The 57,671-nt window shown below is 30.7% G+C and carries 57 protein-coding genes (2 of these 57 cut by a window edge); 42 read left to right on the forward strand and 15 right to left on the reverse strand.

All coding sequences use genetic code 11. From position 1 onward, the window contains the following. Positions 1 to 230, forward strand: partial view of a fumarate reductase/succinate dehydrogenase flavoprotein subunit gene (locus IF125_RS03180; RefSeq protein WP_225541480.1) — the final stretch only. It extends 1,783 nt beyond the left edge of the window; only the last 230 of its 2,013 coding nucleotides appear in the window; its start codon lies off the left edge, out of view; it ends in the stop codon at positions 228 to 230. 60 nt (positions 231 to 290) lie between these two features. Further along, positions 291 to 1,061: a succinate dehydrogenase/fumarate reductase iron-sulfur subunit gene (locus IF125_RS03185; RefSeq protein ID WP_171622202.1), complete on the forward strand. Its 771-nt coding sequence runs from the start codon at positions 291 to 293 to the stop codon at positions 1,059 to 1,061. Positions 1,062 to 1,700: 639 nt separating this feature from the next. Here IF125_RS03185 and htpG read toward each other — a convergent pair. Then, positions 1,701 to 3,578 (reverse strand): molecular chaperone HtpG, encoded by a 1,878-nt coding sequence (gene htpG / locus IF125_RS03190; protein ID WP_225541551.1) that lies wholly within the window; start codon positions 3,576 to 3,578, stop codon positions 1,701 to 1,703. Positions 3,579 to 3,760: 182 nt separating this feature from the next. On the opposite strand from htpG, the gene IF125_RS03195 reads away from it, so the two are divergent. Further along, positions 3,761 to 4,642, forward strand: a complete 882-nt coding sequence (locus IF125_RS03195; protein ID WP_225541481.1) for a DUF72 domain-containing protein — start codon at positions 3,761 to 3,763, stop codon at positions 4,640 to 4,642. Between the two features lie 88 nt (positions 4,643 to 4,730). Then, positions 4,731 to 5,702, forward strand: a complete 972-nt coding sequence (locus IF125_RS03200; protein ID WP_188319928.1) for an N-acetylornithine carbamoyltransferase — start codon at positions 4,731 to 4,733, stop codon at positions 5,700 to 5,702. 49 nt (positions 5,703 to 5,751) lie between these two features. On the opposite strand, the gene IF125_RS03205 is transcribed toward IF125_RS03200, so the two are convergent. Then, on the reverse strand, positions 5,752 to 6,327 hold the full coding sequence (locus IF125_RS03205; protein WP_225539519.1) for a T9SS type A sorting domain-containing protein: 576 nt from the start codon (positions 6,325 to 6,327) through the stop codon (positions 5,752 to 5,754). After that, complete coding sequence (locus tag IF125_RS03210; RefSeq protein ID WP_225541482.1) at positions 6,306 to 7,046, reverse strand: hypothetical protein; 741 nt, start codon at positions 7,044 to 7,046, stop codon at positions 6,306 to 6,308. The genes IF125_RS03205 and IF125_RS03210 overlap by 22 nt, the downstream gene beginning before the upstream one ends. Before the next feature lie 290 nt (positions 7,047 to 7,336). Between IF125_RS03210 and IF125_RS03215 the strand changes: the two genes are divergently transcribed. The 4 genes from IF125_RS03215 (at position 7,337) to IF125_RS03230 (ending at position 11,536) form a co-directional block, all read left to right on the forward strand. Further along, positions 7,337 to 7,957, forward strand: coding sequence for an L-threonylcarbamoyladenylate synthase (locus IF125_RS03215; RefSeq protein ID WP_171622197.1), 621 nt, complete (start codon positions 7,337 to 7,339; stop codon positions 7,955 to 7,957). A gap of 21 nt (positions 7,958 to 7,978) precedes the next feature. After that, complete coding sequence (gene yaaA / locus IF125_RS03220; RefSeq protein WP_225541483.1) at positions 7,979 to 8,734, forward strand: peroxide stress protein YaaA; 756 nt, start codon at positions 7,979 to 7,981, stop codon at positions 8,732 to 8,734. Between the two features lie 66 nt (positions 8,735 to 8,800). After that, positions 8,801 to 11,119: a hypothetical protein gene (locus tag IF125_RS03225; RefSeq protein ID WP_225541484.1), complete on the forward strand. Its 2,319-nt coding sequence runs from the start codon at positions 8,801 to 8,803 to the stop codon at positions 11,117 to 11,119. 3 nt (positions 11,120 to 11,122) lie between these two features. Continuing rightward, positions 11,123 to 11,536: an SRPBCC family protein gene (locus IF125_RS03230; RefSeq protein ID WP_225541485.1), complete on the forward strand. Its 414-nt coding sequence runs from the start codon at positions 11,123 to 11,125 to the stop codon at positions 11,534 to 11,536. Positions 11,537 to 11,576: 40 nt separating this feature from the next. Here IF125_RS03230 and menD read toward each other — a convergent pair whose 3' ends face one another. Both menD and fabG read right to left on the reverse strand, forming a co-directional pair. Then, entirely contained in the window at positions 11,577 to 13,247 is a 1,671-nt protein-coding gene (gene menD, locus IF125_RS03235) for a 2-succinyl-5-enolpyruvyl-6-hydroxy-3-cyclohexene-1-carboxylic-acid synthase (RefSeq protein ID WP_225541486.1), read from the reverse strand. 82 nt (positions 13,248 to 13,329) lie between these two features. Next, positions 13,330 to 14,073 (reverse strand): 3-oxoacyl-[acyl-carrier-protein] reductase, encoded by a 744-nt coding sequence (gene fabG / locus IF125_RS03240; protein WP_171622256.1) that lies wholly within the window; start codon positions 14,071 to 14,073, stop codon positions 13,330 to 13,332. A 145-nt stretch (positions 14,074 to 14,218) separates the two neighbouring features. On the opposite strand from fabG, the gene IF125_RS03245 reads away from it, so the two are divergent. Continuing rightward, positions 14,219 to 14,602, forward strand: a complete 384-nt coding sequence (locus tag IF125_RS03245) for a hypothetical protein (protein WP_225541487.1) — start codon at positions 14,219 to 14,221, stop codon at positions 14,600 to 14,602. Between the two features lie 99 nt (positions 14,603 to 14,701). Continuing rightward, the gene (locus IF125_RS03250; RefSeq protein ID WP_225541488.1) at positions 14,702 to 15,079 is read left to right on the forward strand and encodes a hypothetical protein; all 378 of its coding nucleotides are present in this window, start codon (positions 14,702 to 14,704) and stop codon (positions 15,077 to 15,079) included. A gap of 61 nt (positions 15,080 to 15,140) precedes the next feature. On the opposite strand, the gene metK is transcribed toward IF125_RS03250, so the two are convergent. Further along, positions 15,141 to 16,400, reverse strand: a complete 1,260-nt coding sequence (gene metK / locus IF125_RS03255) for a methionine adenosyltransferase (RefSeq protein WP_171622190.1) — start codon at positions 16,398 to 16,400, stop codon at positions 15,141 to 15,143. Positions 16,401 to 16,727: 327 nt separating this feature from the next. On the opposite strand from metK, the gene IF125_RS03260 reads away from it, so the two are divergent. Beyond that, positions 16,728 to 17,189 carry an Lrp/AsnC family transcriptional regulator gene (locus tag IF125_RS03260; protein WP_225541489.1) on the forward strand — a complete coding sequence of 154 codons (462 nt, stop codon included), beginning with the start codon at positions 16,728 to 16,730 and terminating at the stop codon, positions 17,187 to 17,189. Positions 17,190 to 17,265: 76 nt separating this feature from the next. Here IF125_RS03260 and IF125_RS03265 read toward each other — a convergent pair whose 3' ends face one another. Next, positions 17,266 to 18,549, reverse strand: a complete 1,284-nt coding sequence (locus tag IF125_RS03265; RefSeq protein WP_225541490.1) for an FAD-dependent oxidoreductase — start codon at positions 18,547 to 18,549, stop codon at positions 17,266 to 17,268. A 484-nt stretch (positions 18,550 to 19,033) separates the two neighbouring features. Here IF125_RS03265 and IF125_RS03270 point away from each other — a divergent pair, with 484 nt between their 5' ends. The 9 genes from IF125_RS03270 to IF125_RS03310 all read left to right on the forward strand — a co-directional run bounded on the left by IF125_RS03270 (position 19,034) and on the right by IF125_RS03310 (position 28,823). Continuing rightward, positions 19,034 to 19,630, forward strand: a complete 597-nt coding sequence (locus IF125_RS03270; protein ID WP_225541491.1) for a TetR/AcrR family transcriptional regulator — start codon at positions 19,034 to 19,036, stop codon at positions 19,628 to 19,630. Positions 19,631 to 19,642: 12 nt separating this feature from the next. Next, positions 19,643 to 20,098 carry a hypothetical protein gene (locus IF125_RS03275; protein WP_225541492.1) on the forward strand — a complete coding sequence of 152 codons (456 nt, stop codon included), beginning with the start codon at positions 19,643 to 19,645 and terminating at the stop codon, positions 20,096 to 20,098. Next, positions 20,095 to 20,382: a cupin domain-containing protein gene (locus IF125_RS03280; protein WP_188319933.1), complete on the forward strand. Its 288-nt coding sequence runs from the start codon at positions 20,095 to 20,097 to the stop codon at positions 20,380 to 20,382. The genes IF125_RS03275 and IF125_RS03280 overlap by 4 nt, the downstream gene beginning before the upstream one ends. A gap of 16 nt (positions 20,383 to 20,398) precedes the next feature. Continuing rightward, complete coding sequence (locus IF125_RS03285; protein ID WP_225541493.1) at positions 20,399 to 21,724, forward strand: TolC family protein; 1,326 nt, start codon at positions 20,399 to 20,401, stop codon at positions 21,722 to 21,724. A 65-nt stretch (positions 21,725 to 21,789) separates the two neighbouring features. Beyond that, complete coding sequence (locus tag IF125_RS03290) at positions 21,790 to 22,839, forward strand: efflux RND transporter periplasmic adaptor subunit (protein WP_225541494.1); 1,050 nt, start codon at positions 21,790 to 21,792, stop codon at positions 22,837 to 22,839. 11 nt (positions 22,840 to 22,850) lie between these two features. Beyond that, positions 22,851 to 25,934, forward strand: a complete 3,084-nt coding sequence (locus IF125_RS03295) for an efflux RND transporter permease subunit (RefSeq protein ID WP_225541495.1) — start codon at positions 22,851 to 22,853, stop codon at positions 25,932 to 25,934. A gap of 364 nt (positions 25,935 to 26,298) precedes the next feature. Then, the gene (locus IF125_RS03300; RefSeq protein WP_225541496.1) at positions 26,299 to 26,709 is read left to right on the forward strand and encodes a globin domain-containing protein; all 411 of its coding nucleotides are present in this window, start codon (positions 26,299 to 26,301) and stop codon (positions 26,707 to 26,709) included. A gap of 6 nt (positions 26,710 to 26,715) precedes the next feature. Next, positions 26,716 to 27,504 (forward strand): FAD-binding oxidoreductase, encoded by a 789-nt coding sequence (locus tag IF125_RS03305; protein WP_225541497.1) that lies wholly within the window; start codon positions 26,716 to 26,718, stop codon positions 27,502 to 27,504. A 47-nt stretch (positions 27,505 to 27,551) separates the two neighbouring features. After that, positions 27,552 to 28,823, forward strand: a complete 1,272-nt coding sequence (locus IF125_RS03310) for a chloride channel protein (protein ID WP_171622180.1) — start codon at positions 27,552 to 27,554, stop codon at positions 28,821 to 28,823. A gap of 120 nt (positions 28,824 to 28,943) precedes the next feature. On the opposite strand, the gene IF125_RS03315 is transcribed toward IF125_RS03310, so the two are convergent. Further along, entirely contained in the window at positions 28,944 to 29,786 is an 843-nt protein-coding gene (locus IF125_RS03315; RefSeq protein ID WP_225541498.1) for an isoaspartyl peptidase/L-asparaginase, read from the reverse strand. A gap of 2 nt (positions 29,787 to 29,788) precedes the next feature. After that, on the reverse strand, positions 29,789 to 30,670 hold the full coding sequence (locus IF125_RS03320; protein ID WP_225541499.1) for a cyanophycinase: 882 nt from the start codon (positions 30,668 to 30,670) through the stop codon (positions 29,789 to 29,791). 143 nt (positions 30,671 to 30,813) lie between these two features. Here IF125_RS03320 and cphA point away from each other — a divergent pair, with 143 nt between their 5' ends. Continuing rightward, positions 30,814 to 33,423, forward strand: a complete 2,610-nt coding sequence (gene cphA / locus IF125_RS03325; protein WP_225541500.1) for a cyanophycin synthetase — start codon at positions 30,814 to 30,816, stop codon at positions 33,421 to 33,423. A 58-nt stretch (positions 33,424 to 33,481) separates the two neighbouring features. Here the strand turns inward: cphA and IF125_RS03330 are convergent, their stop codons facing one another. Beyond that, positions 33,482 to 34,699, reverse strand: coding sequence for an NAD(P)/FAD-dependent oxidoreductase (locus IF125_RS03330; RefSeq protein ID WP_225541501.1), 1,218 nt, complete (start codon positions 34,697 to 34,699; stop codon positions 33,482 to 33,484). A 172-nt stretch (positions 34,700 to 34,871) separates the two neighbouring features. Between IF125_RS03330 and IF125_RS03335 the strand changes: the two genes are divergently transcribed. From IF125_RS03335 to IF125_RS03345, 3 genes are read left to right on the forward strand one after another with little or no spacing between them, the layout of a single operon-like run. Further along, positions 34,872 to 35,714 carry an alpha/beta fold hydrolase gene (locus IF125_RS03335; protein ID WP_225541502.1) on the forward strand — a complete coding sequence of 281 codons (843 nt, stop codon included), beginning with the start codon at positions 34,872 to 34,874 and terminating at the stop codon, positions 35,712 to 35,714. A gap of 2 nt (positions 35,715 to 35,716) precedes the next feature. Continuing rightward, positions 35,717 to 36,268: a lipocalin family protein gene (locus IF125_RS03340; protein WP_171623589.1), complete on the forward strand. Its 552-nt coding sequence runs from the start codon at positions 35,717 to 35,719 to the stop codon at positions 36,266 to 36,268. A gap of 32 nt (positions 36,269 to 36,300) precedes the next feature. Beyond that, entirely contained in the window at positions 36,301 to 36,468 is a 168-nt protein-coding gene (locus IF125_RS03345) for a T9SS type A sorting domain-containing protein (RefSeq protein ID WP_225541503.1), read from the forward strand. Positions 36,469 to 36,708: 240 nt separating this feature from the next. Here the strand turns inward: IF125_RS03345 and IF125_RS03350 are convergent, their stop codons facing one another. After that, entirely contained in the window at positions 36,709 to 36,900 is a 192-nt protein-coding gene (locus tag IF125_RS03350) for a cold-shock protein (protein ID WP_171623587.1), read from the reverse strand. Positions 36,901 to 37,814: 914 nt separating this feature from the next. On the opposite strand from IF125_RS03350, the gene IF125_RS03355 reads away from it, so the two are divergent. The 9 genes from IF125_RS03355 to IF125_RS03395 all read left to right on the forward strand — a co-directional run bounded on the left by IF125_RS03355 (position 37,815) and on the right by IF125_RS03395 (position 47,611). Then, positions 37,815 to 38,912, forward strand: a complete 1,098-nt coding sequence (locus IF125_RS03355) for a calcium:proton antiporter (protein ID WP_171623586.1) — start codon at positions 37,815 to 37,817, stop codon at positions 38,910 to 38,912. A gap of 379 nt (positions 38,913 to 39,291) precedes the next feature. After that, the gene (locus IF125_RS03360; protein ID WP_225541504.1) at positions 39,292 to 39,579 is read left to right on the forward strand and encodes a helix-turn-helix domain-containing protein; all 288 of its coding nucleotides are present in this window, start codon (positions 39,292 to 39,294) and stop codon (positions 39,577 to 39,579) included. After that, the gene (locus IF125_RS03365; RefSeq protein WP_225541505.1) at positions 39,572 to 40,813 is read left to right on the forward strand and encodes a DNA cytosine methyltransferase; all 1,242 of its coding nucleotides are present in this window, start codon (positions 39,572 to 39,574) and stop codon (positions 40,811 to 40,813) included. The genes IF125_RS03360 and IF125_RS03365 overlap by 8 nt, the downstream gene beginning before the upstream one ends. A gap of 8 nt (positions 40,814 to 40,821) precedes the next feature. Then, complete coding sequence (locus IF125_RS03370) at positions 40,822 to 41,523, forward strand: hypothetical protein (RefSeq protein WP_225541506.1); 702 nt, start codon at positions 40,822 to 40,824, stop codon at positions 41,521 to 41,523. Between the two features lie 4 nt (positions 41,524 to 41,527). Further along, positions 41,528 to 43,513, forward strand: coding sequence for an McrB family protein (locus IF125_RS03375; protein WP_225541507.1), 1,986 nt, complete (start codon positions 41,528 to 41,530; stop codon positions 43,511 to 43,513). Continuing rightward, positions 43,513 to 45,288, forward strand: coding sequence for a hypothetical protein (locus IF125_RS03380; protein ID WP_225541508.1), 1,776 nt, complete (start codon positions 43,513 to 43,515; stop codon positions 45,286 to 45,288). The genes IF125_RS03375 and IF125_RS03380 overlap by 1 nt, the downstream gene beginning before the upstream one ends. A gap of 135 nt (positions 45,289 to 45,423) precedes the next feature. After that, positions 45,424 to 45,771: a hypothetical protein gene (locus IF125_RS03385; protein ID WP_225541509.1), complete on the forward strand. Its 348-nt coding sequence runs from the start codon at positions 45,424 to 45,426 to the stop codon at positions 45,769 to 45,771. 545 nt (positions 45,772 to 46,316) lie between these two features. Continuing rightward, the gene (locus IF125_RS03390; protein ID WP_225541510.1) at positions 46,317 to 46,727 is read left to right on the forward strand and encodes a hypothetical protein; all 411 of its coding nucleotides are present in this window, start codon (positions 46,317 to 46,319) and stop codon (positions 46,725 to 46,727) included. A gap of 77 nt (positions 46,728 to 46,804) precedes the next feature. Next, positions 46,805 to 47,611 carry a GIY-YIG nuclease family protein gene (locus tag IF125_RS03395; protein WP_225541511.1) on the forward strand — a complete coding sequence of 269 codons (807 nt, stop codon included), beginning with the start codon at positions 46,805 to 46,807 and terminating at the stop codon, positions 47,609 to 47,611. A 64-nt stretch (positions 47,612 to 47,675) separates the two neighbouring features. Here IF125_RS03395 and IF125_RS03400 read toward each other — a convergent pair whose 3' ends face one another. The 4 genes from IF125_RS03400 to IF125_RS03415 form a co-directional block, all read right to left on the reverse strand. Further along, positions 47,676 to 48,575, reverse strand: coding sequence for a helix-turn-helix domain-containing protein (locus IF125_RS03400; protein WP_225541512.1), 900 nt, complete (start codon positions 48,573 to 48,575; stop codon positions 47,676 to 47,678). A gap of 11 nt (positions 48,576 to 48,586) precedes the next feature. Beyond that, the gene (locus IF125_RS03405) at positions 48,587 to 49,135 is read right to left on the reverse strand and encodes a DUF4334 domain-containing protein (RefSeq protein ID WP_225541513.1); all 549 of its coding nucleotides are present in this window, start codon (positions 49,133 to 49,135) and stop codon (positions 48,587 to 48,589) included. A gap of 266 nt (positions 49,136 to 49,401) precedes the next feature. Further along, on the reverse strand, positions 49,402 to 49,650 hold the full coding sequence (locus IF125_RS03410) for a hypothetical protein (RefSeq protein ID WP_225541514.1): 249 nt from the start codon (positions 49,648 to 49,650) through the stop codon (positions 49,402 to 49,404). After that, positions 49,647 to 49,967, reverse strand: a complete 321-nt coding sequence (locus tag IF125_RS03415) for a DUF2752 domain-containing protein (protein WP_225541515.1) — start codon at positions 49,965 to 49,967, stop codon at positions 49,647 to 49,649. The genes IF125_RS03410 and IF125_RS03415 overlap by 4 nt, the downstream gene beginning before the upstream one ends. 898 nt (positions 49,968 to 50,865) lie before the next feature. Between IF125_RS03415 and IF125_RS03420 the strand changes: the two genes are divergently transcribed. The 9 genes from IF125_RS03420 to IF125_RS03460 all read left to right on the forward strand — a co-directional run. After that, positions 50,866 to 51,120 (forward strand): type II toxin-antitoxin system Phd/YefM family antitoxin, encoded by a 255-nt coding sequence (locus IF125_RS03420; protein ID WP_171622164.1) that lies wholly within the window; start codon positions 50,866 to 50,868, stop codon positions 51,118 to 51,120. After that, a complete protein-coding gene (locus IF125_RS03425) occupies positions 51,121 to 51,378 on the forward strand; it encodes a Txe/YoeB family addiction module toxin (RefSeq protein ID WP_225541516.1) in 258 nt (85 codons plus the stop codon). A 1,521-nt stretch (positions 51,379 to 52,899) separates the two neighbouring features. Then, entirely contained in the window at positions 52,900 to 53,553 is a 654-nt protein-coding gene (locus IF125_RS03430) for a MarR family winged helix-turn-helix transcriptional regulator (RefSeq protein ID WP_225541517.1), read from the forward strand. Positions 53,554 to 53,641: 88 nt separating this feature from the next. Next, on the forward strand, positions 53,642 to 53,971 hold the full coding sequence (uraH, locus tag IF125_RS03435; RefSeq protein ID WP_394369876.1) for a hydroxyisourate hydrolase: 330 nt from the start codon (positions 53,642 to 53,644) through the stop codon (positions 53,969 to 53,971). Between the two features lie 9 nt (positions 53,972 to 53,980). Further along, a complete protein-coding gene (locus tag IF125_RS03440) occupies positions 53,981 to 55,453 on the forward strand; it encodes a phytoene desaturase family protein (protein WP_225541519.1) in 1,473 nt (490 codons plus the stop codon). 6 nt (positions 55,454 to 55,459) lie between these two features. Beyond that, complete coding sequence (locus IF125_RS03445; RefSeq protein WP_225539251.1) at positions 55,460 to 56,296, forward strand: phytoene/squalene synthase family protein; 837 nt, start codon at positions 55,460 to 55,462, stop codon at positions 56,294 to 56,296. Continuing rightward, positions 56,293 to 56,751: a hypothetical protein gene (locus IF125_RS03450; protein ID WP_225541521.1), complete on the forward strand. Its 459-nt coding sequence runs from the start codon at positions 56,293 to 56,295 to the stop codon at positions 56,749 to 56,751. The genes IF125_RS03445 and IF125_RS03450 overlap by 4 nt, the downstream gene beginning before the upstream one ends. Before the next feature lie 3 nt (positions 56,752 to 56,754). Beyond that, a complete protein-coding gene (locus tag IF125_RS03455) occupies positions 56,755 to 57,213 on the forward strand; it encodes an SRPBCC family protein (RefSeq protein ID WP_225541522.1) in 459 nt (152 codons plus the stop codon). A 4-nt stretch (positions 57,214 to 57,217) separates the two neighbouring features. Next, positions 57,218 to 57,671 carry the 5' portion of a sterol desaturase family protein gene (locus tag IF125_RS03460; protein ID WP_225539248.1) on the forward strand. It continues 5 nt past the right edge of the window, so the window shows 454 of its 459 coding nt (coding positions 1–454); the start codon lies at positions 57,218 to 57,220; its stop codon lies beyond the right edge, outside the window.

Raw genomic sequence — 57,671 nt, forward strand, 5'->3', positions numbered from 1 at the left:
TTGAATTAGGACAGTTAATGGCTATTGACGCACTTAACCGTAACGAATCTTGTGGTGGACACTTCCGTGAGGAGTATCAAACAGAAGAAGGAGAGGCTATGCGTGATGATGCAAACTATGCTTATGTTGCTGCTTGGGAATACAAAGGAAGCGACATTAACGCAGAGGTTTTACACAAAGAAGAGTTGAATTACAAATATATCGAGCTTAAAACTCGTAGTTATAAATAATAAAATCATTTTGCTTGATAGTTTACGATCAAGCAAAATGTCAAAATATCATATAGAATTATGGCATCATCAAAAACAATCAGCATCACGCTGAAAATTTGGCGTCAAAAAAACGCTAATGCTCAAGGAAAAATGGAAACATATTCCTTAAAAGATGTTTCTACAGATTCTTCTTTCTTAGAAATGCTTGATTTATTAAACGAGCAATTAGTAGAGGAAGGAAAAGAGCCAGTTGCTTTCGACCACGATTGTCGTGAAGGTATTTGTGGTATGTGTTCTTTATTCATTAACGGTGAAGCACACGGACCAGATAGAGGTGTTACAACTTGTCAATTACACATGCGTAAGTTCAAAGATGGTGAAACGATATACATCGAACCATGGAGATCTGCTGCATTCCCAGTAATCAAAGATTTAATTGTAGACCGTACATCTTTTGATCGTATTCAACAAGCTGGAGGTTACATTTCTATTAACACATCAGGACGTACAGTAGACGCAAACAATATTCCTGTAAACAAAATGAATGCAGATGAAGCGTTTGACGCTGCAACATGTATTGGTTGTGGAGCATGTGTTGCAACTTGTAAAAATGGATCAGCAATGTTATTCGTAGGAGCAAAAGTTTCTCAATTCGCATTGTTACCTCAAGGACAAGTAGAAGCTGCTCGTCGTGCTCAGAAAATGGTTGCTCAGATGGACTTAGAAGGTTTTGGTAACTGTACAAATACAGGTGCTTGTGAAGTTGAATGTCCTAAAGGAATTTCTTTAGATAACATCGCACGTATGAACCGTGAGTATTTATCTGCTAAAATTGTATCACAAGAATAATACATTCTGATATATATTTATAAAAGAGAGGCATATGTCTCTCTTTTTTTGTGCTTTAAAAAAGCATAAAAAAAGGATTTCAATTGCTTGAAATCCTTCCCAATGTCAAATTCTTTCCTTTGAATAAGTCCATTGTAATTTGTCCTTTCTAAATGATTATAAAAAAAGAATTTTATAAATAGAACAAATATCTATTTTTAATAATAAATGATATACACTCATATATGACTAATAATAAAGTCTTATATAAACTATGAGCCGAAATCAATTAAAAAGAACGTCTGGTTTAAAAAGGATTTCAATTGCTTGAAATCCTTCCCGAAATTTTTGATAATGATTTGAATTAACTTCCACCTTTAAATGGAAATTCTCTGTCGGCTTAAAAATTTCGTTATTTTCATGGGAAAAACAATTATTGATTTTAATGTTCTGTTTTAAAACAACTCAAGTATTCTAAAGTCCTGAACGAATAATTATTAATTCCTTGATGTAAAATTAATGACAAAAATCATGTTCAGCAAATTATTTTGCATTAATTTAAAAAGTTTAACACATCAATAATGGATAAGATAAATAAAAATCCAGCACATTATGTGCTGGATTTTAAGCTTAAGACGACTAAAATATAGTGTTCTGAGATTATTTAATGTTCTTAAAACTTCTATTGATAAAATTTGTTAATTCTTTACCTTTTAACAATCCTTGTGATAATTTTGCTAAATCTAATGCTTGATTAATCAATGCATCTTTTTCTTCCTTCGATTCTTTTGCTAAAATTTCTGTTGCTAATTCTGAGTTTGCATTTACGACAACATTATACATTTCTGGAAAATTACCCATTCCAAACACTCCTGCACCACCAGAAGTTTGCATATCTTTCATTCTGCGCATAAATTCTGATTGTGTAATGATGAATGGTGCATCTGTTCCAGATAAATCTTCTAATTGAATGGTGTATGATTTGTTGTTGATAGAGGCTGTGATATCCGTTTTCAATTTTTCTTTGTCTTCATCCGATAATTTAGAAATTTTTACTTCATCTTTTTCAATCAAATTATTGATATGATCTGCATCAACTCGAACAAAAGTTACATTTTCTTTTGTTGATTCTAATTTCTGAATCAAATGAGAAGAAATAGGAGAGTCTAATAAAATAATTTCGTAACCTTTCTCTTTTGCAATTTGAATATATTGATCTTGCCCATCAACATCAGAAGAATAAAGTACAACTAATTTTCCATCTTTGTTGGTTTGATTATCTTTTATCGAAGCATTCAATTCTTCCCATGTAAAGTATTTACCATCTACAGTTGGATACAATGCAAATTTGTCCGATTTTTCGAAGAATTTATCTTCCGAAATCATTCCATATTCAATCACAACTTTAATGTCGTTCCATTTTTGTTCATAATCTTCACGATTCTGATTCATTAATGAAGACATTTTATCTGCTACTTTTTTCGTGATATGTGCCGAAATTTTCTTCACAGCACCGTCTGCTTGTAAGTAAGAACGAGAAACATTCAACGGGATGTCTGGAGAATCTATCACACCACGTAATAGCATCAAGAAATCAGGAACAATTCCTTTTACTTCATCTGTTACAAACACTTGATTTTGGTATAACTGAATACGATCTTTATCGATATTAATGTTGTTTCCTAATTTAGGGAAGAATAAAATTCCAGTTAAATTAAACGGATAATCAACATTTAGGTGAATGTGAAACAATGGCTCTTCGAATTGCATTGGATACAATTCTCTGTAGAAATTTTGGTAATCTTCGTCTGACAGTTCAGATGGCGTTTTAGTCCAAGCTGGATTTGTATTATTGATGATATCATCTACTTCAATTTCTTCTGGTTTTGCATCTTCTGCAGCACCTTCTGGTAAAGGAAGTGTTTCTTTTTTTGTTCCAAATTTGATTGGAATTGGCATGAATTTATTGTACTTTGTCAATAATTCACGGATTTTCCATTCATCTAAAAATTCTTTCGAATCTTCAGCAATATGTAAAATAATTTCTGTTCCACGCTCTGTTTTATCCGAATTTTCTAATGTAAATTCAGGCGATCCATCACATGTCCAATGCACTGCGGGGTCATCTTTGTACGATTTTGTGATAATTTCTACTTTATCAGCAACCATAAAAGCAGAATAGAAACCTAAACCAAAATGTCCAATAATTCCATCCGCATCTTTATGTTGATTGATAAATTCTTCAGCACCAGAAAACGCCACTTGATTGATGTATTTTTCCACTTCATCAGCTGTCATTCCAAGTCCTTGATCAATAATGTGTAAAGTGTTATCTTCTTTATTGATTTTTACTTCAATTTTTGGATTTCCGTATTCTACTTTTGCATCACCAATACTTGTTAAGTGTTTTAACTTCAATGTTGCATCAGAAGCATTCGAAATTAACTCACGCAAAAATATTTCGTGATCACTGTATAAAAACTTCTTAATTAATGGAAAAATATTCTCTACCGAAACATTAATACTTCCTTTATTCATCATTATTGTATTTTTTATTTTTAATAATTAGTTTTTCTTGCAAATTGTCTGAATCATCAGATTTGTTGATTGGTTTTTAAATTTCAAAAGACATTCCAAAGGAAAGGTTTATGACATTTTGTCTTAAAATAGATCTTGTAAAATGCTGATATTTGCTTAATTTTCGGTTAAAATTTAGAAAGATGAAATTCGGAAAAGTAGAAAATCCAGAATTGGTAGATTTTACATTGCCAAAAACACCAAAAGAAACAATTGACTTATTAAATAAAATTGATAAAACTGATGATTTTGAGGTCTATGTAGGCTGTGCAAAATGGAATAAACAAGATTTGAAGAATTTTTATCCGCCTAAAACAAAAGATGAATTAACTTATTATTCAACGCAATTTAATAGTATTGAACTGAACGCAACTTATTATCGTTCTCCAACTAAAGAAGTTGTAGAAACTTGGACAAATAAAACGCCGAATGATTTCAAATTCTTTCCGAAAATTCCGCAAAGTATAAGTCATTATGGAAGATTGCAAAATGTGACGGATAAATTGAATCAATATTTGGACGCTGTTGCGTTGTTTGAAGAAAAGTTAGGCATGATTTTCTTGCAAATGCACGAAAACTTTGCACCAAAAGATTTTGATAAACTTCAAAATTTCATTGAAAACTTTCCGAAAGGTTATCCGTTAGCGGTTGAACTCCGTCATGAAGAGTGGTTTTCGAACGAAGAAAATTTTAATCGATTAGTAACATTATTAGAAGAACATAATATTTCGAATATTATTGTTGATACAGCGGGTAGGCGAGATATGGTGCATATGCGACTGACTTCCTCAGAAGCTTTTGTGCGTTTTGTTGGAGCTAATATACCGTCCGATTATGATCGTTTAGATGAATGGATTGAAACAATTAAACTTTGGAAAGCCGAAGGATTAGAAAAATTATATTTCTTTATTCATCAAAATTTGGAACTTGAATCTCCAATGTTAGCTAAATATTTCATCAAGAAATTAAACAATGATTTAGATTTGGATATTCGTGGACCACAAGATGAATTGACGTTGTTTTGATCGAAAAATTATTGTAGAATAAGCGCATTTTATAAATTGTTTCCATTAATTTTGTAGGACAAATAAAATCAAAAGATTCTTCTTATTTATGAAACAATTCACTTCGGTTTATGATGTAGCAAACATCGACGAATTACTAAAAACAGCCTTAGAAATTAAAGCAAATCCTTTTGCTCAACAAGAAGTTGGAAAAAACAAAACAGTTGGTTTAATATTTTTTAATCCAAGTTTACGAACTCGTTTAAGCTCAATTAAAGCAGCATATAATTTAGGTGCAAATGCTTGGGTTTTGAATGCAGGAGCAGATTCTTGGACGTTAGAAATGGCAGATGGAGCTGTGATGAACGGAGATTCACAAGAACATATTAAGGAAGCAATTCAGGTAATGAGTGCATATTGTGATGTTTTGGGAGTTCGTACATTCCCAAAATTAGTAGATCGTGACGAAGATTATAACGAAATCATGTTTAATAAAGTAAAAGAATTGTCTTCTGTGCCAGTTGTTTCTTTGGAAAGTGCAACGTTACATCCATTGCAATCTTTTGCAGATTTAATTACAATTGCAGAAAAAACAGGTTATACACCAGGAACTCAATCTGCAAAAAAAGTAAAAGTAGTGATGACTTGGGCACCACATCCACGTCGTTTACCACAAGCTGTTCCAAATTCTTTTGCACAATGGTTTTCTAAAGTAGATTGGGTTGATTTTACAATTGTTCAACCAAAAGGTTTAGAATTAGATCCGAAATTCACAGAAGGAGCGACAATTGCTTATGATCAAGATGAAGCATTAAAAGATGCTGATTTTGTTTATGCAAAAAACTGGTCATCTTATGAGAATTATGGTCAAGCAAATGGAGGAGATAAAGATTGGGAAATTACGATGGATAAAATGAGTTTGACGAACAACGGTAAGTTCATGCATTGTTTGCCAGTTCGTCGTAATGTTGTTGTTTCTGATGAAGTATTAGATTCTGATCATTCTATTGTGATTGATGAAGCAACAAACCGTATTTATTCGGCTCAAACTGTATTTCACGAGATTTTGAAAAATAATTAGATTATTTTTTTTTATAAATTAAGCCACTCATTATGAGTGGCTTTTGTATTTATTTTTTTATTATTTTCTTTGTAGCTTCTTTACCATCAATAAGTGTTTTTAAAATATAAATTCCATTTGGTAAATGTGATACATCGATTTCATTCTTAGTTGACTTTAATACTATTTGTCCTTGTAAATTATAGACGACAGAAGAAGTTAAATTACCTTTTGTTTTAATTTGTATAATATCTGTAGTTGGATTTGGGAATACTTCAAATTTAGTATTAATAACTTCGGAAGTTCCTAAATCAGAATCGGGTAGAGTAATTAGAAATGAAACTAAAGCATCGTCTGTTCTTCCCAAACCAACGATATGTTTTCCATTTGTAGACATACCTAATGGTAAAGCGAATGTTATTCCTAAGTCATCGTAACCTAAATTCTCTTTTACGTATGTATTCAGATTAACTAAACCTGTTTTTTCTGTCCAAATAAACCCTTCACCCATTGCAGCTGATCCAGGCCATCCTCTATAATAACCAACGATTGTACTACCATCATTATTCGTCGCAGTAGAAGCTCCTCTAAAGAAGATGTTTTCGTTAGGGTGATTAATTGTAATTAGACTTCTTCTTTGCTCCATTTTGAAGCAGAAAATCCAAATGCACCAATCATCCATTTTCCATCTCCAGAAACACCAGAAAACTCTGTTACAAATTCATCATTTGGTCCTTTAACAATTGTTTGTTTATTATCTTCCCAATATGCGGCCTGTCTATTGCCATCTTCTCCATCTTGCCATCCAACGTATATTTTACCGTCATTACTTACCGCATTGATACGGGAAAACCTTTCTTCAACTGTTGAACCTAAATCTACTAAACCTTCTTCTTTTGTCCATACAGCAGCATGCGCATTGTTATCCTTTGATTGTATTAAACCTACAACTTTACTACCATCTGGCTGAAAATCCCAAACAGATCCTGCAACTTTATCTAAATGTTGTCCAAATGAACCTAAATATTGCCATGTAGCCGTTGCTAAATTATATAAACCCATTTCGACAATATCTGTTGCAGGATTAGCAACCGAAGCAGCAATTAGACTACCATCTTTAGAAACTTTTGGAGAACCTACATTGTATACATTTTCAGGCATTTCATTTAAGACTTGGATTCCTTTATCTTTACTCCAAAAGAAATTAGCTTCCGAAGTGTTTAATGTAATAATGTTTCCATCATCAGTTACATCCGTTGCTGTTTGTCCAGAACCAATCGCATAAACTTGTGCATTTGCATGATTAGTATATAATGAGAGTGCTAAGGCTCCTATAAATAATAATTTTGAATAAAAATTATTCATATAACTTTGTGTTAATTGTTTATTACTAAGTTATTTATAACATTGATATGTTTTATAAAATAATTCAATAATCATAAAAATTCTGATTTTATAAAACTTAAAATATTGAAGATTAGTTAATTAAATTTTATTATGTGTTTTTGAAATTCTTGAATTTTAAATTAACAAAGACGTTGGTTATTTTAAAATACGTAATTTACATTGATTAATTCAATCGGTGAATAAAAAACAAGAATCTATACAAGAATTGATTTGTTGTCAATTTTGTATCTTTGGATAAAGATTTACAAATGGCAGATTATATCCGAATTCATCCAGAAAATCCACAAGAAAAATCAATTGATCAAGTGGTTAAAATTTTACAAAATGGAGGTTTAATTATCTATCCTTCCGATACAGTGTATGGATTAGGTTGTGATATTACAAATCTTAAAGCAATGGAAAAATTAGCGCGATTGAAAGGCGTTAAACTCGAAAAGTCGCATTTCTCTATTGTTTGCAATGATTTGAGCCATTTATCTCAATACACATTACCAATTGACAATAGTACGTTCAAAATCTTAAAACGTGCATTGCCAGGTCCGTTTACCTTTGTTATGAATGCCTCACGCAGTTTACCTGTCGCTTATAAAGGTAAGAAAACAGTAGGTATTCGTGTGCCGAATCATGCTGTTCCGCAATTGATTGTCGAAAAATTAGGAAATCCTATTGCATCAACATCTATTTATGATGAAGATGAAATTGTGGAATATACTACTGATCCCGAATTAATTTTTGAGAAATGGGAAAAGTTAGTAGATGCTGTAATTGATAGCGGTTACGGTGATAATGTTGCTTCGACAGTTGTTGATATGACAGATGGCGTAGAAGTTTTGCGTGAAGGTAAAGGTGATATTGAAGATTATTTATAATTTATTTGAAGAAAAGAAAACATGAAAATATTATTATCTCCAGCAAAGATGATGAATCTTGAAACGAATGCAAAATGGAGAGCGACTACACCACAATTTTTAGCACAATCACAAGAAATTATGGATGTAATGAAAGAAATGAGTGCAAAGGATCTTGAAAAATTGATGAAAATTTCGAAAGATATTTCTGCTATGAATGTAGAACGTAATCAAAATTGGACGATAAAGCCAACAGCTAAACAAGCTATTCCCGCAGCTTTAGCTTTTAAAGGCGAGGTTTATAGAGGATTAAATGCAGAAACGTTAAACGAAGAAGCATTAGATTATTTCAATAAAAATGCTTTTTTACTTTCTGGTTTATATGGTATGTTGAGACCTTCTGATAAAGTAATGTTGTATCGTTTAGAAATGGGGTCCAAATTAGATGTGCATGGTTCTAAGAATTTATATGGTTTTTGGAAAGAAATTTTAACGTCATTTTTTAATTCAAAATTAAAGAAGGGAGAGTTTATCCTAAATTTAGCGAGTAATGAATATGCGAAAGTTCTGGATAAAAAATCACTAAAAGCATCAATGATCGATGTAGAATTTCAGGATTACAAAAACGGTGAATTGAAAAAAATCATGATGTATTTTAAACATGCTCGTGGAGCAATGGCGCGTTATTGTGCAGAAAATAATGTTGAAACATTGGATCAAGTAAAAGCATTTGATGTAGATGGGTATCGTTTTGATGAGAATTTATCTACCGAAGAAAAATTGGTTTTTACACGATAATTTACAAATAATATGTATAACTTAAAGACTGCTAAAAAGTAGTCTTTTGTTATTTTTGAGAAATATATGGAACAGCCTTTTATTGATAATTTACCTATAAAAATTATTTATTCGTTCGAGACTTTATTCAAGGAACTCGAAGCGTCTGAATATAATTTTGGAGAGTTTAATGCCTTTTTAGAATACCTAAAAGTAACTCGTCCAGAATTGATTGATGGAGTGGAAACATTTGAAGATTTTGAAAAATTAATTCATAATGTAGAACCAATTATCGATAAAATTATTCCAAAACCTTTTATTAAATATAACCTGAAAGCAATAACTTTCCCGTTTTCGGATAAATTTATATTTGCAACCGATCGATTAAAGGAATTCATAGAGAATAAGACATCAAGCTTAAAATTTAATTATGAACACCTTGATTATGAAACACTCTATAAGTTTTGTTGTTGTTTTATTTTATCAAAATATTACCATAAAAATTTAGAATTCAATTTATCCAATCAATTGGTTATAGAAAATGAAAATGGTTACAAAACCTATTTGGGAACGGATATTAATCATGATTATTTTAAAATATTTCCTTCTGAAAACAAATTCGAATTGTCTGAAGATGAAATTGATGACTTGTTGAATAATTACGAAGACACTTCCTTGTGGATGAAAAAATTTCCGATTGGTTCGTGGATTGCCAAAGGGTTTAACTTGGTATCATTTTTTGATAACACAACCGAAATCGCACTTTCTAACTTGAAGTCAAAACTTTTATCTTACGGAGAACCTTTTGATATTGTGAGATCTGATATTATTTCGGCTTTAAAATCAATATTTCGAATCAATGAACTTGAGGTTGGTTTTTCTGCTTACAATTCAGATAAAAATCAATTGGAGATTAGCCATCTTTTGCAATTAAATAATAGTTTGTTGATGGATCATCGTAAAAAATTGAAATTAACTGATATCGCTTGTACTGATTTACAAAATAAAATTTCGAAAGCTGATTACTATGTTGTTTCAAGTGTTGATGCAGCTTTCACGAAATTTCCTCAAGACAAAATGTTGAAAATTGCTAAAAATTCAGGAATCAAGAGTTTAATTCTTTATCCACTTAAAAATGGAAATTCATGTCTTGGTGTTTTAGAAATTGCTTCAAAAGAAGCTGGAGTTTTTAATCGAATTAATGCGAATCTTTTACGCGAAATTACACCGCTTTTAGAAGAATCTATTTACCGCTATTCGGTAGAATTTGAAAATCAAATTAATGCTTATATCCAAACCGAATATACTTCATTGCACCCAAGTGTTGATTGGAAATTTAGAGAAAAAGCTAAGGAACATCTATTAAATCGAGGAAATTCGAAACAAAAATCTCAAATTTCTTTTCAAAATGTTTATCCAATTTACGGTGAATTGGATGTGCGAAATTCATCCAATATTCGCAATGAATGTCTGAAAATGGATTATATCAATCAATTAAATTATTTGATCTTGATTTGTAAAGAATTGAATAAACGCTCGAATAAAGTGAAATTCTTGAGTTATATTGAAGATTTGCAAAATTTTTTAGAACGAATTGATAATGTCGATAAAATCTATTTTGAAAGTGAATTATTTGATTATATTTCTTTTCAAATACATCCCGAAATTCCGAAATATGTCAAAGAAGATGAGAAATCAATTATAGAAGAATATCTAAAAAAATTAGATTCGACCACAGGTTTATATTATGTGGAACGCAAAAAGTTTGATCAGTCTATTGCCATTACAAATTCTCTTTTGTCGAATAAATTGGATGCTTTTCAGAAGGATGCGCAAGAGATTTTTCCTCATTATTATGAACGATTTAAAACGGATGGAATTGATTATAATTTATACGTTGGTCGAAGTATAGCGCCTTTAAATAAATTTTCGTACCAAAATATTCGAGAAATAAGGTATTGGCAATTGCAAGCGATGATTGCTTTGGAGCAAGGTTACAAAAATATTCAGAAAAAAAATCCGTTAAAATTGGAAGTTGCTTCGTTACTATATGCAACCAATACGACGCTTGATATTTTGTTTAAATTAGACGAAAAACGCTTTGATGTTAATGGATACAACAATGCAAAATACGAAATCGTAAAGAAAAGATTGAGTAAGGCTTTTGTTAAAGGTTCAAATGAACGCATCAATCAGCCACATAAAATTTGTATTATTTATACCGAAGATATTTTGAGAGAAGAATACACAAATTATATTAATTTATTGATAAAAAAGGGATTTCTAAAAAATGATATCGAATATCTTGAAATAGATGATTTACAAGGATTAAGTGGGTTATTGGCAATTAGAGTTTCGGTGAATTATAAAAATAAATTGGAAGAATATAAAAAATTAGAAGAATAAAGAATGGAAAAAGATGAAGTGTTGCTAAATATTTCGATAGATAGTTCTGCCGAAAATATTTGGAAAGTATTGACAAATGAAGATTCATTTAGTGCGTGTTTTGACGATATGAAAATGAGTTGTAACGAGTGGAAAGTAGGAGAGAAGATTATTTTTGAAACGCATAAGAATAATGAAAAAATTGTAGATGAGGCACTCATAACGTCTATTTTAGAGAATGAAAGATTGCGTTACAATTACAAAAAACAAAACTCTGATCATGAAATTGAAGTGATTTTCAATCTAAAATCTGTGGGTAATTTTACGTATTTATCAATTGAAGGTAAAGATTTCGCTGATGAGTTTGAACGATCATATTCAGAAAATGCTTGGATAAATATGATGCAAAACATAAAGAAATATGTGCAAACAAAATAACCTTCAAATTTTTGAAGGTTATTTTGTTATATGATTTCATCTATTTTATAAAAGAAAAATATCCTCTCAAAATAGCATCATTCGATGCGTTTCGCGTATCAATTTCTAAAATTTTAGGACGACTACTTTCTGCATAAAAATTGTTGAAAGAATTTTCTAAATCAGTTAAATTTGAAATGACTTCATATTCAAAATCATACATTTTAGCTAAATGTTCTGCTGTGAAATGATGTTTGGTTTCGAAATAATCTTCGACAACATCTGTTTCGGAAGGACCAGGAATAAATTTGAAAATATTTCCACCACCATTATTGATCAAAATAATTCTGAAATTAGAAGGTAAATTAACATTCCATAACGCATTCGAATCATAAAAGAATGAAATATCGCCTGTTATCATTACTGTATTTTGTTCAGAAGCGATGCAAGCACCAATTGCGGTAGAAGTAGAGCCATCAATTCCACTTGTTCCACGATTACAGAAAACAGGATTCGAATCGTTGTGATCAAATAATAATCCATAACGAATAACAGTAGAATTTCCATATTGAATTTGCCAATTTTCAGGATAATTTCGAATAATAGAATCGAAGGCTTTCAAATCACAAAACGGAATCATATTGATATATTCTTTGTGTTTGATATTATTTGCTTCTCTAATCGAATTCCACGTTGTATAATAATCCGATTCTTTTGGATTGACAAATGGCACAAATTGCTCTAAAAAGAATTCAGGTTTTGTTTCAATTTTGTCCGTTAAAGCCTGAAATGTATCTGGTTGCCAATATTCATCTAAATGCCAATGTTGCGTTGGTTGTTTTTCACGCAAGAACTTTTTGATCTTTTTAGACACTATATTTTGTCCAATCGTCAAAAGAATATCTGGTTTCAAAGCTTCTAATTCTTCCTCTGAATAGGGAAAAATAACCTGATCTATTTTATTAAAATAACGATCATTATGAAGATTTGAAGTAACTTCTGTTAGTACAACAACCGAATCATCTTGTGCTAATTGCTTAAGCAAATAATCAAATTTGGCATTTGGATGATGCAAACCAACCAAAATCATTTTACGATTCGAAGAATTCCAACGTTTCATAAAATCAATAACATCAATTTTAGGATATACTTTTTCATCAATTGTGATGTTATCAATTTCTATATCGGGCGTAGAAACAGATTCGTATAAAGGCTCAGAAAATGGCATGTTGATATGAATTGGTGCCGATTTATGCATACAATCAATCAATGCATATTTCGTCAACAACATATTTCGTGTCAAATCATCTGTTTCCTCACTTTCTGATAATTGAACGTTGTGAACAGAATGTTTTTCGAATAAATTATTTTGACGAATGGTTTGTCCATCAAAATTATCTACCAAATGTTCAGGACGGTCAGCAGATAGGACAATTAGAGGAATATTCTGAAAAAAAGCTTCTGTAATCGCTGGGTAATAATTTGCAGTTGCCGAACCCGAAGTACAACAAACGACAACAGGTTTCTGAAGTTGCTGTGCCATTCCCAACGCAACAAATCCAGCCGAACGCTCGTCGATAACACTATAAGTTTTGAAACGTTTGTCATTGGCAAACTGCATCGTTAATGCTCCATTTCGAGATCCCGGCGATAATACGATATGATCAATTCCAAAAGCCAAAAATGTTTCGGCAATCAATTGAACATTTAATTTATTTGATATTTTTCTCAACGTAGTTGTCTTAAATTATAAAAGGTTTTGAGTAGCAAATTTACTAAACAAAACCTTTCAAAAAGTATGATATTTTTAAGAATTAAGTATGTAAACCACCGTCTACACTTAAAACTTGTCCTGTTACATAACTTGATAAATCTGAAGCTAAAAATAAACATGCATTAGCCACATCTTCTGGTTGTCCACCTCGTTTTAATGGAATACCATTACGCCATTCTTCAACTACTTTTTGGTCTAAAACTTCAGTCATTTCTGTTTCGATAAAACCTGGTGCAATTGCATTGCAACGAATGTTGCGAGAACCTAATTCTAAAGCAACTGATTTAGAAAAACCAATTAATCCTGCTTTAGAAGCTGCATAATTTGCTTGACCAGCATTTCCTTTGATTCCAACAATAGAAGACATATTTACGATAGATCCTGAACGTTGTTTCATCATTGGTTTGATAACTGCTTTAGTTAAGTTGAAAGCAGAATTAAGATTCGTTTGAATCACTTTCTCAAAATCTTCTACAGACATTCTCATCAATAAATTATCCTTTGTAATTCCAGCATTATTGATTACGATATCAATTTGACCAAACTCTGCAATTACATCTTCAACTAATTTTTGAGCCGCTTCGTAATCAGAAGCATCAGACTGATAACCTTTAACTTTACCAAATTGTCCCAATTCTTCTTCCAAAGCTTTAGCTTTTTCTACAGAAGAAGCATAAGTAAAGGCAACGTTTGCGCCATTTTTCACAAAAACTTCAGCAATACTTTTTCCAATACCGCGAGTTGCGCCTGTAACGATTGCTGTTTTACCTTGCAATAAATTCATGTTTATAGGTATTATATATTGTTCCAAAAGTACGATTTTTTGCGAGAGTTAAAAATGTTAAAATTTACTTTATTGATTTTCTTTAACATTTAATGGTATTATAATTGAAAATATCAATCATATAAAACCCAAAAAAATATAAAACATGAAGAATCTATTGAAATTATTAGCGGTAACATTTTTCGCTTTATTCATTTTTGCAGCTTGTAGTGATGACGATGATCCAGCAAATAATGATTTTTTTGCAGGAACTTATAAAGGAAGTATTAGTTATACTGACGGAGATAATCGACTAAGTTCTGATAATGGTAGTGTATTTGTAACGAAAATTGCAAGTGGTACAAAATACAATTTTGCTTTTTCGGATAAAATTCCTGATTTAAATGGAGTTGAATTTGAGAAAAAAGGTGATAATACTTTAGTGAGTATTAGTGCTGATGAGACTTCGTACATTAGAATTGATAGTGATAAACTAACGATTTTTTATACAAGAGATGGAAAAGTTTGGACTGCTAATGCAACAAGATAACTACCGAATTAATGTAGAAGGAAAGACGTTTAAAACAGAACGTCTTTTTTTGTGCAATATTTTTTGCTGAAAAGAGTTAAATGTATAAAGAAGAGTTGAATGAGAACGAGTATATTTTTGATGACCATTTTGACGACTTTATTTTCGTGTTCAAATGAAGATGATAGCCAAAATACAGTTTACAAAGAAAAATATGAAAGACGATTTATTATTTTTCGAGATTCTTTGGGAATAGAAGAAAAGGACAGCGGTACTGTAAGAGTGTCAAAAAATAATACGTTATACAGTTTTAATTTTGAAACAGCAAATAACAAACATGTTGATCCTATTGAGGATATTGAGATGGAAATGACAGGTTCTAATTCACTTCGAAATGTAAACTGGTCACCAACGAAATTCATTGTAATGACAAAAGATAGTATCAATATATCTTATCAAATTGGTGATTCGTATTGGTTGGTTAATGGAATAAAGTAATAATAATCATAAAAAAAATCCACTCATTGAGTGGATTTTTTATGGGTATAAAAATTTCAGCTTATAAGCCAAAAGCTTCTTTTATTTGATCTACAAAGTCTAATTTTTCCCAAGTAAATAATTCAACTTCAACTTCAACAACATCTTGTCCGTTAGCTGATTCAAAACGTTTTGTAACTGTTTTAGGTTCACGACCTAAATGTCCATAAGAAGCAGTTTCTTTGTAAATAGGGTTTCTTAATTTCAATCTTTGTTCGATAGCGAAAGGCTTCATGTCAAAGATTTCAGAAACTTTTTTAGAAATTTCTCCTTCTGTTAAATTAACTTTTTCAGTTCCGAAAGTATTAACCAATAATGAAACTGGAGCAGCAACACCAATAGCATAAGAAACTTGAACTAATACTTCGTCTGCAACACCAGCAGCAACTAAGTTTTTAGCAATGTGACGAGCCGCATAAGCTGCAGAACGGTCTACTTTTGATGGGTCTTTTCCAGAAAATGCACCACCTCCGTGTGCACCTTTACCACCGTAAGTATCAACAATGATTTTACGACCAGTTAAACCTGTATCTCCGTGAGGTCCTCCAATAACGAATTTCCCTGTAGGATTGATGTGATAAGTGATATTATCTGTAAATAAATCGCGTAAATGAACTGGTAATTGTGCTTTAACTCGAGGAATTAAAATACTAACTAAATCATTTGTAATTTTATCTCTCATCGCTTCTTCGTTAGCGAAGTCATCGTGTTGAGTAGAAATAACAATTGTATCAATACGAACTGGTTTATTGTCGTTATCATACTCAATTGTTACTTGAGATTTAGCATCTGGGCGTAAATATGGTAATAAATCCTTTTCGTATTTACGAATATGAGCCAATTCTTTTAATAATCTGTGCGATAAATCCAATGCCAAAGGCATATAGTTTTCTGTTTCGCTTGTTGCGTAACCAAACATCATTCCTTGGTCACCTGCACCTTGTTCTTCATCAGAATTTCTGTCAACACCTTGATTAATATCTGGAGATTGTTCGTGAATTGCAGAAAAAATTCCACAAGAGTTTGCATCAAACATATACTCACTTTTAGTGTAACCAATTTCAGAGATAGTTTCTCTTGCTACACGTTGTAAATCAATATAAGAATTTGATTTTACTTCTCCTGCTAATACAACTTGTCCAGTTGTTACTAAGGTTTCACAAGCTACTTTACTTTTAGCATCAAATGCTAAAAAATGATCAAGAATTGAATCAGAAATTTGATCGGCAATTTTATCAGGATGCCCCTCAGAAACTGATTCTGATGTAAATAAATATGACATTTCTATATTTTTTTAAGATATATGAGGGGAGGAAAAAACTGAAGTCCTGTTTTAGCAATTATTTTATGAGGTTGCAATCAGTCAAATCTTTCCTCTCGATTTTTTCGAGTTCAAATATACAATGAATAAAATGAATTAGAAAAGAAAAAGATGAATTGTTATTCTATTAATTTAGTAGACTATTATGAGGATTGAATTGAATTTCAGAATACAAATAATGAAAACGAATAATTTTAGAATATATTTTCTAAGGATGATAACTTTTTGTTGTTTTTTTAGATTATTTTTCAATTAATATTGTTACTTTAGAAAAAAAATAATTGTACAATGAAATTTGACACTCTCGATCAACAACTACTGATGTATTTGCAGGAAAATAGTAAAATTACTTACAAAGAATTATCTGATAAGTTGAACTTGTCATCAACTGCTATTCATGAAAGAATAAAAAAATTAGAGAAATCAGGAATTATTTCTAAATACGTAGCTTTAGTTAATAGAAGGTTGATAAGTAAAGAGTTACTTGTTTTTAGTCACATCAAATTACAGCAACATTCGGCAGATAATATTCGAATTTTTGAAACTGAAATTCAAAATTTGAAAGAAGTTCAAGCTTGTTTTCATGTTAGTGGGGATTATGATTACATTGTAAAAATGTCTTTCGAGAATATGGACGAATACAGAGATTTTATGGTGAATAAACTAACAACGATCAAAGTTATTGGAAGTTCTCATAGTACGTTTGTTATTAGTGATGTAAAAGATGTCACAGCTTATCAATTGGTCTAATCAGTTATAAATTTAAAATGAAAAAAGAGGAATTTTGGTTCCTCTTTTATTATTTTAGAATATAATTGTTTTTAAGTTATTGCTCTAAATTAGAAGACCATTTCGACCCAAAGGTTACATTTCCTTCTTTGAGAACAATATCCGAATGCAGAAATTTTGCAGCTTCTGCCGATTTTTTGACTTTCACACTACTACGCTCAATCATTTCTTTTTCGTAAGGTTGTAAAATATCGTTACGCAAATCATGATTTTTTCCTTGATTTTGACAAACGGATTTAATCTTTTTTGCTAATAACAACGCATCCAACAATGCCTGATTAGCACCTTGTCCTTTAAAAGGACTCATGGGATGCGCAGCATCGCCAAGTAAAGTGACTGGCCCCGTATTTTTTAATAAATCTTGTTCTAATAGATTTCTGTCATACACAGGATATCCTGTGATTTTTTCGGTTTCAGTTGCAGCAATAATTTGGGGAATAGGAGAATGCCATTGTGTTCTTTTTACGACTTCAGCTTTTAATTCTTTAGCTCCTTTTTTACTTAATTCCATTGCTTCTTCCTCTGAAATAGGAAAACTAAATTGCCACATTACTGCATTTTCATCATAAGGCATCATATACATACGTTCTGTTCCGTTAGCCGTCTGAAATACAGTTGAGCCATCTAATAAGGGATTATTTAAATTTTCTAAAGAAGATAATTGACATATTCCTAAAATAACAATACAGCCCAAATAACGTAAAGGATTTATTTCTTCTTTGATCAATGTTCGACGAACCGAACTTCGGATTCCATCTGCACCAACTAATAAATCGGCATTAAAATGTTGTTGAATACCATCAACATCAAAGGTTAATTCAATCTTGTCATTTAGTTTATAATCAATTAATTGATGGTTCCATAAAACGTGACTATTTCCTCCTAATTGATTTAAGAAAGCTAAACGCAAAGATTGTCTGGCGATGTGAATATTAGTAGGTTTATTCTTGTTTCTTGCTTCTACAGATTCTTTATGAATTAGTTTTCTTAATCCCCATTCACCAATCACATTACCATCAATTGTATGCGCCAAGTGTAAAGTAGAAATCAAGCCTTTATCTAAAGTAGGAATACCAAACTTTTTCATCTCTTTACTCGCTTGTTGTAATGTTAAACCATATCCTTGCGAACGATCATTAAACGTGCGATCTCTTTCAAAAAGAGTAAAAGGAATTTGTCGATGCAAACAGGCTAAAGCCAACGCAATACCACCAATTCCAGCACCTATTATCGCAACATGTGGATACTTGTTTTCATCCGCTACAGGACGTTCATTGTGAATGGTCAATCCAGTACCTGAACATGAAGTACAAATTTGCATAGATTTTTTGGGCTTTACCGGAGCAGAGCGAGTATTCTTATCTTTATTATATTGAGCGAGAGCAAATTCATAGCGTAAAAGTTTTTTTTTCGAAACGCCTTGACTTTTTGTTCCATGACCGTTACAAGCTTTACAACTTATCCAATTGACTATATTACTCAAATTTATATTTTTTTAAAGACAAAATTATTTTGCAAAAATAAGATTAATAAAGAAATTTCACGATTTCTTTTGGCTGAAAAGTGCGTTTATAAAATTAAAAAAAATGAGTGAAGTAGTGTTGAATTTATGACAATCAATACCAGGATTTACAGTTATTTTTTTTGACTTTATTTATTGAAAATAGTAGTTAAAAGGAAAAAAAAATAATCAAATACAAGATAGATTTAAAAGTTTTAAGTCAAAAATAATTGTACGATAAATTATTAGTTGTTACTTTTGCGAGTGAATACTAACTAACCACCAATAGAAACGATTAATTCAGATGGAAAATTTTACAGATCGACAGATCGAAATCATGGAAGCAGCAACAGCTCGTATTGATAAATATGGGATTCAAAACCTAACCATCAAAACTTTGGCAGCTGATATTGGTTTGTCGGAGCCTGCTTTGTATCGTCATTTCAAAAGTAAGAATGAAATTTTACTTTGTCTACTTCATTATTTCATCACGAAAATGAAGAAGCGTATCAGTACCATTATCATGAATCATAATGCAACAGCAGAAGAAGAACTTAGAATTATTTTTAATTCTCAATTGCAAACATTTACAGAAAAACCAGCAATTGTAAGTGTCATTTTCGCAGAAAGTATTTTTCATTTTGACGGAAGTTTAAGCAATAAAGTTTCTGAAATAATAGAATTAATGCAACAATTTGTGCAGTCTAATATTGAAAGAGGGCAAAGAGAAGGTCAGTATAATAAACGAATTAATGCTTCTACTCTTACAACTATTATTCTTGGGTCAATACGAATGACTGTACTGAAATGGAAAATTTCGGGGCATTCAACAGATTTGGTAAATGATGGAAAAATAGTTTTAGAAACTCTATTAGAAATGATTGAAAATAAGAAACAATAAATATTTTAGGACATGAAAAAAACAATTGTAGTAGCAATGAGTGTCATGCTCTTTTGGAGTTGTAACACTACATCAGAAAAAAATGCAATGCAATCAGAAGTTCAAGATGAGACAGCTCATCAGCACAACGAAAATTCTGATATTATCGAGCTAAACAATGGCGAAAAATGGAAAGTGAATGAAGAAATGAAACCTTTTGTATCGAAGGGTGAAGAATTAGTCAATACTTATATCCAAAAGAATGGTACAGATTATAAGTTACTTGCAGAAGAAATTAAATCTGAAAACAGTAAACTCATAAAAAGTTGTACAATGAAAGGAAAGAGTCACGATGAATTGCACAAATGGTTACTTCCACACTTGGAAATAGTTAAAACATTAGAAGCAGAAACCGATTCAGCAAAAGCAACGCATGCGGTTACAAATTTGCAACAATCATATCAAGATTATCATAAAAATTTCAAATGAATTTAGAAGAATTACATCAACAGGAAAAAGAAGTTTCAGCAACTTTATTATTTAAAGGAGAAATGGGAACTTCGACGGCTATTCGATTAGAAGAAAAAGCTATTTTAAAAGAACATATTACAAAAACAGCAGCACTTCTTGTATGCGTTAGTGGGATAACAACTTACGAAGATGAAAAAGGGCAACAAATTACTTTAAAACAAGGCGATTATATTTCTATAGAACCTCATGTGAAACATTGGTTAAATGCAACTTGTAAATCACATTTAATTCTTTTAAAATAAAAAAAATTACTCCAAAATGTTAGTGAACGCTCGCAAACTATTGATCATTCCGCTCTTTTTTATCGGATGGCATACAGTTCAGGCACAAGAAGTTTGGACATTAAAGCAATGCATTGATTCGGCAATTTTGCATAATAAAACGTTGAAAGTCAATCAAAACAACATCAATATCAGTACGTACAAGGAAAAAGAAGCAAAAGCTAATTTGCTTCCGAAAATTGCAGCAAATGTTGATTATAATTATTTTATAGAATTGCCTACACAATTGATGCCAATGAATGTCTTTAATCCGCAAGTGCCCGAAGGACAATTCAGAAATATACAATTTGGCGTACCGCATAATATCAATGCAAATGTCCGATTGACAATGCCTTTGTATAATCCACAGGTTTATGGAGCAATTGAGAATGCTAAAATCGCCAATGAACTTAGTCAGCTTCAATTTCAAAAATCGGAAGAACAAGTTTTATACGACATTACGACCTTGTATTACAATGCTCAAATTCTTAAAAATCAACTTTATTTTTTGGATAGTAATTGGATAAATACACAAAAGCTATTAAAGAATATGCAACTTTTGAAAGAACAACTTTTGGCAAAAGGAACAGATGTTAGTAAAATACAATTGCAAGCTGATCAACTTAGTACACAAAAGGAAAATGTATCGAATAAATACAGTTCAATATTAAATATGTTGAAATTGAATATCGGAATTCCTATGGAACAAGATGTGGACGTAATTGCTGAATTGGAAGAACAACAGCTGAACCATTATACAAGAGAAAATACAGTTGATTTTGAAATTGTCAAAACTCAGAATAGGTTATTAAACAATGAATTAACTGTTTTAAATCGATCAAAAACTCTTCCGACAATTAATTTGGTTGCTTCGTATGGAACAACAGGTTTTGGTTATGATAAAGCACCGGATAATTTTCTTAAATTTTATCCCATTGGCTTTGTAGGTTTACAACTCAATTATCCAATTTTCAACGGAACGGTTACTCTTCAAAAGATCAATCAGAAAAAATTAGAAATTAGTAATAACGAACTGCAAGCGCAATTGATTGATGATAAAAATAGAGTAGAGATAGAGAATAGTAAACGACAAAAAACGATGGCACAACAAACAATCATTAACACTAAAAATCAAATAAATTTAGCCCAGTCAATTTACGAACAATCAATTCTACAACAGAAACAAGGTGTTGCAACATTAACGGATATTTTGTTGGCAGACAATGCACTTAGAGAAGCGCAGCAAAATTATTTATTGGCTATAATGGATTATTTAAAAGCTGATTTAGAAATAAAAAAACTGAAAGGAATCATTAAAAACTAAACGTAGTAAACTAAATGCGCTACTCAATTTTTAGCGCTTAGTTATACATCGTTAATTTAGGTAATATGAAAAAGATAAGTTGGATAATAGTGGGGATTATTCTCATCGGATTGGTTGTTTTTAGACTTACAAGCAATAAGAAAACTACCGAAAGTAAGGTTTATCAATTCAATAAAGAAAAACCGATTGTTGTAAGTGTAGACAGTATTCGTTTGCGATCGATAGATACAGACAATTCCTATACAGGAATTTTTGAACCGAATAAAGAATCTAAAATTAGTTCGGATATTCAAGGAAAAATTAATGCTGTTTTAGTAGATGTGGGAAGCCAAGTAAGGAAAGGGCAAACCCTTGTACAATTGGATAACTCGTTGTTAAAATATCAGTTACAAACAATTGAAGTTCAGATTGAAGGTTTAGAAAATGATGTAAAACGTTATACAATTTTAGCAGAAGCCGATGCAGTACAAGGTATTCAGTTGGAAAAAACGAAATTAAATCTAAAATCAGCCAAAATACAGCAAGCAAGTTTAGTAGAACAAATTAGAAAAACAGCTATTAAGGCTCCGTTCAATGGAGTGATTACAGCTAAATTAAATGAGGTTGGTGGTTTTGCAGCGCCTGCAGTTCCTTTATTGCAGATTACAGATATAAGCAGTTTACGTTTTACAATCAATATTCCAGAGAATGATTTGATTTATTTTCAAACCAATCAAGCTTATAAAATTAGTGCGGATCTTTATCCCGATTTTCCACTTGTAGTAACGACTAAAATGATTGGAAGTAAAGCCAATAGTGGTAACAGTTTTCCTATACAATTCCATGTAAATAACATTAATAATTTATCTATAAAAGCAGGAATGTTTGGTAAATTAAGTCTTTCTGATAGCAAACAGAATCAAGGTATTGTTATTCCCTCTTCGGCAATTATCAAAGAAAAAGACAAGCTAAAAGTGTATTTGATAAAAAATGGAAAAGCAATCATACAACCAATTACTGTAGGAGAAAATGTAGGTAATTCAGCAGTTGTATCAAGCGGTTTAAACCAAGGAGATGTAATTGTAACCAATGGATTTATCAACCTTTTTGATGGAGCGAATATCACAATAAAATAAAATCAGTTATAATGAACATTTCAGAAATTTCCATTAAAAGGCCTTCATTGATCATTGTACTTTTTAGTGTATTTACGCTTTTAGGAATCATTGGTTTTAAGAATTTGAGCTACGAACTGATGCCCGATTTTAATCAACCTGTTGTGGTTATCCGTACTGCTTATCCCGGAGCAGAACCCAATGAAGTTGAAACTTCTGTTTCCCGAAAAATAGAAGATGCACTTTCTAATTTAGAAGGTGTAGATTATTTGATTACAAAATCATTGCCCAACGCTTCTGTGATTATTGCCAATCTTAAATACGGAACAGATTTGGACAAAACAATGCAGGATGCGCAACGTTATATTGATAATATTCGAAAGGATTTACCAAAGGATATTCAGAGTCCTGTGATGAGCAAAGTGTCACCTAATGATTTGCCTATAATGTCGGTGAGTGCAACAAGCGATTTAGAATCGACTGTATTTTACCAGAAAATGAAAGACGATTTTCTACCGCAAATTCAACAATTAAAAGGAGTGGCCGAAATTACCATTTTAGGTGGAGAAGAACGAGAAATTCAAGTAAAAGTAGATAAAGAAAAACTGAATCTTTACAAAATTTCTATGAATCAAATAGTGGAAGCCATTAATCGTTCTGGAATTGATATTCCTGTTGGTAAATTGCAAACTGACCAAGAAAATAACTCGGTTCGATTAGTTGGGAAATTTAATACACTTTCAGAAATTCAACATGTACAAATTGCAATGCCTTTTCCAAATAGTCCGATTTACGTTAAAGATATTGCATCTGTAGAAGAGGGAGTGAAAGAAATTACTTCTTACAGTCGTTACAATGGTAAAAATGGGATAGGTTTATTGATTAAGAAACAAGGAGATGCCAATGCCGTAGATGTTTCGAAATTGATAAGAGAACAATTCCAATCGATTGAAGAACAAAATTCAAGCTCTAATGTACAATTTATAGTCACTGACGATAGTACGGATACAACTATTGCAGCTGTTAATTCGGTGATGTATGATTTGATTTTAGCTGTTATTTTAGTTGCATTGGTCATGTTACTTTTCTTGCGTAGTTTCAGAAATGCATTGATTGTCTTGGTCGCTATTCCAACTTCTTTAATTACTTCTTTTGCAGTGATGTGGCTATTAGGTTATACGCTTAATTTGATGACTTTACTTGCCATGTCTTTAATTATTGGTATTTTGGTGGATGATGCAACTGTTGTTTTAGAAAACATTCAACGTCATTTGGATAAAGGAAAGGATAAAACAACTGCAGCTTTGGACGGACGAATGGAAATTGGTTTTTCAGCACTTTCTATTACATTGGTGGATGTAGTGGTATTTTTACCCATCTTATTTTTACAAGTTTTTGTAGGCGATATGCTCAAACAGTTTTCGGTAGTAGTGATTACTTCTACGTTAACAAGTTTATTGGTAGGGTTTACGTTAACTCCTTGGTTAGCTTCACGCATTGGAAAAAAAGAAGATTTACAACCTACGACTATTTTTAATCGTTTTTTACTTTGGTTTGAACATCAGTTAGACAAATTTATCAATTGGTATGGCAAAACTTTAAATTGGGTTTTAGGTCATAAATTGCTTTTTACAGGATTTGTTTTGTTACTATTTGTAGGAACTGCGGTAATGATGAAACAAGGAATTATAGGAAAAGAATTAATCGCTACCGGCGATCAAGGAAAGTTTCGATTGGCATTGGAGTTTGATAAAAGTACCTCTATTCAACAAAATAATTTAGTGTCACAAAAAATAGAAAATTATATTCTAAATCAACCCGAAGTTTCAGCTGTTTTTAGTAATGTAGGTGGACCAAGTACAGGTATAGGAAGCATTGGAGTTGGTGCTGTCAACAAAACCGAATTGAATATTCAGTTAAAGCCTAAAAATCAAATTAATAACCTCTCTACAGAACAATTTATGCAAAATTTAAGGGAAGATTTGCAAAAAGAATATACAGGTATTAGTTTTTCTATTACAGTTATTGGTTTAGTCCCTAAAACAGAACCGATAGAAATTACTTTGAGTGGAAGCGACTTGGAGCAAGTTTTACAATCAGGTCATGATTTAAAAGCTATGATTGAAAAGATTCCTGGCGCAGATAATGTTCGATTATCAGTCGAGACAGGAAGTCCAGAGTTGAAAATAATTCCAGATAAAGATAAAATGCAACGTTTAGGCTTAACGACAGCTTATGTGGGTACAAATTTGCGCACAGCTTTTACGGGGAATGACGATGCTATTTTAACTGAAAATGGAACAGAATATCCTGTTCGTATTTGGTTGGATAAATTTAGTCGAGAAAATTATGATGACCTTAACCAACTTCATATAATTAATCCAATGGGTATTCCGATCGAGGTTTCTCAGTTTGCAGCAATTGAAAGAGATAATTCGCATTCACTTTTAGAACGAAAAGACAGACAAGCAGCAGTAACCTTAACGGCAGATGCTTTAGGTAGACCTTCTGGAACAGTGGCAGATGACGTTGTCGCTTATCTTGAAAATAACCCTTTACCTGCAAATATGGAACTCACTTGGGGAAGCGAAATTAAACGACAAAATGATAGTTTTGGAGCATTGAGTTCGGTTTTATTGATTTCATTTTTACTTATCTATTTGATTATGGTAGCCTTATATGATAGCTTTATTTATCCTTTTGTGGCGCTATTTGCAATACCTGTTGCAATTATTGGTGCATTTTTAGCATTGAATTTGTCTCTAAATAACATGAGTTTATTTGCTTTACTTGGATTGATTATGCTAATGGGATTAGTCACAAAAAACGCAATTTTAATCGTAGATTTTACAAATCAACTAAAAAGCAGTGGAATACATTACAAAGAAGCTTTGATTTTAGCAGGAAAAGAACGTTTGCGACCAATTTTGATGACAACTTTATCTATGGCGATTGGGATGTTGCCTATTGCATTGGCGAGTGGAACAGCATCAGAATGGAAAAATGGCTTGGCGTGGATAATTATCGGAGGTTTACTTTCATCATTGGCATTGACAGTTTTTTTAGTACCTATGGTGTATTATGTTGTAGATTCAATAAAAGAAAAAATGAATTAATTTCGTTTTTAAGCACTATATTTTTAACTATCATATCCGGAGAAATTATTACTTCTTCGGATTTTTTTTATAAGTCTTTTAATCATAATTGTACTTCTGGTGATATATTTCATATAATCGCTTTATTTTTTCAAATTTAGATCAATTGTTTTATTAATATCACATCAAATTTATCTATCAAGACATTTCAACACTGTCATTTATATCTCTTTATAAAACTGAAACTAATACACGTTCACCACTCATTTTAACAGCTAATTCAACCATGGTCGTAATTAAAAATATCAACATGTTTTTATGATTGCAGTCATAGAAGCACTATAAATTGTCAGCCTAAATTTGCCGCACAATTATATAATTAATTATGCTTACAGATCAAAATAAACAAATAATTTTAGCAACTGTTCCTTTATTAAGAGAAGGCGGAGTGACACTTACCAAACATTTTTATAAGAGAATGTTTACACATCATCCTGAATTGAAAAACCTGTTTAATATGGGAAATCAGCATTCGGGAAAACAACAAACAGCTTTAGCAATGGCGGTTTTGGCTTATGCCGAAAATATTGCAAATCCAGGAGTATTAATGCCTGTTATAGATATGATTGGGCACAAACATAGCAGTTTAAATATACAACCTGAACAATATGAGATCGTAGGTACACATTTGTTGGCTTCGATTAAAGAAGTTTTACAGGACGCAGCTACAGAGGAAGTACTTGAAGCATGGACTATAGCGTATAATCAATTGGCAGATTTGATGATTGGGCACTAACAGAAAATGTATCAAAACAAAAAAAAAGAAACGGGTAACTGGGTAGGTTGGCGTACATTTATTGTGAAAAGTAAAGTAGAAGAATCTGCCGAAATCACTTCTTTTTACTTAAAACCAAAAGACGGAAAAGCAATTCCAAATCATTTACCAGGGCAATATTTAAGTATCAAAGTGTTTTTACCTGAAATGAATTTGGAACAAATTCGTCAATATAGCATTTCTTGTGCGTCAAATGCTGAGTATTTCCGTATTTCTGTAAAACGTGAACAAGGGCCAAACATTGCAGTAAATGGTATGATTAGTAATTTTTTGCACGATCATATTGTTGAAGGTAGTGAAGTTGAACTGAGCGCTCCTGCAGGTAATTTTGTGTTACAAGAAAATACAAACAAAAAAGTATTTATCAGCGGTGGAATTGGTCAAACGCCTTTGTTGTCTATGTTAGAAACTTTAGATTTGAACGAAGAAGCGCAACAAGATGTGGTTTGGATACATGCGTGTCGTAACAAAGAAGTACATGCATTTGCTGATAAAATCAAAAATATTCAAAACAATCATCCCAACGTTCGTAAATATCAATTTTACGATATAGTAGAAGAGTCGGTAGCAGATGCAAGTGTTTTGAAAGGCCATATCGATTTTACAAAAATAGAAGATTGGAAATTTGATAGCGACGCTGAATATTATGTATGCGGACCTCGTCCATTTATCGAAAAAATGATTGGCGATTTAAAAACGAACCAAGTTAATGAGGAACAAATTTTCTTTGAAGAATTTGGGCCAAAATCTTTATAATAAAGTTTAATTAAGTAGGGAGGAGCTAAGCTTCTCCTTTTGTATTTATGAATTTTAAAACGCACGTATCCAGAAAAAATTACCAATGGGTAAAATGGAGTCGTATTGCTTTGTGTTCTGCATTGGTAGGTATAGTAGTAGGTTTGCTAACGTTAATGTTTAAAACTTTGGTGGAACAATACGAACATTTATTGCTACACAAAGCAAAAGATTTTCAATTGTTTTTTATTGTTTTTCCTTTTATTGGTTTAGCCTTGATTTATGTTTTACGTCAATTTGTATTTAATAAAAAGAAGAATAAAGGAATTTCAGAAGTATTAGAAGCAGTTCAATCAAAGAAAAAGATTCCTTCATATAAAGTGTTGTCACATTTCTTTAATGGATTTCTTACCGTTGTTTTTGGTGGAACCACAGGAATAGAAGTTTCAACCGTTGTGGCAACAGCAACTTTGGGTGATATGGCATCGCGAAAAGATGTGATTTTTAAAAAATACAGAAAAGAATTTATGGGAGCCGCTATTGCCAGTGGTGTCACTATTTTGTTTTGTAGTCCGTTGGCAGGTTTGTTTTTTTCGTATGAAACCATAAGGAAACAGAAAACAAAAGTGTTTTGGATTACACATATTCTTAGCGTGGCTTTTGCAACCGCCATACTTTTCTTAATGAATGTTCATCCGTTGGTCGATCTCAGTCAGTATGTTCACGATTGGAAGTATGAAGCTCTACCATTTTTTATTGTATTAAGTATGTTATCGGGAGTTTACGGTGTATATATGACAAAGGTTGTGACATATTCAAAGAAGGCTTCTTTTTTTGAACACAGACCATTATTGCAATTACTTATCGGTTCTATTTTCTTGGGAAGTATTTTGTATTTCTTACCCGAATTATATGGATCAGGATATCACACCATTATTCAATTTACACAAGAAAAAAGCTATATACTTAGCATAGCGTTGCTTGCGTTAATTTTGGTCATTGTAAAACCTTTTACAACTGGTTTAACACTGAAGTTAGGTGGTGATGGTGGCGTTTTTGCGCCAAGTATTTTTGCAGGTGCTTGCTTAGGTTTAATTGTGGGAATGTTGACTAAAATGTATTTTGTGCCTGATGTATTGGTTTTAAACTTTGTAATATTAGGCGTAGCATTAACAGTAGGAGCTACATTGCACGCTCCTTTCACTGCTATATTTTTAACCTTCGGAATTTTTAATTCGTATGTACTTTGGTTGCCTTTAATTGCCTTAACTTTTGTCAGTTATTTTTTATCAAAAAGGATTTTTCCCTATACAGTTTATACACTTTCAGTAAGAAAATAATCATTAATCATGTAAAACGTAAATTTTGTGGCAGAAACTTATCGCTTATGGATTTAAAATTTTCATTGAATTAGAAGCTAAATTATAATGAAAATAGTTCTATAATAAACGTGAAATAATCTATTGAAAATAGTTTAATTCTATTCCATCAAATGATGCAAAAACCATTGTTGGAAAGCTATCTTGATGAAAAATAATTCCATTGCGATCTATACCAATTGCACCTGCAAATCCATTCACATGTTTTAGTTCATCAAAACTTTTGGCAAATGCATCTTCCATACTCATGCCATCCGTTACGCGGGTAACAATTTTTGCAGCCATTGCGCCACTTACAATATCTTCTCCAACGCCAGTCATGCTAATACCACAATATTGATTGGCGTAATTTCCAGCAACAGTTGCAGAATCTGAAACACGACCAGGTAGTTCAAAACCTTTTCCTCCAGTTGAGGTTGCAACAGCAATATTATTTTTGGCATCTAAACAGACACATCCAACAGTACTTGTTTTAGCTGAATTTAATTTTTCTTCGTATTCTTTTTTACGTTGTTCAATTTCAGGATCAAAATAATCAAATCCAATTTTACGAGCAAATTCAGTTGCTTCGTTAGCTGCTAAAATGCGATCTTCATAAGACATCAATTTTTCGGCCACCAAAATAGGATGTTCTACATTTTCTATATTGATAACACCAGACATTTTAAGTGTTTTTCCATCCATTAAAGCTGCACTCAATCTTATTTTACCATCAGATTGTATTTGAGACCCTAATCCTGCATTAAATAACGGATCATCTTCTAATAAACTGACTGTATAAACGACTGTTTCTGTAGCGGTATGAGTGGTTAAATAATCATAGCCTTTTTGAACTATTTTAATTAATGCCTTTTGTTTTTGAAATTTGGTTTCAGGATCTGTCAATGATTCGGAAAAGAAACCACCGTGAATAATTAACTTCATAGTTATTGATTGTTGTATTGAGAATCTTTGATTGAAATTTTATTTTGATCAAAATGAAAAACGTCATTTCGCGTCATCACATGGCAAATAATATGACTGATCGAAATCGGATACCCAATCTCAATTTGAGAAAGACTGGTGTCTAAAATTTCTCGTCCATCAACCAGTATGATAGATCCAGAACCTATTGCTGTCATTTTGTTGTTATTTTCGCTAATGATTAGCCCTGTATCTTCACTTAGACCAATCCCAATTTTCATTGGATTTCCAGTTACAGCTTGAAATAAACGTCCAATTCTTCCTCTTTGAATAAAATGTGTGTCCACTAAAATGGAATCAATTAATCCAAGACCGCTATTCATTTCTACAGCTCCTTTCAGTAATGCGTCTGAACTCACTCCTTGATAAATCATGCTGGAAGAAACAGCCGCAGCACCAGCAGAAGTACCTGCGTAAATAAATTCTTCATGGTAATATTTTTGAAGTAATTTTTGTTGAAAAGGGGTACCGCCTATGGTAGAAGTTAATCGGAGTTGATCGCCACCACTAAATAAAACAACATCCGCTTCGTCTAATCGTTTCAGTGATTCAGGATGAATAGCATCTAAACGTGTATTGATGTCTAAATGTTCAACATTGTGTGCGTCCAAAAGACTGAAAGCTTTAATATACGACTCAGCTGCAATTTTAGGCGTTTGTGAAGCTGTTGTAATAATCTCAATTCGCGAATTTTCTTTATGTTTAGATTCTTCTATAATTTTTTTTAGAATACCATTTTGATAAAAGAAATCATTCAGTACTTCTTGTTTTGGTAAATGAGGTGGAATGTTCTCAGCTGTATTAATACCACCACCAACAATAATTAATTTTCCTTTTATACTCATTATAAAAAATTTTATATTCAATTTAATTAATATAAAACAGACAGGTAGAGATTATATCATAAAAAAATGATAAAGTCGTGTTAATAGGACAAATAGGTCTAGTTATTGTAATGATTTATTAAATTTTTTAACACTTACCACAAATGAAAATAGAGAACATATCAATACTTAGAGGTCCAAATTATTGGAGCATAGAACGAGATAAACTAATCCAAATGCGATTAAATTTGGGTCATTTAGAACAATTTCCCACCAATAAAATTAATGGTTTTGCAGATCGCATACAATCATGGTTACCCTCCATGCACTCACACCGTTGTTCGGAAGGGGTTGCGGGTGGATTTTTTACTCGCGTAAAAGAAGGTACTTGGATGGGGCATGTGATTGAGCATATCGCATTGGAAATACAAACTTTGGCAGGAATGGATACGGGATTTGGAAGAACACGCGAAACTAACACATCAGGAACGTACAATGTTGTTTTTGCATATCAAGATGAACAAGTAGGGGTATATGCTGCAAAAGCAGCCGTAAGAATAGCCGAAGCATTAATTTCTAATTCATCTTACTCCATTTCAGCAGATGTTGAAACAATGGCTAAAATATGGAATGCAAATAAATTGGGTCCTTCTACACAAAGTATTATTAATGAAGCAGAGAAGAGAAAAATTCCTTGGTCAAGACTAAATCAACATTCATATATACAGTTAGGATATGGAAAAAATCAAGTTAGATTAGAAGCAACGATTACAGAAAACACCAATTACATGGCTGTAGAAATTGCATGTAATAAATTTCGAACCAAGCAGTTGTTGAAAGATGCATTTGTCCCTATTGCAGACGGAGGATTATGTGAAAATCAAGAAGAGTTAAAAAGTATAATCGAAGAAATAGGCTATCCTATTGTCATCAAACCTTACAACTGCAATCATGGAAGAGGCGTAACCACCAATATCAATCTCTTAGAAACTGCTGAAAAAGCATTGCAATACGCACAAGAATTTAGTCAAAAAGTCATCGTAGAAAAATTTGTAGAAGGTCACGATTTTAGAGTATTGGTCATCAATAAAAAAGTAGTGGCTGCAGCGAAGAGGATACCAGCTCATGTCATAGGAGATGGTAAACTGTCCATCAACGAATTGATTCTGATTGAAAATAACAATCCTAATAGAGGAGAAGGCCATGAACAAGTCTTAACAAAAATAAAAGTTGATCAACATACGATTTCATTATTAAAATCAAAAAACTACGATTTACAATCTATTCCAAAAAAGGATGAAATCATTTATCTAAAATCAACCGCTAACCTTAGTACAGGCGGAACATCAATTGATGTAACAGATGAACTTCATCCAGATAATATTCTTTTAGCCGAACGAATTGCTAAGGTTATTAATTTAGATATATGCGGAATAGATATTATTGCTTCCAATTTATCAGCATCTTTGTATTCATCCGGAGGAGTTGTAATTGAAGTAAATGCAGCGCCAGGTTTTAGAATGCATCTATCTCCAACAAAAGGGATTGCTCGAAATGTAGCTTCTTCGGTTGTAGATATGCTTTTCCCTCCTCAAAAATCCACCACTATTCCCATAATTGCAGTTACTGGCACCAACGGTAAAACTACGACTACACGACTAATCGCTCATTTATTTAAACAACATAAAAAAAATGTCGGTTATACAACTTCAGACGGTATTTATATACAAAATAAGCTGATGGAAAAAGGGGATACAACAGGACCGATTAGTGCACGAAAAATTCTAAATGATCCAACCATAGATATTGCAGTTTTAGAAACAGCAAGAGGAGGAATTCTTAGAGAAGGACTTGCATTTCGCACTTGCGATATAGGAATCATTACCAATATTACCGAAGATCATTTGGGGTTAAAGGATATTCATTCTTTAGAACAATTAGCGAGAGTAAAGTCTGTGGTAGTAGAAAGTGTTAAAAAAGAGGGCTGGGCCATTTTAAATGCTGAAGATCAGTATTCGATGAAGATTTCTAAAAAATTAGAATGTCAAATTGCGTATTTTTCTTTGGATGAAAAAAATATAGAGATTCAAAACAATATAAGAAATGGAAGTACAGTTGCATTTTATACAGAAGATGCCATTGTAATCCAAACCAAAACAGAACGAATATGTATTGCAGACGTAAGTAATATTCCATTGACGATGAATGGCAAAGCTGCATTTATGATTCAGAATGTGCTGGCAGCTGTATTGGCAGCGTATTTATCAGGTATAGATATTTCTACGATTAGAACAGCTTTGGAGACTTTTTTTCCAAGCCCAAAATTAACTCCTGGTAGAATGAATATTTTTCAATTTAAAGAGTTTAAAATTTTAATTGATTTCGCCCATAATCCTGCCGGATATATCGCTATAAAAGATTATCTATCGAATGTAAAAGCGAATAAAAAAATTGGTATTATTTCTGGGGTAGGCGATCGCAGAGATGAAGATATCCAATCTTGTGGAAGAATTGCTGCCGAAATGTTTGATTATATCATTATTAGACAAGAACGACACCTAAGAGGGCGAACAGAAAAAGAAATAATACAGTTGCTTGTAAAAGGGATCAACGAAGTTCAACAGGATTTTCCTTACGAAATCATACCCAACGAAATTGAAGCCATTGAACATACCATAAAAAAAGCCGAAAAAGGTGATTTTATTGTCGCATTAAGTGATGCTGTTTCTAACGCTATTGATGTCGTCCAATTTCATTTAGATAAAGATTCTTAATCATCTCATTTTAAGTTGATTAATGATTACCTTGAAAATGAAGTAATTTTATAAAGATCTACTTTTTAGATGATCGATTAAAGCCAAACGTTTTTAATCGCTCATCTTTTTTGTTAAGAATACTATTTTTTAGAACTTCTGCTGCAATCATAGAAAAAGTAATTCCATTTCCACCGTAGCCTAAAGCAAACAAAGTACGATCTCCCTTTTTCCAAGGACCTATATAAGGCAAACCGTCATCAGTAGAACTAAAAGTTCCGCACCAAGCCATCTCTGTTTTAAATTCAATTTCAGGATATAAATGCTTAAATTTTCGTTCCAGAACCTTGATTTTTGAACGAAGTAAATCATCTCGTTTTTCAGGATTTTGAAAATCTTCGTCTTCCCCTCCAACAATCAAACGATTATCTTTTGTTGTTCTCATATACAAATAAGGATCAGCTGTTTCCCAAATTAAACTACGATTTGGCCACACCATTTTTTCATCAACAGGCGAGGAAATTATCGCATAAGTAGAAAGTAAATTCATCACTTTTTTAGGAAGAAACTGACCAGCCTCAAAACCAGTTGCCACAATTACATATCGACAAGAAATAATGTGCCCATGCTCTGTTAAAAGCTTACAACCATTTTTTGATTCCTGTATATTTTCCACTTTTGTATGCGTATAGATTGTTAAGCTGTGTTTTTGTTGATGGTATTTTAGCAAGCTAATTGCAGCTTTGTAAGCATCCATTTGGGCAGAAGTATCATTCTGTAACGCAGCAATTCCATCTATATTTTGATATGTTTTTAATTGTTGTGCATCCAAATAGTTAATCGGTAATCCCACTTCTTTTCTAAGGGCAAACTCTCTGTCTAACAACTCTACACTCGCTTTATTACTTGCCAGCAAAACAGTCGGAACTCTTGTGAAATCAGCATCAATTTTGGTGTTTTTAAAAATATTTTCAATACTTGTAATGGATTGTAAACAATCAAAATAAGCATTTATAGCATGTTTTTCGGGAACTTTTTTAATTAATTCGCACAAAGGTGTATCAATTTCATATTGTAATTGAGCTGTACTTGCGGCAGAACTTCCTGTAGAAATTGTTCGTTTATCAATCAATGCACATTCTATTCCAGCTTCACACAATTCGTGAGCAACTAAAGCACCTGTAATACCAGAACCAATTATCGCAACATCAATGCTATAATGATTTCGAAGTGGTTGATATAAATCAAAGAATTCATTTTTCACAATCCAATAAGGTAATCCAGAATGTAAATCCATTGTTGCGAGCTTGTTTGGTTTGAAATCATTTACCGAAAAAATCGAGCCAAAATATTTCGGGTACAAAAGTACTTTAACATTTAGTTTTTTATAATTGGCTTAATGCTTGCGATGTAGTAAATAAGAAGTTGTCGGTTAGATTGTTAATTATAAATCACTTAAAAATAAAATTATGGCTAAATTAAAACGAAAAGATTATAAACTGAATTATATTGATTACGGTGATAAACTCGCACAGCCTGTTATTTTGATACATGGTTGGCCGCTTAGTTTACAATCATGGGAATATCAAATTCCGAAAATTGTAGAAGCTGGTTTCCGTTGTATCGCCTATGATCGAAAAGGATTTGGGAAATCTTGTGCTACTTGGGATCGTTACGATTATGATGCGTTGACAGAAGATTTACATGCACTTATAGACGAATTACAACTAAAAAATGTTGTGTTGGTAGGTTTTTCGATGGGAGGAGGAGAAGTTGTACGCTATATTGCGAATTATGGAAATCAGAATATTTCGAAGATTGCATTAATCAGTTCAATCATTCCGCTTGTAAAACAAACACCCGATAATGAACATGGTGTTCCACAAAAGGATTTGGATGAGATTGTGGTGCAACTTGAAACAAATCGATTAGAGTTTTTAGAAGGTTTTCATAAAGGATTTTACAATTATGGATTACTTAAAAAATCGGTTCATAAAGAACAATTAGAGTTTGATTTTTCTGTTGCTTCGCACGCTTCACCTATTGCAACGTTGAAAGCTGCACGCGCTTGGATGGACACTGATTTTAGAACGGAATGTAAAATGATTGAGGTGGCAACGTTAATCATTCATGGTAAAGAAGACCAAACTGTTCCCATTAAAACGGCGGGTGATCAAGCGGCAAAACTGATTTCGAATTCAACTTATATCGTGTATGACGATGCACCGCATGGACTGAATATTACGCATAAAGAACAGTTGAATATGGATTTGATAGAATTTCTTTTAAGTATCGAACATAAGAAACATTAGAAATGAGAAAAATAAATAAAACGATTGTTTCTGGGGTAGCAATAGCAGGAATAGGAGGACTTTGTTATGCATGGTTAAATTGTAGAAAAGTAAAAATACCAGATTTTGTTGAGGTCGTAGAGAATTTTGATCCACAACAATACATGGGAAAATGGTACGAAATGGCTCGTTTGGATTTTAAGTATGAAAAAAATCTAAGTCAAGTTACAGCAACTTATTTTCTGAGTAAAAATGGAAAAATTGAAGTTCATAATCGTGGGTATGATGCTAAAGAAGAGAAGTGGAAAGAAGCACACGGAAAAGCAACTTTTAACGGAGAAGAAGGAAGAGGAGCATTGAAGGTTTCTTTTTTTGGTCCGTTTTATTCAGGCTACAATATTGTGATGATGGATCCAGCGTACGAAACAGCTTTAGTTTTTGGTGAAAGCCACGAGTATATGTGGATATTATCCCGAAAGAAAAGCATACCAGAAAATATAAAACAAAATTACCTGAGATATGCAGAAGAAAAAGGTTATGATGTTTCCCAATTAACGTGGACAAAACAAGATTGATTTTCTATTCATTTGTTTATAAAATACCCTCTGTGTTTAAAAATGAAACAGAGGGTATTTTTGACTTAACTGGAAAACTGATTCAAGTTATTCAAAATCAAAATACATTAACTGTTCAGCATTTAACGCCAGGAAATTATATTGTAAAAATTGATTATTTAAACGCTACATCAGAAACCCTAAAATTGATAAAAAAATAGCTATTCGTCCAGAGCTCAAATGAATGGTAAAACAACCAATTTCTGAATACTAAAAATCATAAAAGAGCTTTCGTTATAAATTAGATAATAGCTTGTTAAAAATAATGAAGGTTAAGAATATATTGAATAAAAAAAGGCTGAATTCTTGTTAAGAATCAGCCTTATATAATTAAATTATTTTTTCAAATTGAAGTTTACTTATTTAAATGTATACTATAGAAATGATAAAATAAATAAGAATTACATTTTTCTAACTTGAGTAGCCATAATCCCTTTTTGACCTTGCTCTACTTTAAAAGAAACTTTGTCATTTTCTTTTATATGATCAATTAAATTAGATGTGTGTACAAAGATTTCATTTCCTGTTGTTTGTACTGTAATGAAACCAAATCCTTTAGCATCATTAAAAAATTTTACTATACCTTCTTGCATAATTTATATTTTTAAAAAGTAGAGAATAAATAAATAATTATTACCTTATATCAAAAGGAACTAATTTTTTCTTTAGTAAAAATTATTTCATTATTCTCTATAATTTATCAACTTAACGCGTGATAATTAACGGTAATATTGGAGATTAAAACAATTTAAAAATTGTAAATAATAAAAAGTATAAATTAAAAGGAAAAAATTACAGTAGTCTTAAAGGAATTTAGCAAAAAGCTAAAAATAATAAAAATGTAAATCAAACTATTTAGTTTGTAACTAATAATATCTCATCTCTGATATTTGTACAAATGTATACTAAAATAGTTGAAAATAAAAATATATTAATAAAATTAAATAATATTTATTTAAATAGCAGTAAATTTTAAATATTATTGCAAATATTTAAAATCTAAAAAGTGTAAGGAGCTAATTATTTTATAATCCATCTTACTATATAGTGCACAATAGTAGTAGCTATTAACGTCATAAATTTAGTTTAATTGTTCAGTTAATTTTGTCATATTTTTATATACTATAAATCCAATAACTTTTGCTTCAGGATATAATTGACAATTTTTCGGGCGGTATCATCCAAAATAATCTATCATTTATACTAATGAATTTATGGATTTACACTACATTTGAAGATATATTATATGCATATAATTAAATTCGATAATTCTTATTCCAATTTATTTTTTCAAAGATTGTTCAATGTTTTTTTCTGGTTTTTCTAGACTTTTATTCACTTACCACTTTGATTTTAATACTTTAATCTAAGATGTGTAGAACTATATAAGTTTAGTTCATTCCTCCTGTTTCTAAATGAAAGTTTCTTATCGTTTGTGTATATGAAATGAAACAATAGATTCATTTTTAATTTCTTAAAATGAACAAAAACAACACTGTTAACCTCTATGAAGAAAAAAATATATCTTTTAGTATGGACCATCCTTATTCCTATATTTGGCTGGTTGGCTTATTTTGGTCACTACTATTTTTCTGGAACATTTTATTCGTTTATTTTATCTTTCATGCTTATAGGAAGTGTACTTGCTGCCGTGCACCATTCTGAAGTTATTGCTTATCGGGTAGGGGAACCATTTGGTACGCTTCTCTTGGCATTTGCCATTACTGTAATCGAAGTTGCTTTGATTATTTCAATTATGCTGGGAGCAAAAGGTTTGGAAACCATCACACTTGCCAGAGATACTGTGTATGCAGCTGTAATGATTATCATTACTGGAATTATAGGTGGATGTCTTATTATAGGTTCTATAAAGTTCAAGGTACAAAATTTTACACTTCAAGGTGTGAGTACCGCTTTAATTACGCTTACTTCTATTCTTATTTTTGTGCTTATTTTACCTAATTATACGATTAGTCATAATGGAGGTGAATATACATCTACCCAATTAATTTTTGTGTCTATTATAAGTTTAGGCTTATATCTTGGTTTTACAATGATGCAGACGATTCGACACCGTAGTTATTTTGTCTCTCCAGAGAACAAATTATCTGAAAATATGGTGTTACCTAAACTTCCTGAAAAACCATCTCGTAAAGAAATGTACATCAGTATTGTATTTTTAATTTTATGTCTTGGTATTGTGGTATTATTAGCAAAATTACTCTCAAAAGATGTGGAACATATGGTAAAATGGGCAGGTGCACCAAAATCTCTTGTAGGTGTAATAATAGCGGGTATTGTACTTCTTCCAGAATGTTTGGCTGCATTTAGGGCTGCGAAAAATAATCAAATTCAAACATCGTTGAATTTAGCTTTCGGTTCTGCTTTGGCAAGTATTGGGCTTAGTATTCCTGTAATAGCAATAACATCTGTTGTTACAGGAATAAGAATGAGTTTGGGAATTGATACTAAATCTACTATTTTATTGGGATTATCATTATTTATTATTACAATCTCTTTGGCAACAGGAAAAACCAATATTATGCAAGGATTTGTATTGATTTCAATTTTTCTAATTTATCTTTTTACAATAGTATTTCCTTAAAATATAGTTGCATATTTATCTAAATTTTAACCACTCTGAGAAGTATTTTATGTTCACAATCCTCACAATATGCCGAATCACCATCTCTTATTAATCGGTTTTCTAAATTAATCTCTATACTACAAATAGGGCAATAGATGTAGTGATCTGCAAATTTTAGATCAATAGGTTGCTCCAGAACTGTAGGTATTTCTAAGACGGAGACACTTTCGTTTTTTGTGTTTTGTTTATTGTCTGCCATAATTCTTAAATTAATTGTAGTATAAATTTAACTCATATTTATAATTGTTTACTTAGGTTACTAATATGATACATATACTTGTTTATAGTCGTTAGTTTATATAAATTTGACCTTTTTGGTCAATCAAATATTCAACAAATGGATATAGGTACAATAATTAAAGAAGCAAGGTTGAAAATAGGAATGTCACAAAAAGATTTAGCGACACAAATTGGCTGCGATGTTTCTTTTCTTTGCAAAGTTGAAAAAAACGAAAAGAAGTTAAGTTTAGAAAAGTTGGAATTAGTATCATCTATTCTAAATTTAGACTTCTTAAAATATAAAAATGAATATTATTATGATAAAGTTGATTCAATTTTTGAAAATGAAAAAGAGGATTATAAAGTCATGATAATTAATAATATAATTAATAAAAAGAATGTATAGTTTTATTGATTTATTCGCTGGTTGTGGAGGATTAAGTGAGGGATTTTTAAGTACAAATAAATATAAGGGTATAGCACATGTGGAATGGGAATTACCTATGGTAAGTACACTTAGAAATAGATTAGTAACTAAATGGAATCATTCTTTAGAAGATGCAGAAAAAAGAGTTATTCATTTTGATATACAAAAAACAGAAGAATTAATTAAAGGAAATTGGTCTGAAGAGTCGAGAAAAGAATTTTTAAATACCAATCATGTAGATATTGTAGACAAAGGTATTAATGGTTTAGTAGATGAAAAATCTATTGATATAATAATTGGAGGACCTCCATGTCAAGCATATTCTATTCATGGTAGAGCAAAAGATAAAAATTCAATGAAAGATGATTATCGAAATTATTTATTTGAATCTTTTGTTAAATTAGTAGATCAATACAAGCCAAAGATTTTTGTTTTTGAAAATGTTCCTGGAATATTAACGGCAAAGCCCGGAGGGGTAAATATTACTGAAAGAATATTTGAAGCTTTTGATAATATAGATTACAAAATATTAAATCCTAGTGAATTATCTACTGCTGTTTTTGATGTAGTAAATTATGGTGTAGCACAATCTAGGAAGAGAGTTATAATAATTGGTGTAAACAAGAATTCTAACTTTGATTTAGAAGAAATTTATTCATTAATCAGAAGTAAACAAGATTTAAATAATAAAAAAACTGTATTAGATTCTATTGCTGATTTACCGAAGTTGTATCCCCTAAAGGAAATTATAAAAGTTAAGGGTAAAAATATTTCTCATAATTGTGATAAGGAATCTGAAGATATACAACATATTCCTAGATTTCATAATTTAAGGGATTTAAATATTTTTAAAGAATGGATTACTAATGCAATGAATTACTATTCTCAAAAGGATAAAATTGAATATTATTATAGTAAAACAGGTAAAACAACTTTGTATGCCAAGTATAAAAACTTAGAATGGAATAAACCTTCACATACTATAGTAGCTCATTTGGAAAAAGATGGTTTAATGTTTATTCATCCAGATCCAGATCAATCGAGAAGTATTACAATTAGAGAAGCAGCACGTTTAATGAGTTTTCCTGATGATTATAAATTCATAGGAAGTAATGCAAAATGCTATAAAATGATTGGTAATGCAGTACCGGTTAAATTTTCAAAAATAATTGCTGAATCAATTTCAGAATATTTGACAAATAAAATTAAATAAATTACAAAATGAATGTTTTAATAGCTTGCGAAGAGAGTCAGGCAGTATGTAAAGAGTTTAGAAAGCTAGGAATACAAGCATATAGTTGTGATATATTACCTTCAAGTGGAGGTCATCCAGAATGGCATTTTAATGAAGATGTTTTTAAAATTATAGAGAATAATGGTGGTATTACAGAAAATGGAGACATTGTAAATGTTGAAAAATGGGATTTAATGGTTGCTCATCCCCCATGTACATACTTAGCTGTAAGTGGTGCTAGATGGTTTTATCATCCTGATGATAAGGAATTACCTTTTTCTGAGAGACGTCCACATCCTCGATTCCCTAATAGAGCACAAGATAGAGAAGATGCTTTAAATTTTTTTATAAAACTATTTGAGGCACCTATTGAACGAATAGCAATTGAGAATCCAGTTGGTATTGTAAGTTCAAGATATAGAAAACCAGACCAAACTGTTCATCCATGGATGTTTGGCGATGAAGCATCAAAAGCAACATGTTTATGGCTAAAAAATTTACCACACCTAGAACCAACTAAAATTGTTGGTAAAGGAGAAAGAGTGGTATTATCAAGTGGCAAATCATTACCGAAATGGTACTCAGACTCATTTAACACAAAAATATCAACCGAGCAAAGAAGAACACTAAGAAGTAAAACATTTGAAGGTTTTGCGAAAGCTATAGCCGAACAATGGTCAAAATTATGATTTTATGATAAAAATATTTAAGTTTAGGAAGAATGATTTGAATCCGTCTTTAGGAAAACAAATTGAATTTAATCAAAATGTAGTATCAACTTTTTTTGGCTTCTCAAAAGATGAAGTTGAAATATATATTACATATAAGTCACTTTCGCCGAAAGATACTTTTAATAATAAAAAATTTAAAAATTTTTTAAAGTTATCTCCATCTAGAGGAGATTATAAAGTATATTCAAATTCTGATGAAACTGAAAATATTAAAGATCTATTTATTAATATCTTAAAATTAAACGAAACAAATAACCTAGATGATTATTTCGCTTTAATTAAAAAGGATGCTATAAATTATGATTTATATTTCTTACCAAAAGAAACTAGTATATCTAGCTTTTTAAGTTCAATTAATAATAGTGTTTTTGAATATGATACAACAAATGTTAATACTGTTGTAAATTCTAATATTAACACCAATATACCTATTATATTATTTACTGATAAATCTTTAAGGGGAATTATTCTTAAAACTTTTAAAGTTATTTTATCAAAAGTAAATGAAAATGATTTATTACAATTATCACAAAAAAAGGAATCTAAATTAGATGAAAGTATAATAAGTGTATTATCATTTCCTAATTATTTCAATACTGATGCAATAATAAGCTATTTCAATGAGCCACAAAATAAGGAGCAATTAAAATCCGGTGGAATACAACGTTATTTTGATGAGAACTTAAATTTAGTAAAATATCCAAATTCTTATTTGATAAATCAGTGGTACGATAATGATAAAAACAATACTAGTTTGTTTAATTTTAATAAGTTTTTATCGGATTTGACAGAAGGTTGTTTTAAAATTATTAAAGAAGATGATGTTTTTAAACTTGTCAGTTTTAATGATGAAATAACATTTGAAATTAAAAATAGGATACTAGGCTTCAACAAAATATATTTTGGCCCTCCAGGTACAGGTAAATCACATGCAATTAAGGAGGAATTAAAAAAACTTGGAGCAAAAGGCGATAATTATTCAAGAGTAACATTTCATCCAGATTATGATTACCATTCATTTGTAGGTGGATATAAACCATTTACAGATACAGAAGATGACGATAAAATTAAATACAAATTTGTACCACAGGTATTTACAGATTTATATGTAAAAGCTTGGAGTAATACAAGTGAAGATTATTACTTAGTAATTGAAGAAATAAACAGAGGAAATTGTGCAGAAATTTTTGGTGATATTTTCCAATTACTAGACCGTAATCCTGAATATAATATTGAGCCATCATCTGAATTAAAGGCATATTTAAAAGAACAGGAAAATGAATTAAATAAGGATAAAACTGAGGAGGATGCTAAAGTAAATTTATTATTTGACGGTAAATTACAAATGCCTAATAATTTATCAATATTAGCTTCTATGAATACATCTGACCAATCATTATATCCTATGGATTCTGCTTTCAAACGTAGATGGGATTGGCATTATGTACCTATTGATTTAAAATGTACTGAATCTAATTTTACTATCAAAATTGATGACACTCATCAATATTCTTGGCTGGAATTCTTAGCTAAAGTCAATGATAAAATTTATAAAGTAAACAAATCCGAAGATAAACAGATCGGGAATTGGTTTATCAATGCTTCTAAATCTGAAAATAGTATCTCAAAAGAATTATTCATTAACAAAGTATTGTTCTATTTATGGAATGATGTATTTAAAGATGAGGTGTTTAACCCAGATAATATTTTTATAGAAAGAAATACTGATGGTACTAAGAATAGAGATATTTCATTCAATAATTTTTATAATAAAGAAGAACAAGATAGATTGTTAATTCATTTATTGTCAACTATTTTAAATGTTCCAGTAGTAAAGTCAGAAGATAAAGAAATAGTAGAATATAGCCAAGAAAATCAAGTGGTGAATGAAGCTGCCGAGCCTAACGGAGAAGTATATAACGAAAAGAAATCTGAATCTGAAGAATAATGAGAATATTATTTGAAGGTGCAAAATACAATATCAATGATTTAGAAAAATGCTTTGGTGATAAATTTTATCATCAAATAGGTAGTCATGGATATATAGACGTGGTTGGTTATTATCATTCCAATGATAACCAACTGTACTATTTTTTGCCCAAATTATTCATTACAGATAACGATGAATTTTTAGACACTAATATTTCTTATTTAAGTTTATTCAACGAAAATATAGAATCGCTTTTAAAAGAGGATATAACTTTATTGAATTGGTTTCGAAAATTCTTAATCTTGTTTTATAAATCATTAGCAGAATATAAAAATAGGGTTGATAGTAAAATCATTCAATTAGGAGATACACTACAATTAAGTACGAATGTAGGTACGAACGAATTTACATTTTTAGATTTAGTATTAACGATATTAAACTTCTACAAGAAGAATAAAGACTTTTTTATTTTTCATTCTAAAGAACAACAATCATTAAAACATAAAAAAGTTAGCTGGAATAAGACCATAAGAAAGCAACAACCTATATTTGTTGGTAATACTCCAATTTACGATAACCTAAATACAAAGGTTAAAAAAATAAATGATGACGAAGTATTAATGACTTATTTCTATTCGGTTTTAAATCATTTAAAAGACGAATATAAAGTAGATGTAATAATAGATTGTCCATATAACTTAATCAAAGGAGAGCGTTTTAAAATCTTTTTAGAAACAGGTTTATATAAAATCAAGAAGATTAAAAACAACTACTATTCAGATAAATTAAAAGCTATCTATAACTTATTAGTATTGTTTTTTGAGAAGTCTTTTGTTGGAAGTGTTAAAAATAAAAGTGATGATTTTATCATTGTAAAACAATACCATAATGTATTCGAGGATATGATTGATAAACTTTTATCAGACAAATTTTCAGATAGAAAAACATCTAATGGTATTTCTTTAAACTATCTTAAAAACAATCAAGATGGTAAAATCTTAGACCATCTATTCGAATTTGATAGCATATTAGATACAGACGAAAGTATTTTCTATATAGGGGATTCGAAATATTATAAGCATAATTCTAGTGTAAGTGATAATTCTATTTATAAGCAATTCACTTATGCAAAGAATGTGATACAATATAATATTGATTTGCTACAGGAAAATGCTAAAATACCTTCTTTAATTAATAAAAACATACGTTATAGAGATGATATTACAGAAGGTTATAGTATATCTCCAAATTTCTTTATTCAAGGTGTTATAAAGAATATAAATGATTATGATACAAACGGTTTAGTGCAAAATATTGAAAAAGGTACTGAGAAAAATGCTCACTTTAAAGAGCGGCTATTCGATAGAGATACCTTATTCATAAATTACTATGAAATCAATTTTTTATTTGTATTAAATAGCTATACTAATTATTCTCCTGATAAAATATTGGAAACAAGACAATTATTTAAAAATACATTTAAAACACATTTTAGATCGTATTTTAAAAACCATAGTGGTTTTGATTTCTATGAATTTAATTTTAATTCAGAGCAAGAACTTAAAGAGTTTGTCGATGTAGAATTTAGGCATATTACAGGTAGAGTTATAAGAACAATTACTAATCCAAATAAATTGATACTAGCAGTAAATCCAAGTAGAGAAAATAAACTAAAAGATAAGAGTTTACTAAATAGATTTATCGTAACTAATAATCCAATTACTAAACAAAAAGAATTTGTATATAACACCAATAGCGCTATTAAACCAGCTATTAACGATTATGAATTTTAAAATTATTACAACATACAAGGAGCAAAAATTTGCTCCTTTTTTATTTCCTTAAAATATTGTAAGTTAGTTGTATTGTAAATCCCCCATTTATCCAAATCAACCAAATTTGCCAAACACTTTTATACGCAACAGCTATTGCGTTATATCTCGCCATTGGTAGATGCAGTAAAGCTAAACTTTGTAAAAGACATCGAAGTTTGGATGAAGAACACCCAACTATCTAAAACAGAGTACACCACTTACGATAAATACACGTTAAAAATAGAATATTCATACCTTATCAATAGCCTAGCGTTATTAATAGCGTATGATGGCGTATCTAAGGTGGCTACACAATCCATCAACACATTTAATATTCCAACCCATCATTTCAAAAAAGTAATATTCAGAAACGAGATTTTAAGTTTCGATAAGCTACATAACGAAGCTAAATTACATTTGGAGGAAGTATATCAAGTGTTAAACATCGAATCGTTAAACTAAATTAAATTCAATTTCTCATTAGCATTAATCAGAGTAATGTTTGTAAAACGTTGAATCGAAGACTTAGACGATGATAACGAACGACAAAATTCATTGCTAAAAACGAATTTGAATATTGAAAAAGGCTGAAGAAAGTGTCATATGATAGAATTATTATTACTTTTTATTCATGATTTTTTATTGTTTTCAATTGAATTCATATGCCCTTCGGGTAAGTCTTGATCAAAAAGTAATCAAAAAATCAAGACTTCGATTTTCGCCGTTCAATTATCATATTACTCACTAAAAAGATTAAATGATTCGCATAGGCTCACTAATCTTTTTTACGTTCGTTTCAATGGATTGAAGCTCATCTGCAAATCGTATGTCGACTCTAAAATTCGTTGTTAAAAATGATTGAGGTTAAGGTTAAAGATAGAATTGGTATAGAAAGAGGAAGTCTAAGAATGATAAAATAAATTGTAAGGTTAATAAATGGGGAATAAAGTAGAGGGAAAATCAGTTTTTTTTCAAAAGAAAAAGTATATTTATAAAAACTTAAATTGATGTGTCAAGTTTATTCTGATATTACGTTTTGTACTTGTTCTGATTTTGATATCGATCAAGTGGAAGCCTTACACCATCATTGGGTATTGTATCGTTACAATGAAATGCTAAACGTTGTTATTGTTGGCGAAATAATCTTAGATGATTTTCTTAAAACAATTCACCCAAATAATATAGTCGAAATTGTACTTACCAAACTGAATAACAATACTTTGTTTGATAAGGTGATCGATGTTGTAGATAAAGATCGGTTGAAAGTTTCGATAACCTACGATCAAGTTCATTTAAACTATGGTTTCGAATTTGAGAATGGGATTTGGTCAGCAATTGCGTATGATTATTTTACTTGGGCGAATAAACTTGAAGCGATTAATGGCGGTAAAATAAAATTAATGGAAAATGAATCGTAGTATGCTTCTGTTGGTAACTTTTAAGACTTCAATATAGAAAATTGAATGAGTAACAATTGATTACGTAAATTTGCACTATGCAACTGAATGATAGATTGAAAAAGTTAGTGAACGAAGTACCAAAAAATAGTTGTGGCGTGTATTATTTATACAATGACAAGCATGACATTATCTACATTGGTAAAAGTATTGATATCAGAAAACGACTGATTCAGCATTTCAAATCGACTGATAAAAAGGAAGTTAAGTTGCAACATTTCACTCATTCTATTCGTTTTGAAAATACAGGAAATGAACTAATTGCTTTGTTGAGAGAATCTGAATTAATTAAACAAAATCTACCAATTTTTAATCGAGCTCAACGCAAGATTAAGTTTTTTTATGCCTTATACAAAGAAATAAATTCGGATGGTTATCAAGCATTAATCATAAAGAAAATAGATAATTCAGGAAACGAAATCATTTCTTTTACATCGCTCAATGAAGCCAAGAATTATCTATTTTATATCACAGATAAGTATAAACTTTGTCAAAAAATAAATGGATTATACAAAACAAAATCAAGTTGTTTTCAATATAGTTTAGACGAATGTAATGGCGCTTGCATAAACCAAGAAGATGCGAAACTTTACAACAAAAGAGTTCGTCAGTATTTGAAAACGGTTCATTTGCCTAAAAAAGATATTTTACTTGAATTAGAGGGGCGTACAGAACATGAAAAAGGAATTGTATTGATTGAAAAAGGTGTGTACAAAGGCTTTGGTTATTGTGATAAATTACTTAAAAACATTGATGAAATAAAATCTTGTATCGAATTAAAACAGGATAATAAAGATGTACGAAAAATATTATTTCGACACCTTAAAGCTGAATTAACTCGATAAGCGCACTTATTTTTCTTTAGATTTTTATAATCTTTATCTTAAAAACAGGTTATAAATATAAAATTTAAAGAAAGGATTTGCGATATTCCAATGGCGTTACTTGAGTTTTGGATTTGAATAGTTTATTGAAAGACTGCGAATGTTCAAAACCCAATTCGTAGGCTATTTCACTTACGGACAAATCTGTTGTAGATAGCTTTTCTTTGGCTATTTCAATAATCTTTTTATGAATATGTTGTTGCGTGTTTTGTCCGGTGTACTTTCGGAGCAAATCGCTTAAATAATGTGTGGAAATATGGAGCTGGTCCGAAAAATATTGTACGTTGGGCAATTCACCATAATGTTCTTCAAAATACGCTGAAAGTACCGTTTCAAAATTAGCAATTATCGACTGGCTGGCATTTTTACGGGTAATGAATTGACGGCTATAATATCGGTTGGTATAGTTAAATAAGAGTTCCAATTGCGAAATCATCACATATTGACTATGCGCATCGATAGAATGGTGGTATTCATTTTCGATATTCTGAAATATACTTTCCAACAAACGTTCTTCCTGCGCAGATACGTGCAAAGCCTCGTGCACGGCATACGAAAAAAAGCCATACTTTTTGATCGATTGTGCCAGCGGATAGCCTTGTATAAAGTCTGGATGAAAAACAAGTCCCCATCCAGTGGCTTCATACTGATCGTCTAATTTCATCACTTGTCCCGGACCATTCATTCCCAATACTCCTTCATCAAAATCGTAATAATCTTGACCATATTTAAACTTACCTTTTACATTTTTCTTCAAAAATAAACTGTAGAGATTAAAAATAGCCTTTACACCTTGTGCTTCTTCAGGAATAGCCATTTCCTCGAATTTAATAACGCTCACCATAGGATGCAAAGGTTTTTCTAAATTTGCCAACCGATGAAGTTCTGAAATCGTATTGATAACAATGGGTTTGTCGTTTTTCATAATCAAATATACTAAAACAAGAGCTTATAATTTGCACGATCATCTCTTTCCATTGTCCAGAATACAGGATCTGCAACGCCCTTCAAATCCATATAGCCCAATACGGTATTGTCATCAATTTTCACAAAATGATCATAAATCGCTTTGTCATCATACAGCATTGTAGCGGTAAGTTTTCCTCTGTGTTCTACCATACGCAAGCGCGCTTTTGGTTTGCGGGTCTGGAAAAATGGACGAGACAAAGTGGTTAAAATTCCCATTAATTTTGATTTTGGAAATTTCAAATGCAAAGGGATATTTCGAGGATTGATCGAATACAACGATGTTTTATCCGATCCGAAAAACACCAAAGGATGCACTTCTTCTTCTGAATTAAATATTTTCCCGTACCAACCGCCATCTTTCAGCATACCATTCATTTGATGATTGGATTCTATCTCGGTACCTTTCCAACGTCCGATCATAAAATCTGCGGTTACCGCTGGCAAACTGTCGTATATGCTTAGCATTTCTTCTGTAGTTGCAGTTTGCGTTTTCATTACTTCTTCTAATGTTTTCATTTTAATATGTATTTATTTACAGGACAAAATTAGAGAAGCTTGAACGACTTAATGTATCTGAAACGAAGCGTTTTGTAGCTAAAATGAAGTGATGAAAAAAAGTATTGGAAGAGGTGAATTCAGTGGAGATAGAAGCGAGCTGGATTAGCCTGAAACATTATGTTTTTAACATAAAAAAATATCTCAAGGTATTTTGATATTTTCTGTTGTGCGGGATTTAGTAAGCTGAATGTTTTCAACTTGCGTTTCATCCCGCATTATTCAATTTATACAATTCCTAAACCAATACTTAATCTGATTAATCCAAAAATAATAGCAATTGCACACATAGCAATTCCAGCTTTTGCATTTCCTTTTGGTTCGTCATCATTTCTCGTATAGGCCACAATACTAATAATTAATCCCAAAATTGCGAATGGAATATTTATCCAATTGAATGCTCCAAGGCATGGAATAAAGGCTAAAAACATGCCACATATTGATAAAATTCCCATTACTAAGCTTGCTGTTTTCATAATTTTTTAAAGTTTGTTGTAATTATTAAAATGTTGATTAATAGAGCTAAAAATAAAAATGGACTAAATTTATTTAGTTCATATGCTTTTAGAAAATTAAACTCTTTTATTTGGTAAAATGCACGTGTTGTTCCACACAAGAAACATTCTTTATTTAAAAGTTTATATTCACAAGTTGGTATTTTTTCGAACATTAATGTAGAAGGGATAAACAATAGGGTAAATACTAATAATATAGAAATCAAACCGCTTAAAACCCAGATGATTTTAAGAGCATTTTTTAAGTCTTTATTTTTAGAAAGTAGTTTCGATACCATGTTTTTCCAATGGAATTAAGTCATAAAAAAATATAGAATTTAAAAAGGAGTGAAGGATAAGTGTTTCAAATCGTTTAACTTAGGATTTTTCCTTCCATCTTACAAATTCTATGTGATTAATACACAACATTAGTAACGTAAAAATAATTAACTTATTATGATACAAGCACGAAAAGATGCAACCGGCAGTGTTCCAAATGTGTTGGTGAATCATAAAAAACACATAAACAATAAATTAACCATAAAGTAACTTTACCCAATGGTGGACTGTTGTCTACTATTGGGTATTTTTATGCTCTTAAAAACAGCTAAAATCAATTCATTTGATAACCTTGTGTATCAGATGTGTTGGTGACTCGTAAAAAACACACAAACAATACTTTAACTATAAAAAAAACTTTACTCAATAGTGGACTAATCCCTACTATTGGATAATTTAATTACAATATTCTAGTTTTTACTACATTAAGATTTAACATATCCGCATACTTAAAATATTTTTAAAGTGGCATTCAAAGGTGGTATTTGGCTCTTATTTGCCGATACAGAAAGTGTAAAAGTCTTTATTTATCAATGGTGTAAGGGGGTGTGGTGTAGTTTTGGTTTTGTGTATTTTATAAAAAGTTTAACACTTATGCCCGAATATCAGTTGATAAAATTATAAAATAAAATAAGAAATGCTTAATTTATTTAACAATTTTAATAATTAGAACTAAATAATTTATTAAATATAGTATTCAATGTTAAACTAATTGGTTTCGAATTCAAATTATTTAAATAAAATCACTGATGTAAAAATTATTAATTTTTAAATATAATAAAACGTATTATGAATTCAGTGAATGTTTTTATATCTCATAATTTGTACGTATATTTGTACATAATAAAATACATGATTATGTTAATAGCAAGTGTTTCAGATTTCAGAAAAGATTTAAAATCTTATTTAGATAGAGTTTCAAAAAATTTTGAAACTTTAATCATCAACAGAGGAAAAGATTCTGGTATTGTTGTAATGTCTCTTGAAGAATACAATTCATTAATGGCGACAAACTATGAATTATCTTCTCGTATCAACGAATCAAGACTTGATTCAGCCATTGAAAAATTAAAAAGTAATCAATCTTTCGAAAAAGAATTAATCGAAGAATAAATGAAATACATATTCGTAGATGAATCTTGGGAAGATTATTTGTTTTGGCAAAAAACAGACAAAAAAAAAGTCAAACGAATCAATGATCTATTAAAAGACATCTCTAGAACACCTTTTACAGGAATAGGGAAGCCAGAGCCTTTAAAACATAAGTATTCGGGGTTTTGGTCACGAAGAATAGATGATGAACATCGTTTAATATATAAATATGAAGACGGACAAATACTTATTGCTAAATGCCGTTTTTATTATGATTAAAATATAAAATCCATGCGAATATGTATGGATTTTTTTATGTATAATAATGTTTTTGTTAAGTTTATAAAAAATATTCTATTGTCTACGAAGTGATGAAGTACGACAAAGAACCATAATCAATAAAGTCATCCAATAAAAATATTTCGCCAAAACGAGATTTTAAAACTTTTGTTTCTATTTGAATTTTAGATGAATACAATATTTAATGATTTTTACTTTGTCACAAATTTCATTGATTTTTGTGACAATATTTAATTTAAAAATGTAATTATAGTAATTCTATATCTTGTAATTTTCGCCCAAAACCCGATCGTGCGGATTTGCAATCCGTGCTACATAAAAATAGAAAATAAGTTCATTGAAATAAAAGTGTAGTATGTCAACAAAATACAAAGCAACCGATAGTAGCAGTGTATATTTTATAACCATAACAACAGTAGAATTGTATAGATAAAGTCACGGATTGCAAATCCGCGACATCGGGCTTTTAAGAGCATTTTTTAAGTCTTTATTTTTAGAAAGTAGTTTCGATACCATGTTTTTCCAATGGAATTAAGTCATAAAAAAATATATAATTTAAAAAGGAGTTAAGGATAAGTATTTCAAATCGTTTAACTTAGGAGTTTTCCTTCCATCTTACAAATTCTATGTGATTAATACACAACATTAGTAACGTAAAAATAATTAACTTATTATGATACAAGCACGAAAAGATGCAACCGGCAGTGTTTCAAATATGTTGTTATTACACAACTAACACAAAGACAATTATTTAACCATTAAATAACTTAACCCAATAGTGGATAATCTCTACTATTGGGTATTTTTATGCTCTTAAAACAGCTAAAATCAATTCATTTGATAACCTTGTGTATCAGATGTGTTGGTGACTCGTAAAAAACACACAAACAATACTTTAACTATAAAAAAAACTTTACTCAATAGTGGGCTAATCCCTACTATTGGATAATTTAATTACAATATTCTAGTTTTTACTACATTAAGATTTAACATATCCGCATACTTAAAATATTTTTAAAGTGGCATTCAAAGGCGGTATTTGGCTCTTATTTGCCGATACAGAAAGTGTAAAAGTCTTTATTTGTCAATGGTGTAAGGGGGTGTAGTGTAGTTTTGGTGTAGTTAAGTTTATTAAAAATTTAACATATTGAAATAAAATATCTTTACTAATTTTTATAAAAAATGTTTGACTTACTAATAAAATAATAGTGCTTGAGCTTCTAACTTGATTTTTTTTTCTTTTAAATCTATGGAATTTTAATTGAGACATCAAATAAAAAAGTGAAACTATGTATTCCTTTCTTAATTATAAACTTTTAACGATTATTTAAATTATAATGTTAATACCGACTTCACAAAAATAAATCTTTAAAATAAATTAGAATTATAATTATAAAATGACATAGTTTTTTAATAAGCTCGGATATTATTTTTAATATTTAGTATAATATTATTCTTTATTTGTTTTAAAATGGTATATTTGTAAACTAAATACAAGAAATGAATTTCAAATTAATCAAAGATGTAGTTGATTTAATAGAAGAATTTGAAAAAGAAAATAAGTTTATTTCTAATGCTTCTATTGATGATTTTAAAAAGTGGATTATTTTAAATAATCATCTAGAAAGTTCTTGTGATGTACCTCATTGGATTGGAAAAGAAAAAATGAGATCGGCTGAAAGTGTTATAAGTACATTACTTGTTCATATGAATAGATATGCAAAAAGTTATTCAAAGTCTGCTATTATAGGATCAGATTTTTCTTCTCAAGAAGATTTTATTTACTTAATTAATTTAAAGGCATTTGGAGAAATGTCTAAGATGGATTTGATTAAGAAAAATGTACATGAAAAACCTGTAGGGATGCAAATTATAAATCGTTTAATTGCTAAGGGTTGGGTTGATCAAGCTTCTTCTGAGCTTGATAAAAGAAGCAAAGTTATTAAGATTAGTCCCGTAGGTTTAGAAATTTTAGAAGAACAAATGGAAAAAATTAGACTAGCAACACAAATTGTAGCAGGTAATTTAACTTATGCTGAAAAAATAGAATTAATAAATCTACTCAACAAACTTGAAGCTTTTCATCAAGATATTTATCAAAAGAATTTTGATACAGAAGATTTATTAGATGAGGCTTACAAATATATTAATTAAAAAAATAACTACTATGAAAAAGAGTGTATTTTTCTTTCTAATTTTCTGTTGTTCTTTGTACTGTTTTTCACAAACGAAAACATATCAATTGTCCAGTCATATTTTAGATAATTCTACTGGAGAGCCTGCACCATCTGTTTCAGTTACATTACAGAAAATGAATGTGGACAATTCGTGGACTAAGGTAAGTACACAAATTACAGATAAAGATGGTAGAATAGGGAATTTTTTACCTTATGGTCAGAATAATGACGGTGTTTATAAACTCGTATTTCATATTGAATCTTATTTTGATAGAAAAAAATTGCAAACATTTTATCCTTTTATCGAGATTGTTTTCCATATTAAAGGGGATAAGCATTTTCATGTACCATTGACTGTATCTCCTTATGGTTATTCTACATATAAAGGAAGTTAAAAACGAGATATGAAAAAAAGAATTGCCATTATTGGATCTGGATTTTCTGGTTTATCAGCTGCTGCTTATACAGCAAAAGAAGGACACGAAGTACATGTATTTGAGAAACATAATCAGCCAGGCGGAAGAGCAAGACAATTAAAAACAGAAGAAGGTTATGTATTTGATATGGGACCTAGTTGGTATTGGATGCCAGATGTTATACAAGATTTCTTTGAGGATTTTGGTTATAGTACTTCTTCTTTTTTTGAATTGATATCGTTAAATCCTCAATTTGAGATGATTTTTTCTGATGAAAAAATAGATGTACCTGAAAATTTTGAAGCACTAAAAGCAACCTTCGAAAAAATAGAGAAAGGTGCTGGCTTTCAATTAGAAAAATTTATGAAATCTGCCAAATTCAAATATGAAGTAGGAATGAAGGATTTTGTACATAAACCTTGTGTAAATTGGAGTGAATTTATTTCTCTTAAAATTGCTAAAAGTGCATTGAGATTAGATTTACTATCTAATTTTAGAGCCTATGTTGCACGGTATTTTAAAGATAAGAAATTGAGAGCTTTAATGGAGTTCCCCGTAATATTTTTGGGCGCATCTCCTGAAAAGATTCCAGCCTTGTATAGTTTGATGAATTATGGCGGTTATGTACTAGGTACTTATTATCCTAAAGGAGGTTTTTACCAACTGGTATTAGCAATGAAAAAAGTAGCAGAAGAACAAGGGGCGAACTTTCATTTTAATTCGAATGTTGAAAAAATAAATGTAAAAAATCAAAAAGTAAGTTCCCTTCTTATAAATGGTAAAATCCATGAATTTGATGAAGTAATTGCTTCTTCTGATTATCATCATACTGAAACACTTTTGAACGAAGAGTACAGAAATTATACCGCTGATTATTGGAGAGAAAGGACTTTTGCACCGTCTTGTCTTATTTTTTATCTAGGTTTTAACGAAACCATTCCGCATTTAAAACATCATACACTATTCTTTGAACATGACTTAGATCTGCATATAGATAGTATATACGAAGATAAAAGATGGCCTGAAAAACCTTTGTTCTACGCTTGTTGTTCCTCAAAAACAGATCATTCAGTAGCACCTAATGGTAAAGAAAATTTGTTTTTACTAATGCCGATTGCTACAGGAATAAATGACATTGAATTTGTACGTCAGAAGTATTTAACGGAAATGCTCTTGCGATTAGAAAAGCATACAGGTACTCAAGATTTGCAGTCTAAAATCGACTTTAAAAGAAGCTATTGTGTCAGAGATTTTGTGTCCGATTATAATGCTTATGGTGGTAATGCTTATGGATTGGCTAATACACTTAATCAAACAGCAGTACTAAAACCTAAAATAAGAAATAAAAAGCTAAAGAATTTATTTTATACTGGTCAGTTAACTGTTCCTGGACCAGGAGTTCCTCCCTCTATTATATCTGGTAAAATAGTGGCCAATGAGATCAACAAAATAAAAAATTAAATCCGTATGAAACAATTATTTGATGAGCTTTCTTATTCGGTGAGTAAGATGACAACTCAAAAATATAGCACAAGTTTTTCTTTGGGTATTCTTGCCTTAAAACCTTCTATTCGATCGGCTATTTATGCGATTTATGGTTATGTTAGGTTGGCAGATGAAATAGTAGATAGTTTTCATGATTATAATAAAGAGAAACTTTTAAAAAGATTGAGAAAAGAAACTTTGCATGCATTAAATGAGAGGATATCGCTTAACCCTATCTTACAATCATTTCAAGAGACTGTAAATTATTATAAGATTGATAAAGAGCTTATCGATCAGTTTTTGAGTAGTATGGAAATGGACTTGCAACAAATAGAATATAACTCGGACTTATACAAAACCTATATTCTAGGTTCTGCTGAAGTAGTAGGACTCATGTGTTTACAAGTTTTTACAGATGGTAATAAAGATAAGTATGTAGAATTAAAACCTTATGCGATGAAATTGGGCTCTGCTTTTCAGAAAATTAATTTTCTTCGAGATTTGAAAGAGGATTATCATATTTTGGGTAGAACTTATTTTCCGAATGTTGATATAAGTGGTTTTGATGATAAGATAAAATACGAGATAGAAAAAGAAATTGAAGAAGAATTTCATGAAGCATTAATTGGAATTAAAAAACTTCCAGCTTCGTCTATTTTTGGAGTCTATCTAGCATATAAATACTATCTTTCTTTATTTAAGAAGATCAAAAAAAAATCATCCAAAGAAATTTTAAATGGAAGAATTAGAATAGCTAATTCTGAAAAAGCTTTTGTTGCGTTTAAAAGTTACTTAAGATATAAAGCTGCTTGGTTATGATTAAAATGTTAGGGTTTCTCATGGTGGGATTTATAGGTTTTATAAATCAAACTGAGGTAGTTCTAGAAGAGCTAAGGGCTAATTATGCTAAGTTATCTAATGACAAAGAATTATGTGCAAATGTAATAGTTGAATTGGACCATATAAAAAATATATCTGCTATTTATTTGGGGTATTTAGGTGGTGCTCAAACAATTAATTCCAAGCACGTGTCTAATCCATTAAATAAGCTTAAAACTTTTAATAAAGGTAAAAAGAATATAGAGGAGGCTATACGTATAGAACCTGAAAATTTAGAATTGAGGTTTATTAGATTATCAGTACAAAAAAACACACCCTCATTTTTGAACTACTATTCAAAGGTTGAAGAAGATACGCAAATCTTATCGGAAAACAGGCATAAAATATCGTCTATAAATTTGCGTAGAAATATTGAAAAAATTTTAAACGAATAAGTGATGAATTACCGTTTGTATAGAGAACAACAGCTGTATTGTGATATTGATACAGCTTGGCGATTTTTTTCTTCTCCAATGAATCTTTCGGAAATTACACCAAAAGATATGGCTTTTACAGTTTTGTCAGAAGATCAGGATCAGCCAATTTTTGAAGGTATGCTCATCAATTATAGTGTGTCACCACTATTGGGTATTCCTTTGAAATGGCAGACAAAGATTATTCAAGTAGATCTGCAGCAAAGCTTTACAGATTTTCAACAAAAAGGACCATATAAATATTGGAAACATTTTCATGAATTTATTCCCAATGAAAAGGGGATTTTAATGAAAGATACAGTAGAATACGAGCTTCCTTTTGGAGTTTTTGGAAATGTTGTTCATTCTCTTTTGGTGAAAAAAAAATTGAATAAAATATTTGATTATCGTCATCAAGTCTTAAAGCAATTATTTAATAAGTAGGTGTATGAATTTATTTTTGGTGTTGCTAGTATTTGTGCTTATGGAGCCTGTTACATGGTTTATTCATAAATATGTGATGCATGGATTTTTATGGTTTCTCCACAAAGATCATCATGACCATAGCCATAAAGGATCAGTTGAAAAAAACGATTATTTTTTTGTGATATTTGCGATTCCGACTATTGCTTTGATGTATTTTGGTTCGCTCAATAGTTATAATTACTTATTTTTTGTTGGGGTAGGAATTATGCTTTATGGCATGGCGTATTTTTTTGTGCATGATGTTTTTATTCATCAACGACTGAAATGTTTTAGTCGAGTAAAAAATCCTTATTTTCTAGCGCTACGAAGGGCTCATAAACAACATCATAAACACCTTACTAAAGAAGATGGTGAATGTTTTGGATTTCTTTATGTTCCTTTCAAATATTTTAAAATGTATTTTAATTCTACTCAAA

The organism is Empedobacter stercoris, assembly GCF_020281205.1.
Classification (GTDB): Bacteria; Bacteroidota; Bacteroidia; order Flavobacteriales; family Weeksellaceae; genus Empedobacter; species Empedobacter stercoris.

Coding starts and splice junctions, on each gene's coding strand:
- IF125_RS03445 (WP_225539251.1), top strand. CDS start 55,460: ATGAAACAATTATTTGATGAGCTTTCTTATTCGGTGAGTAAGATGACA.
- IF125_RS03295 (WP_225541495.1), top strand. CDS start 22,851: ATGAACATTTCAGAAATTTCCATTAAAAGGCCTTCATTGATCATTGTA.
- IF125_RS03265 (WP_225541490.1), bottom strand. CDS start 18,549: ATGCAAATTTGTACTTCATGTTCAGGTACTGGATTGACCATTCACAAT.
- IF125_RS03200 (WP_188319928.1), top strand. CDS start 4,731: ATGAAACAATTCACTTCGGTTTATGATGTAGCAAACATCGACGAATTA.
- htpG (WP_225541551.1), bottom strand. CDS start 3,578: ATGAATAAAGGAAGTATTAATGTTTCGGTAGAGAATATTTTTCCATTA.
- IF125_RS03340 (WP_171623589.1), top strand. CDS start 35,717: ATGAGAAAAATAAATAAAACGATTGTTTCTGGGGTAGCAATAGCAGGA.
- IF125_RS03410 (WP_225541514.1), bottom strand. CDS start 49,650: ATGAAAACAGCAAGCTTAGTAATGGGAATTTTATCAATATGTGGCATG.
- IF125_RS03245 (WP_225541487.1), top strand. CDS start 14,219: ATGAAGAATCTATTGAAATTATTAGCGGTAACATTTTTCGCTTTATTC.
- IF125_RS03275 (WP_225541492.1), top strand. CDS start 19,643: ATGAAAAAAACAATTGTAGTAGCAATGAGTGTCATGCTCTTTTGGAGT.
- IF125_RS03350 (WP_171623587.1), bottom strand. CDS start 36,900: ATGCAAGAAGGTATAGTAAAATTTTTTAATGATGCTAAAGGATTTGGT.
- IF125_RS03290 (WP_225541494.1), top strand. CDS start 21,790: ATGAAAAAGATAAGTTGGATAATAGTGGGGATTATTCTCATCGGATTG.
- IF125_RS03285 (WP_225541493.1), top strand. CDS start 20,399: ATGTTAGTGAACGCTCGCAAACTATTGATCATTCCGCTCTTTTTTATC.
- IF125_RS03330 (WP_225541501.1), bottom strand. CDS start 34,699: ATGGATTTACATTCTGGATTACCTTATTGGATTGTGAAAAATGAATTC.
- IF125_RS03395 (WP_225541511.1), top strand. CDS start 46,805: ATGCAACTGAATGATAGATTGAAAAAGTTAGTGAACGAAGTACCAAAA.
- yaaA (WP_225541483.1), top strand. CDS start 7,979: ATGAAAATATTATTATCTCCAGCAAAGATGATGAATCTTGAAACGAAT.
- IF125_RS03455 (WP_225541522.1), top strand. CDS start 56,755: ATGAATTACCGTTTGTATAGAGAACAACAGCTGTATTGTGATATTGAT.
- IF125_RS03260 (WP_225541489.1), top strand. CDS start 16,728: ATGAAATTTGACACTCTCGATCAACAACTACTGATGTATTTGCAGGAA.
- IF125_RS03280 (WP_188319933.1), top strand. CDS start 20,095: ATGAATTTAGAAGAATTACATCAACAGGAAAAAGAAGTTTCAGCAACT.
- IF125_RS03210 (WP_225541482.1), bottom strand. CDS start 7,046: ATGAATAATTTTTATTCAAAATTATTATTTATAGGAGCCTTAGCACTC.
- IF125_RS03225 (WP_225541484.1), top strand. CDS start 8,801: ATGGAACAGCCTTTTATTGATAATTTACCTATAAAAATTATTTATTCG.
- IF125_RS03185 (WP_171622202.1), top strand. CDS start 291: ATGGCATCATCAAAAACAATCAGCATCACGCTGAAAATTTGGCGTCAA.
- IF125_RS03440 (WP_225541519.1), top strand. CDS start 53,981: ATGAAAAAAAGAATTGCCATTATTGGATCTGGATTTTCTGGTTTATCA.
- IF125_RS03250 (WP_225541488.1), top strand. CDS start 14,702: ATGAGAACGAGTATATTTTTGATGACCATTTTGACGACTTTATTTTCG.
- IF125_RS03355 (WP_171623586.1), top strand. CDS start 37,815: ATGAAGAAAAAAATATATCTTTTAGTATGGACCATCCTTATTCCTATA.
- IF125_RS03365 (WP_225541505.1), top strand. CDS start 39,572: ATGTATAGTTTTATTGATTTATTCGCTGGTTGTGGAGGATTAAGTGAG.
- cphA (WP_225541500.1), top strand. CDS start 30,814: ATGAAAATAGAGAACATATCAATACTTAGAGGTCCAAATTATTGGAGC.
- IF125_RS03335 (WP_225541502.1), top strand. CDS start 34,872: ATGGCTAAATTAAAACGAAAAGATTATAAACTGAATTATATTGATTAC.
- IF125_RS03390 (WP_225541510.1), top strand. CDS start 46,317: ATGTGTCAAGTTTATTCTGATATTACGTTTTGTACTTGTTCTGATTTT.
- IF125_RS03230 (WP_225541485.1), top strand. CDS start 11,123: ATGGAAAAAGATGAAGTGTTGCTAAATATTTCGATAGATAGTTCTGCC.
- IF125_RS03370 (WP_225541506.1), top strand. CDS start 40,822: ATGAATGTTTTAATAGCTTGCGAAGAGAGTCAGGCAGTATGTAAAGAG.
- IF125_RS03360 (WP_225541504.1), top strand. CDS start 39,292: ATGGATATAGGTACAATAATTAAAGAAGCAAGGTTGAAAATAGGAATG.
- IF125_RS03425 (WP_225541516.1), top strand. CDS start 51,121: ATGAAATACATATTCGTAGATGAATCTTGGGAAGATTATTTGTTTTGG.
- IF125_RS03405 (WP_225541513.1), bottom strand. CDS start 49,135: ATGAAAACATTAGAAGAAGTAATGAAAACGCAAACTGCAACTACAGAA.
- IF125_RS03315 (WP_225541498.1), bottom strand. CDS start 29,786: ATGAAGTTAATTATTCACGGTGGTTTCTTTTCCGAATCATTGACAGAT.
- fabG (WP_171622256.1), bottom strand. CDS start 14,073: ATGAATTTATTGCAAGGTAAAACAGCAATCGTTACAGGCGCAACTCGC.
- IF125_RS03420 (WP_171622164.1), top strand. CDS start 50,866: ATGTTAATAGCAAGTGTTTCAGATTTCAGAAAAGATTTAAAATCTTAT.
- IF125_RS03195 (WP_225541481.1), top strand. CDS start 3,761: ATGAAATTCGGAAAAGTAGAAAATCCAGAATTGGTAGATTTTACATTG.
- IF125_RS03300 (WP_225541496.1), top strand. CDS start 26,299: ATGCTTACAGATCAAAATAAACAAATAATTTTAGCAACTGTTCCTTTA.
- IF125_RS03320 (WP_225541499.1), bottom strand. CDS start 30,670: ATGAGTATAAAAGGAAAATTAATTATTGTTGGTGGTGGTATTAATACA.
- IF125_RS03450 (WP_225541521.1), top strand. CDS start 56,293: ATGATTAAAATGTTAGGGTTTCTCATGGTGGGATTTATAGGTTTTATA.
- IF125_RS03205 (WP_225539519.1), bottom strand. CDS start 6,327: ATGGAGCAAAGAAGAAGTCTAATTACAATTAATCACCCTAACGAAAAC.
- IF125_RS03375 (WP_225541507.1), top strand. CDS start 41,528: ATGATAAAAATATTTAAGTTTAGGAAGAATGATTTGAATCCGTCTTTA.
- IF125_RS03270 (WP_225541491.1), top strand. CDS start 19,034: ATGGAAAATTTTACAGATCGACAGATCGAAATCATGGAAGCAGCAACA.
- metK (WP_171622190.1), bottom strand. CDS start 16,400: ATGTCATATTTATTTACATCAGAATCAGTTTCTGAGGGGCATCCTGAT.
- IF125_RS03215 (WP_171622197.1), top strand. CDS start 7,337: ATGGCAGATTATATCCGAATTCATCCAGAAAATCCACAAGAAAAATCA.
- IF125_RS03380 (WP_225541508.1), top strand. CDS start 43,513: ATGAGAATATTATTTGAAGGTGCAAAATACAATATCAATGATTTAGAA.
- IF125_RS03400 (WP_225541512.1), bottom strand. CDS start 48,575: ATGAAAAACGACAAACCCATTGTTATCAATACGATTTCAGAACTTCAT.
- IF125_RS03415 (WP_225541515.1), bottom strand. CDS start 49,967: ATGGTATCGAAACTACTTTCTAAAAATAAAGACTTAAAAAATGCTCTT.
- IF125_RS03430 (WP_225541517.1), top strand. CDS start 52,900: ATGAATTTCAAATTAATCAAAGATGTAGTTGATTTAATAGAAGAATTT.
- IF125_RS03305 (WP_225541497.1), top strand. CDS start 26,716: ATGTATCAAAACAAAAAAAAAGAAACGGGTAACTGGGTAGGTTGGCGT.
- IF125_RS03310 (WP_171622180.1), top strand. CDS start 27,552: ATGAATTTTAAAACGCACGTATCCAGAAAAAATTACCAATGGGTAAAA.